35 protein-coding genes and 6 pseudogenes are annotated in these 42,770 nt (G+C 43.9%); 12 read left to right on the forward strand and 29 right to left on the reverse strand.

Features of this window, described 5'->3' with window-relative positions; genetic code table 11:
* Positions 1–236: 236 nt before the first annotated feature.
* From F6K64_RS32050 to F6K64_RS32080, 7 genes are all read right to left on the reverse strand, one after another.
* Positions 237–2,534 carry a glycosyltransferase gene (locus F6K64_RS32050; protein ID WP_008183342.1) on the reverse strand — a complete coding sequence of 766 codons (2,298 nt, stop codon included), beginning with the start codon at positions 2,532–2,534 and terminating at the stop codon, positions 237–239.
* 542 nt (positions 2,535–3,076) lie between these two features.
* Positions 3,077–4,243, reverse strand: coding sequence for an NAD(P)/FAD-dependent oxidoreductase (locus F6K64_RS32055; RefSeq protein WP_008183344.1), 1,167 nt, complete (start codon positions 4,241–4,243; stop codon positions 3,077–3,079).
* A gap of 35 nt (positions 4,244–4,278) precedes the next feature.
* A complete protein-coding gene (locus F6K64_RS32060; protein ID WP_008183348.1) occupies positions 4,279–4,794 on the reverse strand; it encodes a diacylglycerol kinase in 516 nt (171 codons plus the stop codon).
* Positions 4,795–4,892: 98 nt separating this feature from the next.
* Positions 4,893–5,420, reverse strand: coding sequence for an rRNA maturation RNase YbeY (gene ybeY, locus F6K64_RS32065; protein ID WP_008183350.1), 528 nt, complete (start codon positions 5,418–5,420; stop codon positions 4,893–4,895).
* Positions 5,421–5,607: 187 nt separating this feature from the next.
* On the reverse strand, positions 5,608–5,823 hold the full coding sequence (locus F6K64_RS32070) for a DUF3285 domain-containing protein (protein ID WP_008183353.1): 216 nt from the start codon (positions 5,821–5,823) through the stop codon (positions 5,608–5,610).
* Between the two features lie 448 nt (positions 5,824–6,271).
* A protein-coding gene (prfB, locus tag F6K64_RS32075; protein ID WP_131826916.1) for a peptide chain release factor 2 occupies positions 6,272–7,382 on the reverse strand; the annotation gives its coding sequence in 2 pieces (ribosomal slippage) (positions 6,272–7,309 and positions 7,311–7,382; 1,110 coding nt in all).
* 1,053 nt (positions 7,383–8,435) lie between these two features.
* Entirely contained in the window at positions 8,436–9,164 is a 729-nt protein-coding gene (locus F6K64_RS32080) for a Bax inhibitor-1/YccA family protein (protein WP_008183362.1), read from the reverse strand.
* Positions 9,165–9,639: 475 nt separating this feature from the next.
* Between F6K64_RS32080 and F6K64_RS32085 the strand changes: the two genes are divergently transcribed.
* Positions 9,640–10,422: an RNA polymerase sigma factor SigF gene (locus F6K64_RS32085; RefSeq protein ID WP_008183364.1), complete on the forward strand. Its 783-nt coding sequence runs from the start codon at positions 9,640–9,642 to the stop codon at positions 10,420–10,422.
* A gap of 239 nt (positions 10,423–10,661) precedes the next feature.
* Here F6K64_RS32085 and F6K64_RS32090 read toward each other — a convergent pair whose 3' ends face one another.
* On the reverse strand, positions 10,662–12,137 hold the full coding sequence (locus F6K64_RS32090) for a CIA30 family protein (protein ID WP_008183365.1): 1,476 nt from the start codon (positions 12,135–12,137) through the stop codon (positions 10,662–10,664).
* 412 nt (positions 12,138–12,549) lie between these two features.
* Between F6K64_RS32090 and F6K64_RS32095 the strand changes: the two genes are divergently transcribed.
* Positions 12,550–13,737, forward strand: coding sequence for a Fic family protein (locus F6K64_RS32095; RefSeq protein WP_008183368.1), 1,188 nt, complete (start codon positions 12,550–12,552; stop codon positions 13,735–13,737).
* A gap of 218 nt (positions 13,738–13,955) precedes the next feature.
* Here F6K64_RS32095 and F6K64_RS32100 read toward each other — a convergent pair whose 3' ends face one another.
* Positions 13,956–15,611 (reverse strand): hypothetical protein, encoded by a 1,656-nt coding sequence (locus F6K64_RS32100; RefSeq protein WP_287267503.1) that lies wholly within the window; start codon positions 15,609–15,611, stop codon positions 13,956–13,958.
* 467 nt (positions 15,612–16,078) lie between these two features.
* Between F6K64_RS32100 and F6K64_RS32105 the strand changes: the two genes are divergently transcribed.
* Entirely contained in the window at positions 16,079–16,591 is a 513-nt protein-coding gene (locus F6K64_RS32105; protein WP_287267505.1) for a glutaredoxin family protein, read from the forward strand.
* Between the two features lie 233 nt (positions 16,592–16,824).
* Here the strand turns inward: F6K64_RS32105 and F6K64_RS32110 are convergent, their stop codons facing one another.
* Together F6K64_RS32110 and F6K64_RS32115 are read right to left on the reverse strand one after the other, a co-directional pair.
* The gene (locus tag F6K64_RS32110; RefSeq protein ID WP_287267506.1) at positions 16,825–17,673 is read right to left on the reverse strand and encodes a class I SAM-dependent methyltransferase; all 849 of its coding nucleotides are present in this window, start codon (positions 17,671–17,673) and stop codon (positions 16,825–16,827) included.
* A 52-nt stretch (positions 17,674–17,725) separates the two neighbouring features.
* A complete protein-coding gene (locus F6K64_RS32115; RefSeq protein ID WP_008183380.1) occupies positions 17,726–17,923 on the reverse strand; it encodes a hypothetical protein in 198 nt (65 codons plus the stop codon).
* Between the two features lie 115 nt (positions 17,924–18,038).
* On the opposite strand from F6K64_RS32115, the gene F6K64_RS32120 reads away from it, so the two are divergent.
* Entirely contained in the window at positions 18,039–18,203 is a 165-nt protein-coding gene (locus F6K64_RS32120; protein WP_287267507.1) for a hypothetical protein, read from the forward strand.
* Between the two features lie 34 nt (positions 18,204–18,237).
* Positions 18,238–18,411: a hypothetical protein gene (locus tag F6K64_RS32125; protein WP_287267509.1), complete on the forward strand. Its 174-nt coding sequence runs from the start codon at positions 18,238–18,240 to the stop codon at positions 18,409–18,411.
* A 47-nt stretch (positions 18,412–18,458) separates the two neighbouring features.
* On the opposite strand, the pseudogene F6K64_RS32130 reads toward F6K64_RS32125, so the two are convergent.
* Positions 18,459–18,980: pseudogene (locus F6K64_RS32130) on the reverse strand (Uma2 family endonuclease); the annotation flags it as partial.
* Positions 18,981–19,044: 64 nt separating this feature from the next.
* Positions 19,045–19,461 carry a helix-turn-helix domain-containing protein gene (locus F6K64_RS32135; protein WP_287267511.1) on the reverse strand — a complete coding sequence of 139 codons (417 nt, stop codon included), beginning with the start codon at positions 19,459–19,461 and terminating at the stop codon, positions 19,045–19,047.
* A gap of 525 nt (positions 19,462–19,986) precedes the next feature.
* On the opposite strand from F6K64_RS32135, the gene F6K64_RS32140 reads away from it, so the two are divergent.
* The 3 genes from F6K64_RS32140 (at position 19,987) to recQ (ending at position 26,670) form a co-directional block, all read left to right on the forward strand.
* Positions 19,987–20,289 carry a hypothetical protein gene (locus tag F6K64_RS32140; RefSeq protein ID WP_287267512.1) on the forward strand — a complete coding sequence of 101 codons (303 nt, stop codon included), beginning with the start codon at positions 19,987–19,989 and terminating at the stop codon, positions 20,287–20,289.
* Positions 20,290–21,140: 851 nt separating this feature from the next.
* Positions 21,141–24,461: a HEAT repeat domain-containing protein gene (locus F6K64_RS32145; RefSeq protein ID WP_287267514.1), complete on the forward strand. Its 3,321-nt coding sequence runs from the start codon at positions 21,141–21,143 to the stop codon at positions 24,459–24,461.
* 79 nt (positions 24,462–24,540) lie between these two features.
* Positions 24,541–26,670 (forward strand): DNA helicase RecQ, encoded by a 2,130-nt coding sequence (recQ, locus tag F6K64_RS32150; RefSeq protein ID WP_287267515.1) that lies wholly within the window; start codon positions 24,541–24,543, stop codon positions 26,668–26,670.
* An 85-nt stretch (positions 26,671–26,755) separates the two neighbouring features.
* Here recQ and F6K64_RS32155 read toward each other — a convergent pair whose 3' ends face one another.
* The gene (locus F6K64_RS32155; protein ID WP_287267516.1) at positions 26,756–26,953 is read right to left on the reverse strand and encodes a helix-turn-helix transcriptional regulator; all 198 of its coding nucleotides are present in this window, start codon (positions 26,951–26,953) and stop codon (positions 26,756–26,758) included.
* Positions 26,954–27,059: 106 nt separating this feature from the next.
* The gene (locus tag F6K64_RS32160) at positions 27,060–27,257 is read right to left on the reverse strand and encodes a hypothetical protein (protein WP_008183404.1); all 198 of its coding nucleotides are present in this window, start codon (positions 27,255–27,257) and stop codon (positions 27,060–27,062) included.
* A gap of 114 nt (positions 27,258–27,371) precedes the next feature.
* Here F6K64_RS32160 and F6K64_RS32165 point away from each other — a divergent pair.
* Positions 27,372–27,875, forward strand: a pseudogene (locus tag F6K64_RS32165) (DUF29 domain-containing protein).
* Positions 27,876–27,977: 102 nt separating this feature from the next.
* On the opposite strand, the gene F6K64_RS32170 reads toward F6K64_RS32165, so the two are convergent.
* The 3 genes from F6K64_RS32170 to F6K64_RS32180 form a co-directional block, all read right to left on the reverse strand.
* Positions 27,978–28,661 (reverse strand): hypothetical protein, encoded by a 684-nt coding sequence (locus F6K64_RS32170; RefSeq protein WP_131826917.1) that lies wholly within the window; start codon positions 28,659–28,661, stop codon positions 27,978–27,980.
* 675 nt (positions 28,662–29,336) lie between these two features.
* Positions 29,337–30,185: a M48 family metallopeptidase gene (locus F6K64_RS32175; RefSeq protein WP_287267517.1), complete on the reverse strand. Its 849-nt coding sequence runs from the start codon at positions 30,183–30,185 to the stop codon at positions 29,337–29,339.
* Between the two features lie 306 nt (positions 30,186–30,491).
* Positions 30,492–31,184 carry a TIGR00266 family protein gene (locus F6K64_RS32180; protein ID WP_008183418.1) on the reverse strand — a complete coding sequence of 231 codons (693 nt, stop codon included), beginning with the start codon at positions 31,182–31,184 and terminating at the stop codon, positions 30,492–30,494.
* A 165-nt stretch (positions 31,185–31,349) separates the two neighbouring features.
* Between F6K64_RS32180 and F6K64_RS32185 the strand changes: the two genes are divergently transcribed.
* Positions 31,350–31,547 (forward strand): hypothetical protein, encoded by a 198-nt coding sequence (locus F6K64_RS32185; protein WP_287267519.1) that lies wholly within the window; start codon positions 31,350–31,352, stop codon positions 31,545–31,547.
* Here F6K64_RS32185 and F6K64_RS32190 read toward each other — a convergent pair.
* The 7 genes from F6K64_RS32190 to F6K64_RS32220 all read right to left on the reverse strand — a co-directional run bounded on the left by F6K64_RS32190 (position 31,529) and on the right by F6K64_RS32220 (position 38,707).
* The gene (locus F6K64_RS32190; protein WP_008183420.1) at positions 31,529–32,206 is read right to left on the reverse strand and encodes a TIGR00266 family protein; all 678 of its coding nucleotides are present in this window, start codon (positions 32,204–32,206) and stop codon (positions 31,529–31,531) included. The genes F6K64_RS32185 and F6K64_RS32190 overlap by 19 nt on opposite strands.
* Positions 32,207–32,281: 75 nt before the next feature.
* Positions 32,282–32,941, reverse strand: coding sequence for a TIGR00266 family protein (locus F6K64_RS32195; protein WP_287267521.1), 660 nt, complete (start codon positions 32,939–32,941; stop codon positions 32,282–32,284).
* A gap of 134 nt (positions 32,942–33,075) precedes the next feature.
* Entirely contained in the window at positions 33,076–33,228 is a 153-nt protein-coding gene (locus F6K64_RS32200; protein ID WP_008183427.1) for a hypothetical protein, read from the reverse strand.
* Between the two features lie 123 nt (positions 33,229–33,351).
* Positions 33,352–34,587 carry a hypothetical protein gene (locus F6K64_RS32205; protein WP_287267523.1) on the reverse strand — a complete coding sequence of 412 codons (1,236 nt, stop codon included), beginning with the start codon at positions 34,585–34,587 and terminating at the stop codon, positions 33,352–33,354.
* A gap of 66 nt (positions 34,588–34,653) precedes the next feature.
* Entirely contained in the window at positions 34,654–36,954 is a 2,301-nt protein-coding gene (locus F6K64_RS32210; RefSeq protein WP_287251822.1) for a CHASE2 domain-containing protein, read from the reverse strand.
* A gap of 137 nt (positions 36,955–37,091) precedes the next feature.
* Entirely contained in the window at positions 37,092–38,006 is a 915-nt protein-coding gene (locus tag F6K64_RS32215) for a DUF1822 family protein (protein ID WP_287267524.1), read from the reverse strand.
* Entirely contained in the window at positions 38,003–38,707 is a 705-nt protein-coding gene (locus F6K64_RS32220; RefSeq protein ID WP_287267526.1) for a sigma-70 family RNA polymerase sigma factor, read from the reverse strand. The genes F6K64_RS32215 and F6K64_RS32220 overlap by 4 nt, the downstream gene beginning before the upstream one ends.
* A 468-nt stretch (positions 38,708–39,175) precedes the next feature.
* Between F6K64_RS32220 and F6K64_RS32225 the strand changes: the two genes are divergently transcribed.
* Complete coding sequence (locus F6K64_RS32225; RefSeq protein WP_008183441.1) at positions 39,176–39,772, forward strand: helix-turn-helix transcriptional regulator; 597 nt, start codon at positions 39,176–39,178, stop codon at positions 39,770–39,772.
* Between the two features lie 284 nt (positions 39,773–40,056).
* On the opposite strand, the pseudogene F6K64_RS39230 reads toward F6K64_RS32225, so the two are convergent.
* The 3 genes and pseudogenes from F6K64_RS39230 to F6K64_RS32240 all read right to left on the reverse strand — a co-directional run.
* Positions 40,057–40,329: pseudogene (locus tag F6K64_RS39230) on the reverse strand (hypothetical protein).
* 203 nt (positions 40,330–40,532) lie between these two features.
* Complete coding sequence (locus F6K64_RS32235; RefSeq protein WP_071103122.1) at positions 40,533–40,745, reverse strand: helix-turn-helix domain-containing protein; 213 nt, start codon at positions 40,743–40,745, stop codon at positions 40,533–40,535.
* Positions 40,746–40,862: 117 nt separating this feature from the next.
* Positions 40,863–41,009: pseudogene (locus tag F6K64_RS32240) on the reverse strand (transposase); the annotation flags it as partial.
* Between the two features lie 77 nt (positions 41,010–41,086).
* On the opposite strand from F6K64_RS32240, the pseudogene F6K64_RS32245 reads away from it, so the two are divergent.
* Positions 41,087–41,303: pseudogene (locus F6K64_RS32245) on the forward strand (IS701 family transposase); the annotation flags it as partial.
* Positions 41,304–41,349: 46 nt separating this feature from the next.
* Here the strand turns inward: F6K64_RS32245 and F6K64_RS32250 are convergent.
* Positions 41,350–42,525: pseudogene (locus F6K64_RS32250) on the reverse strand (RNA-guided endonuclease InsQ/TnpB family protein); the annotation flags it as partial.
* Positions 42,526–42,770 lie beyond the last annotated feature (245 nt).

Below are 42,770 nucleotides of genomic sequence, written 5' to 3' on the forward strand. Positions count from 1 at the left end.
TGACCTTGGCGAATTAAATTCGCCAAGGTCAAGCGCACCTGTGGAAACAATTCCAAATTAGAAGGCTATTCATTTTGAATTCAAAAATGGTCATCCCTTTAGATCGCCTTTGGCTCAATCCACTTTTTTGCTAGCATAGCCGCTCTTGAGTCGTTGTTTAATTAGCGAACGCGCCCCGCGTGACCATTCGCGTAGCGTGGCCTAAAGGCCAAGGTCAATCGCATTTTGCTGGCAATTTAGTTCTGGATTAGTTCATTGGGTATCGCCACTTTGATCACAACGGTTTCACCTTCGGCTTCCCAATGAGCGCTCGCCTCCACCTGGGAGTTTAGTTCTGGATTCATTGGTATTGCCACCTTGATCGCCACTTCTTCACCGACTTTTTGAGGAACACTAGGAGGTTTTACCCTAGGCTGAGCTACTAGTGAAATAGGTTTGAGCAGGGGTTGGAAGCTATTGTCCTCTTGGAAATCAGCAACAGTTTCCATCGCCTTTGGCGCTGGTGCTACCACAGCAATTCCACCATTGAGTTTGGTAAGGGTAGAGCTTGGTACCTCAGCGGAGCTAATGGTGCTGAGGTTTGGATTACGGTTAAACACAAATCTGGGCTGGAGCAAACTTTTTAATAAAAGCCACAGCAAGCTCAATTCTCCAGGGGTATCACAAGGTTTCCACTGACCCACACCACAAAACAGCATTTCAATTAAACACCTTGTCTGGGGTAAACTCATCTGCTGATTAAATCCTATTTGGAGAGTGGGAGTTTCACTCGTGAGGTCTGTGTGAGTAATCTTTCCTTGTAGTCGCAAGTTCTCCCCCATTATTTTCAGACTTACTTTGATATTATCTTTAAGGGAGATAGATAGCTTCTCGGTCAGCTTGATTTGAGCACCTACTTGGGAAATCAACTTAGTCATGCCCCAATAGGTTTGACCTCCTATATTTATTCGCACCACTTTACGTAAGTCAAACCATTCGTTAGTATCCGGATTAGGAGAATCCAAAAGGATTAGTAAGGCGATACTCAGCACCAGGAGATTGTAGCCACTCCAAATCCAAGCTAAGCTGATGCCTTGGGTAAGTTGGGCTGTTTCTAGGGATGGCAAACTGCTGACTGGTATCAATAATTCGCTCAGATTAAACCCAAAGCTAATTGCTGTAGCAACGAATACAATAATCAGCGGCGATGCTAACTGCCAGTTGTAATTAAAACTCTCCCTAGATATTCCTTTCGGGGTTACTTTAAATCCTCTCGAAAAAGGATTCAGCATTGTCTGCAACACCGTTAATCCAATCGGGAAACATGACACTACTGAATAAATATCTGACATGAAAGCGGAGCGAGAGCCGCAGTTTACCCAGGAGAATACAGAAAACTGTAGCAAATAGAAAGGAACTAAAAAACACAATACTTCCGTAGCTGTTGCTTTAAAGCAAATAATCCCGAAAAATGTATACGCTATGGGAACAATGAGAAAATAAATTCGTGACCAGCTAGTAAACCAATAAAGCAACCCATCTAAATGAACCAGTCTTTGCAGATGAGTAAGTCCAGGAATTCTTAATGGATTTGCGTCTAGAAAAAGTCCCTGTAAGGTACCTTGTGCCCATCTTAGCCGCTGAGATACATGACTTGCGATATTCTCTGCTGCCAAGCCAGCACTTAATTTTTCATCAAGGTAAATTAACTTATAGCCAAGAGCCGATAAACAAACCCCAGTATAGTAATCTTCAGCGATGGAATCGGTAAAAAAGCCACCAATACTTAAGAGTGCGCTGCGCCTGACCACAAAAGACGTGCCACAACACACAATACTATTTGTGCTATCCCGAATTGGTTGAATGTGTCGATAAAATAATTCTTCTTCTGCCGTCAGAATGTTTTCTAAACCTAAATTATAGGCAACCGGATCGGGATTATAGTAGCTTTGGGGAGTCTGAACTAGAGCGACTTCCTTATCCTTAAAGAAACCCACAGTCCGCTTGAGGAAGTTCCTAGTAGGAATAAAATCAGCATCAAATACAGCAATTAAATCCCCAGAGGTTTGAGGAAAGGCATTGTTTAAATTACCTGCTTTGGCATTAAGATTATTTGGTCGCGTAATATACTCGCAGCCTAGCTCAGCTGCAAGTCTTTTGATCTCAGGACGTCTAGTATCATCCAGAAGATAGATCGTTTTTATTGTATACTCTAAAGCTTGACAACCAATAATTGTTCGTCGTAGGATAGAGGGATGTTCATTATACGTAGGAATAAGTATGTCAACAGACGGGGTAAAACGACCACTAATAACCGATAATTCACCCCAATCAGCTTCCCGACTTCTATCTTTTATCTGGGACAAGAAAAACAGCTGAATGGTGCTACCAGCTAGCCTCAGTATTTCCGCTAGTAATAACCCCAAGCTAAAGACTCCATTGACCAGGGTATCCAGATTGAGGGTAAACAGCGATCGCCACAGCACATACTGAAGAGTCAGCAGTAGCAAAATCCCTACCACCACAAGCTGCCACTTAGAGCGAGTTTTTGTCATAATCCCTTAACTGTAATTCCAGTATTGTCATTAGTTCTTGGATCATTAGTTCTTGGCAGAAGACCCCTATTACAGCCGATTGGGTTGAGGGGAGGGGATTGCCATCACCTGTAGGTTCATAACTAGTTTAGGCTCATAACTCGCTTGTTAGCACGAGCTAATTCCTTAGCTTCCCTCACAAGCTAAGGGGTAGACCGTCGCTTCCACCGTTCTTTATCTTAATTAACATTTAACTTGCTGATTGTTCACTGTTGACCGTTAACCCTTGACAGTGAAGATTACTCTGGTGTCAACACAAAATCCGTTGCTTAAATTATTCTGCAGGTTAAAGGTGTATCTGCCTGTGACCATTAACCCAACTTAGTACAGTCTAATCCGACCTTGGACCCTACCTATGTTCCATAACTTTGACAGAGTCGCCCCTACCAAAGGGCTTTAAGGATGATGGAGCCACTGTATTGGCACTTTGACTGAGACTATGGGTCGATCACCAACAGACTCTTAACAAGCTTTAACCTAGCTTAATTTAACATAATACTTTGTTAACTGGCAGGGGACATCTCGGCTATTATTTCATCCTCTTGTCCAACCACCCAGTTAGCAAAGCGCTTGGCTAGGGGTGGCACAAATACCAGGGGGTTAGTAAAACTAGAAAATATATAAACTCCTTCCACACCACCGAAGGAACCAACCACTGGTAAACTAGTGTTGCTGAATGCTACTAAACAATGATGCCAGGTTCCTGGTAATTTCTCAAGAGCTGGTAGAATTTTACCCACTTGAGTACGAATTTCCGCTTCCCCTTTCTCTGGCGCTATAGTGGCGTAGGGGTCTGTCAGTACACGGCTGAGCTGACCCATCCGTAAACTGCCATCTAAAAACTGCACTGCACCTGCATCAAGAATCGGTGGTACTACCTCATGAGCAGGCTCATCCCACAAGTGTTGAACTGACTTAGTACTGGCTTGCTTTTCGAGTTGAAACCGTTTCGTATTTGCTGGAATAACCATGGTCTGCAGCTGGATGTCAACTCTGGGAGTTTCAATCATCTCCTCATGAGTGAAATACAAGTAGACAGGAATTCCGGAAGCTTTCAGTAAGGTGCGACTGAGTCCACCAGCACAGACAACCGTGTTAGCGGTGTGGTAGGTGGCTGCTACTGTTTTGACTGCCTTGATAGCATCTGAACTCCTTACCAGTTCCACCACACGACCAATTTGGATTTCCCCCCCACAACGGCGGAAAGCTTTCAGGTAACCTTGGGTAGTCTTTCCTGGATGGATATGCCCGTGACGGACAGTAAAAGCTCCTGCGATCGCATTTCGATTGAGTAATGGTTCAAGGGCACAAGCGTCAGCCACACTCACCCAAGTTGGGGGAGTAGCACAACGGGCATAATCGGCTGCCAATTCTTCAAAGTCATCCTTGAGGTCAATGGTCAGCAATAAGTCTAATTCCCGGAACTGGGTATCTGTTGCTAATTCCTCAGATAAAGTTTGATAAATTTCTCTAGCTTCCTGACATAGCACTCGAGTTAACCTTGATGTTCCTGACCAATAGGCAAGACCACCATAGCTATAGCGAGTTGCTCCCTCTAGGGTAGGATGTTGCTCCAAAATCAGAACAGTCAAACCTTGGCGACACAATTCGTACCCGAGTGCTGCTCCAGTAATGCCACCACCAACGACAATCCAGTCATATACTTTCATCGTATAGTCGCATATCGTATAGTCTAATTGGGTATTTAGCCCAAAACTGACTCAATTCTACTGATTAGGGGTGGCAGTAGCAGGGAACCGGCTACAAAAATAGCAGTTATCGCTGAGATCAGCACTGCACCAGCGGCACAATCTTTAGCAATTTTAGCCAGTTCATGGTATGTCTGTTTAACAGTTAGATCTACGACCGATTCAATAGCTGTATTTAACATCTCCATGGCCATGACTAGCCCAGTGGTTAGTCCAATCACAGCCAGTTCTACCAGGGGTATTTTTAAAAAAATGCCCAAGGTAATCGCTAGAATTCCAATGGCTGTATGGATGCGGAAGTTACGTTGGGTGAGAAAGGCATAGCGAACCCCAGCCCAAGCATATTTGAAGCTAATCATTAATGTCGGAGCAATTCGCCAAGCCAAATCTCGGTTAGGTTTGACTTTGGAGTCAGAGTATTGGGGTACTGGTATAGATAGTTCTTGAGTCATCGGCAAGGTATTAGACACGAAAAACTGAGTTTGATAAGATTCCGCCTTTGGTAACACCATTTCTTGGTTCAGGGATAAGTCTTGGGTATACCTTGATCTTTCCCATATGGGGTAGGAGGATTAACCTTTAGGGATATACTGGAAAGCACAGCAGACTTCTAGGAATCATTAGAAAGACCTACGCTCTGAAGTAGAGTCTCCTGTTGATCCAGCATTCTCAGTAGACTTTCTTCATCCGGATGATCCCATCCTAGAAGGTGAAGTAAACCATGGGTTGCCAGCCAGGCTAGTTCCGTAGATACAGAATGCCCGTGCTGTTTAGCCTGTTGAACAGCAGTATCTACCGAAATCACGATATCACCCAAGTATAGAGGCACTGATAATTGCTTTTGGGGTGATAACTTAGGAGAGTTTACCTCTAAAGCTGCAAAAGCAAGTACATCTGTAGGCTGATTTTTTTTTCGGTACTGGGAATTAAGTGCCTGAATTTCACTATTGTCAGTAAGGCGAAGACTCAATTCGTAGCTGTTCGCCTCCGGTAAATCCGGTTCGAGGGCAACTAGCCATTGGTCAAACCAGCTTTCCCAAGTGTGGAGGGAAATTGGGCTGCTGGATTGGTTAGTAATGGTTTCAGCGGAATGGGAGCGATTAAAGAAACAATCCTGTACACTCAATTCAAACTTCACACTCAGCGTCTCCAAAAGGCTTGGCTACCAGTAGGGTAACCTACTCCGATGACCTAGCCGATTGGCTAGGTCATCGGCTTCGTTAATCCTGGGTCTAGGACTATGCTTACTGTTCCCTTGATTTTGCTCTCTCGAAGCATAGAGCCATCAACAAGAGTAAGTTTAAATCACTTAACAAACTCTTTAGTTAACGGGTTAGGTAGGCAAGACCCACCAGTAAGGCCAATAAACCAGAAACGGTGAGGAAAAAGTGTCTCAGAGATTTACCTCCCTTACGCACCATATTGCGCATGGCTAACTTGGTGTAACTAGGCTTAGGTTCACTTGAACCGCTATCGGCTGGGGCTGTAGTTGTATCCAGACCTTGTTCTGGCTGTTGGGTTTGTGAAGGTGGGTTGCTCATCGAACACAAGTACTCTACGTCAGAATTTCTTTGCTGATTTTAATCTAACAGCATACTTAACAATTTTTACCACGAATTACCCAGAAACTCTAGCTGTAGCCTGCTTTATCAATGCACCCTAAACCTAAGGCGAGTTTGTTGCCAAATTTTGCCTAATTCCTGCTTACTTGAAACTTGACCACTGACTATTTATCAGTAATAATCAACCAACTTTGACAATCACTAATAACCAATCATTAGTGATTAGTTAGTGTAAGCATTCAGCAGTCAGCTATCAGCTAATGCGCTACAGATGGTGCTACTTGAGGTGCTAGCAGGCGTTTTAACTGAACGGGGTCGGATGAGTAAAACGAGCAGGGATTTTCAAGCAGCCGTAGCAGCACCCCCCAGCTTGTTTATTACCGACCGTTGATTAGCTGACGGCTGACGGCTGATAGCTGACTGCTTACTAGTTAGTTAACTGATTTTCTTGACGCAGATACGCTTCAATGAATAAGTCAAGATTACCATCAAGGACATCATTAACTGCTGTGGTTTCCACACTAGTGCGCAGGTCTTTCACCATCTGGTAAGGATGAAACACATAATTTCGAATTTGGTTTCCCCAAGCCGCTTCCACCATGTCCCCCCGAATTTCGGCAATTTCTTGAGCTCGTTGCTCCTCAGCAATCACGAGCAACTTAGCTTTCAGCAGTACTAAGGCTTTTTCTTTGTTTTGCAATTGAGAACGCTCCTGAGTACAGCGCACAGCCAGGCCGGTAGGAATATGGACAATCCGCACTGCAGTTTCTACCTTATTGACGTTTTGCCCTCCCTTACCACCTGCACGGGAGGTGGTAATTTCTAAATCCTTCTCGGGGATTTCCAGCTCAACGGTATTATCCACCGCAGGCATCACTTCTACTCCAGCAAAACTAGTCTGTCGCTTACCGTTAGCATTAAACGGGGAAATCCTCACCAGTCGATGAGTACCTTTCTCGGCTTTCAGGTAACCATAGGCGCGGAGTCCGTCAATTTCCAGAGTGGCAGACTTAATCCCAGCTTCATCTCCTGGGGAAAGTTCGGCTAGGTGGACTTTATAACCATGGTTCTCTGCCCAACGGGTGTACATCCGCAGTAATAGGTCAGCCCAATCTTGGGCATCAGTTCCACCAGCCCCCGCATTGATGGTGAGGACAGCACCTTTAGCGTCGTAGGTACCAGATAACAGCTGTTCCAACTCCCAGCGATCCAGTTCTTTATTCAGCTGAGTCAAGTTGGTTTGAGCTTCTGCAAGCAGTGCGTCATCGGTTTCTAGTTCTAGCAACTCCAAGATCGCTTTAGTGTCTTCCAAACTGGATTGCCACTGTTTATAGCGTTGGAGGTTAGATTTTAGGTCGTTGAGATGTTGAAGGGTTTGCTGAGCCGAGTTTTGGTCATCCCAAAAATCTGGTTGAGCTGCCAGCTGCTCTAAATCTTGAATTTTGGCCTTCAGAGCAGCAATGTCAAAGATAGTCCTGGGTTTTACCCAGGCGCTCCGACAAGATTTCGACTGCCCGTTTCTGCTCTACGGTTTCCATAATGCTTCCATCCTTTACAACACCATTATAACTACACCATGTAAATACACCAGGTAATCTTCTTGATTTTAACTATACATTTCAACTATAGTATACTAGTATACCGAGAATTTTTATGATGCGATCGCCATCTCAAATACCCTGGTCAAATTCCAATTTGAAAACGTAATTGTAAATATTATACCGATATTTTAATCGATGTAATATCCATTTTTAATCACAAGTTTAAAACGTAATTATATAATGTATAATTACGTTTTAAACCTTTTTAAGGGCTATAATATAACGTTTTTTATAAGAGGATATCTGAAAAGTTGTTTGATACTGAATTTTGCCCCCCTAGCCCCCCTAGCGAGCAATCCCTCGCTTGGGGGGAACAAGAATCCATTTGCTGGTAAAAGTCCCCCAAGCGAGCAATCCCTCGCTTGGGGGACCAACGGGGGCTTTGATGTAGCAAATGATACTTCTCAGACAACCTCTAATTTTATTGAAATCGTTTATGAACAATTACAATATTATTTTATAGGGAACTCGATTTGATTTACTCCACTAATCACGCTTCATAATACACAACAACTTGCTTCTTTCCTAGAACAGATAGATTATCAATATTTACCATAAACTTTACCATAAATAGCCCTCACTTTGGGTATTGGGATTTCCTTAGGGATTCAGAGTTCAGCAACATTTAGGTATAGCAGAAGTCAGAAGTCAGAAGTCAGAAGTCAGAAGTCAAACTCTTGCGCTTCTTGATGCAGTCGCTCATGGGGGAAACCCCCAAGACCGCGCTGCATCGCTTACAAAGGGTGTGAGACTTTTGTCATGTCCTAACTGCCCTGGCGACTGCTATACTATCACAAAACCGCTTCAGAACAGGACTTGTCCCTATAGCTAGCTATAGGGGCACAAATCAAAGTACTGCCCATGATGCTGTATTTGAGGCTCTGTTGGGGTTTATGGCTCCTATATGACGTCTAGCACCACAGCTTGGAACTAGAAAAATCGGGGTACAGCATTGCCGTCCCCGATTGGGTTCTATCGTATTGCACTGTCTTAGTCGCGACCATTAAGGGCAATCAGCAGCCGCAAAATGAACACGAACAAGTTAATATAGGTCAAGTACATTGACAGGGCAGCAGGTAGATACTGGTCATCACGATAGGCGCGAGGCAGCACGAAGAAATCCACTACAGCCGCACCCGCAAAAATAACCACACCGATGCCAGAGATAGCAATTTCTAGAAAGCTGGGTGTGTATACACCAAAGAAGGATAAAACTAGCTGAGCCACCAAGACCACCAGCAAGGCAATCATACCCATCTGGACGGTTTTGGCTAAAGCAAAGCCATCTTCGTCTGAGAGATTAGAACCAATTTGACGGCCAGCCATAAAGGCTACACCACAGCCAAAGGCAGCAATGGCAATGCCTTGCATGCCCACACCCCCTGTTCCGAGGGCAACGAATATTAAGCCACTGAGGGTGTAGCCGGACAAGAGACTGTAACTAGCTAGAAGAGGCAAAGCTACACTGTTGTTTCCGTTCTCAGCCACACCACGGGCAACGAAGAAAAGAATAAATTCGGCAATTAAGGCAGGCAAGAAGGTGGTCATAAATAGCCCTGGGTTGCTTGAAATCACCCCCAGACCACCATAGACACCTAGGGCAGTTAAGACTAATCCACCACCCAGGAAGGGCAGAGCATTAGCAATAACATTCGGACCAACTAGGGCTCGACCTTGAGATTCACGAATTGCTTGACGAAAGTTACTAGTGCTACTCATGAGATTTTAGTCAAGAATTTTCCTGATCAAGTATCAGCATTGATTTATAACTACTTCTATTTTGAACCATATCCGCAATCTTGTGGCAGGAGGGAAAACCGACTGCTAGTACTCCGTCCAAATTGACTTGAGGGGTAAACTCTACTTTTTCGGAATACCTAATACTTAACACCTAATACCTAACACCTAATACCAAAACTAAATTGACAGAATACTAGTTATCCTCTTTGCTAGTTGCCACTTCCGGCTAATTAGGTTAGATATTATACCACATTTAAGACGGTATAGCGATTTCTCACTATCTTCGGGTTCCAATCTGCGTGATTGTACAGAGAAAACAAAAACGGTAATTTGTTTTTTCCGTGAAAGGACGATGGTTCTAAAGGGGAATCTCTAATGACAATGAGTTGAAGATTAATTGCTTAGGCTAAGCCTCGTGTCGTAAATAGGTTTCCACTTCTGGGATATTTTGAGAATGGCTATTGGGTCTGTTGGTTTTCAAGGAATGGAACTTCTGATTGCGTACTACCGAAATCCATCAATTCAACTTCGCAATCAGATAGTAAGATTAAATGCTGGGTTAGTGAGGAAGATTGCTCATATAGTCAGCCAGAAGTGTGCTGAACCTTATGAAGACCTCGAGCAAATGGGTTACATCGGCTTGATTCGTGCTATTGAGCGGTTCGACCCCCATCAAGGTTGTGCATTCAGTTCCTTGGCAGTACCTTACATTCGCGGTGAGATGCTACACTTCTTGCGCGATAGGGGTTCTCTGGTCAAGATTCCTCGCCGATGGCAGGAACTCCAGCAGGCAGGGAAAAGAGTCAGCAAAAAGTTAGCAACTAACTTGGGACGCTTCCCCAGAGATGAAGAAATTGCTAAGGCTTTGGATGTATCACTGCAAGAGTGGCAGGAAAGTAAATTGGCAGTTCAAAATCGTTTGCCTTTAAGTTTGGATGCCACGGTTTCTCAGAAGGTCGATCAACCCATGACTTTAGGAGAGACTCTACCGGATTACTATGAAGAGAATTTACACTATTGGGAAGAAGACCGACAACAGCTCCAGGGTGCCTTGAGTCAGCTAGAAGATAAAACTCAGGCAGCTATAGAGTTTGTTTTCTTACGAGAACTCCCCCGCAAAGAGGCAGCCAAACGAATTGGAGTCAGTCCGATGACAGTGACGCGACATGTCAAAAGAGGAATCCAAGAGTTGGTTACCCTGATGAAATCTCAAGCATCGGAGCGTCTGGCAAGTTAGGAAGAATGAAGAATGAAGAATGAAGAATGAAGAATGAAGAATGAAGAATGAAGAATGAAGAATGAAGAATGAAGAATTAGGAATGAAGAATGAGGAATTAAGAAGGAATAATTAAGAATGAGGAATTAAGAAGGAATAATTAAGAATGAAGAAATTCTAAATTCTTAATTCTTAATTCTTAATTATAATTGCCTTTTTTTGCAAGAAGTGTGTTTACAACCTAGATACAAACCCTATACTTAATTGCTGTCCGTATTGATATCGCAAAAGAGAGTTTGCCAGTCTCGCAAACCATCACTTGCCTCTTTGACTTCAAAGGTGACATTACAAGCCTTGGGTTGCTCTAGTACCTGAATACAAAGTTCAGCAATATCTTCCCGACTTACTTTACCTCGGATATTGTCTCCTTGAGCAAACACTAAGGCTTGACCTCCCGGTTCTTCTGTCAAAGCACAAGGTCTGATGATGGTATAGGAAACGCCACTGTCGCGAACTGCGTCTTCTCCCCGGAGTTTCCAGGTTAGAATTCCCCCCAGTTGATCATTCATTCGTACCGCTGGTGGTTCTTCCTCTAGGTTAATTCCTGGACGACCTGGACGAGTCACCCCGGCTGAGCTAATCATAATGAATTGGGGCTTGGTGATCCCCCCATAGGCTTTAATAGTTTCGAGCTGTAGGACAAAGGAACCTGGAGCAAAGTTTGGGTTCAGTGCGCCATCATATTCAAATTTACTCAGCATTAGCTGTATGGCAAAGATGCGACTGGGGTTGAAGGGAGCAGCATCTTTCAAGGTTTTGGCTCGAAATACCGGAATCAAATCAGCAAAGGGAATAGAAACGTTTATCCACTGATCTTTCTGGGTGTCAAAGGAATAGCAGTAGGCAATGCCATCCCATTTCGATTCATTACGCAATATAAATTTATAGCGTTGACCATCCCCTTTAACTCGCAGTTCTAGTCCTTGGTACTCAGCTAAGTTGAGGGGAGTTGGGAGATTGCGGGTGCGTACTGACACAAAGCCGCCAGAATTTGCTGTTGAGACATTGCCGGTAAACAGGGCAGCCTTGTCGATCAGGCGGATTGAACTCTCGCTGACACCACCCATGACTACATCATCCACAGCACCCCAGGTTTCTTGTAAGTCATCGGAAGGGTTTTGGAAGTCAAATAGGAGTTGTTTCCCTGGTTCGAGATACTCTGCTGCGGCTTGTACTAAGTTCTTGATACCCTGATACTCCAATAGTTCCGGGCTATCGACCACTTCTGGCCTATAGAACTTGATGCCCTGATCGTATTTTTCCCGGTTCGGGGTGTCTCCTTCTACCGGTTGCATCCGCGCTCCTGTACAACACACTATAGCAGTAATGTTCTTGTACAGTGCTGGGGTCAAGGTGTCTGGAATAGTGATATCTGCCTCGAATAGTTCCAGGTTATTGCCAAGGATTTCCCTAGCTTTCTGGGCATTTCTAACTAGGGCACGTACGGGATAATTACGCTCAACCAGACAGCGCACCACTCGCTTGCCTACACCGCCAGTTGCCCCAGCTACCAGTATTACTCCCATATCTTTTCCTCTACCCTGGCTCGATTGTTGATTATTGGCACGACCTGTGAATAATCGCTGTAGGCAGCTCAGGAAAGGAATAACCTCAAAGTAGCTTAGGGTTTTTATGAATCTGCCAGCATCCCATGGGGAGCGATTGTTTTGGGTCATAATCGCCTCAAGTGCATTTTTTCTTCAGTTTATCGAAACCTGAGTTACCCTGAAGGTTACCTTTATAGCAGAAGTCAGAAGTCAGAAGTCAGAAGTCAGAAGTCAAACTCTTGCGCTTCTTGATGCAATAGCGAGTGGGGGAAACCCCCAAGACCGCTTAGGTGCGCTTTCCGTTGGCGAATTAAATTCGCCACGGGTCGCACCTCTGCATCGCTTACAAAGGGTGTGAGACTTTTGTCATGTCCTAACTGCCCTGGCGACTGCTATAGGATAGTAATGGATCCTTTCAGTTGATTTTTTCGAGTTGGTAATTATATCATATAAATTTTCATTTATAGGCTTATTAACGAAAGAGATGGCTTTTCGTTAATATAGAGCTGGAAAATATTCAGTATTAACGACAGCGATAATAATGGTTAGTGCTACTAGAGCAGGTCAGTATGTGGATCAGCTTAGTGGATATAAAGCTTTCATACCGAATCCGTTGCCGCCTGTGCCTGACATCATTATCGATGACGAGATGTGGCAGCTTCTATCTCAGGCGGATCGTGCACTCGGTAGGCTAGATGGATCAACAGATGCTCTGCCTAACCCTGACCTATTTGTGTTTATGTATGTTCGCAAAGAAGCGGTTTTGTCGAGTCAGATTGAAGGAACGCAGGCATCTTTGATAGATGTTCTGGAATTTGAATCCCAAACACTCGAACCAGATAATCCTCAAGAAGTGGCTGAGGTGGTTAACTATATCGCTGCTATTAACCACGGTCTTGAGCGCTTGAAGGATTTACCTGTGTGTTTGCGCCTGATTCGGGAAATACACCAGAAGTTAATGCAAGGAGTGCGAGGTTCTGAGCGAGATCCAGGTGAGTTTCGTAGTAGCCAGAATTGGATTGGTCCGGAAGGATGTTCCCTCAAAGACGCTACTTACGTTCCACCTCCACCCCATGAAATGAAACAAGCTCTAGATAATCTAGAAAAGTTTTTGCATGATTCAAAACCAATTCCCGCTTTGCTAAAAATTGGATTGGCTCATGCTCAGTTCGAGACAGTTCACCCTTTTCTTGACGGCAATGGCAGAACAGGGCGTCTACTAATTACATTTCTTCTATGTGAGCAGAATATACTGAAGCGCCCGCTTTTATATATTTCTTACTATTTCAAGAAATATCGCTCTGAATACTATGACCGACTTCAAGCTGTCAGAGATAGTGGCAATTGGGAAGGTTGGCTAAAGTTCTTTCTGCGTGGTGTTTACGAAGTCGCTCAGGAAGCGTCCGCTACTGCCCGCAACATAGTAACCATGAAGGAAGAACATCATCAACTACTGGTCAATAAGATGGGGAAGCGAACCGGAAACGCTATAATCGTGCTGGATAACCTTTATTTTAGGCCAATTATCACTGTTGAACAGGTTCAAAAAATTATTCAACTCAAATACCCTAATGCCAACAAATTAGTTAATGATCTGTGTGATGTTGGTATTTTACAAGAAATTACTGGGCAAAAACGTAATCGCGTTTTTGCCTACGCTCCATACTTGGAATTGCTGAATCAAGGAACTAATATGAGTGGGGTGGACATCCTGAGCGCCCGAAAATGATCTCAAATCTGCAATTGGATAAATTGGTAAATTATTCCCCTTTAAATTAATCACTAGTTGAAATTAGTTTGTAAAATCGGGAATAGGAAACTACCTATTCCCATATCATCGATATGTTAACTAGTTAACCGGATAATTTAGAATTTATTCATTCTGCATTCTGCATTCTGCATTCTTCATTCTTCATTCTTCATTCTTCATTCTAAATTCTTCATTCTTCAATTCCCCTTTCTTAGTAAGCGCTGGAAAATTTGCAAGTTCTGATCGAGCCAATCCAGCCATTTCAGACTACTCGATAAAGATTTCGGTGGATCGGAAATCAAGGTATCTAGAGCAATCAGGCGTTGGAAATTGATCTTGACTGGATCATGACGCTCTGTGCGACCGTCTTTGCCATAAAACTTGACACCAGCTTGTTGCTGCATAAGAGTGATCAATTCTTGAGCAACGATACCGTAGCCAATGGTAGTGGGATGAATGCCATCTAGGGTGAAGAAACCACCGCTGGTGCGACCGGTGGCATCGGATCTAAAAAAGCGAGTATCTGGTACTGGTGAAAGAGCTTCGAGTTCCGGTGCCAGCTGATAGGGAGTCCACCAATCTGGTCTGCAGTCGGAGTCTTCAATATAACGTCGATAAGCTAAGCCATCCAGTAATCCTCCTAATTCAAATAAATACCAATCTCGACCTTCTTTTCGAGCTTGACGTACAGCATCAGCAATATAGTCGTTGTACTGGTCAATGACGCTATCAATGGCTCGGGCTTGTTGTGCGGTAATGTGCGGGTCACGGTTAGGATCGAAATCTTCGTCACTAATCCAAGGACGGGTGTAGTAGGGGAAGTAGCGCGAGCCAGTAGCGATCTTATCTCCTACTCCACGACCAATGGGGGCAATGGTGACATGGGGAACTGTAGCCCAAATCACATGGCGAGCTTGGATTTGCTTGACTTGGTCAACTACTTGATCCAATTCAGCTTTGAAATCTTCCGGACACCAGACCGTAGGTCGCTGATTGGGCTGTGGTGAATTTGAATCGCGATCGCAACTCCATCTGACCTGCAGTTGACCAACGGTGCCCATGGCATTATTCGCCCCAATCATGATCATCAGGGTTTCAATACCATCTCCCTGACCGTTTTCTAGACTTCCTTCTTGCCCTAGTGCCACGGCAGCTTGCACTGGGGTAAGTGCTTTACCTTGTGAATCCCGTGCGGAGTCCAAAACCCTCAATGCCGCATGTTCGTTAGCATTCTCAACGATTTGCCGCAATAGATCATCCGTTGGTGCCTCGATTGCCTTTCTGAGAGTATCTGCGTCGTGAGAGATAATGTCTTTAAGATTCCACCCATAAATAGCGAGATTGTGGTTAATCCCTTTGTGCATAGCAACAGTAGAGCCAACGCCCCCTTGCCAACCAGGACCCCGTTCCCAATAATCTTCTATGTCGTCCATAAATTCGCGGATTGAAAACAGAGCCGGTCCTAATTCCCACCACTGTATCTGGTCACCAAACTGTCGCTCTAAGTGCCGAACTAAATACTCCAGATTCAGGGGCAATCCACCGAATTTGCCATATTGGGTTGGACGACGCAGGTGTTCTTCCCAACCCATTTCTTGAGCAATCATTATGGGATAGGAGCGCTCAGTGTTAAAAATTGCTCCATTCTGGAAGCCATGGCTTAGGGAATCACCAATGGTGACCAGTCGATGTCGGGGAGTGCCTGGCTGTTGGTTGACTTCAATACTTAATTCCGGACGGATACCCAGAGTAGGGTCTGTTTCCGGTGGACGCCCTTGAGGTTGGATAACATCCTTGACCTGATCTGGGGCGTCAAAATCGAGCATGTCTTTGGTAAGCAAACGTTTGACCATAGTTGCCTGTTTATGAAAAAGAGTGATGATTAGTTATTAGATAATTCACTGATGCTGAGGTTAATTCCAGAAAAGTAAGCATTAAAATTAAGCGCTATAGGGTTTTTAAATCAGATGTAAACATTAATGGTGTTTTTTTATTGGACAATAAAACTCCGCAGCTCTTTACCCCTCTTGGCTTTTGCCTTTTGTATGCAAGCCTTTTTCTGCAATTCCTGTGTTCACAACCCAAATACAACGCTATGTGGGCATGGTTAGCTTGCCAGCTAATGGGCTGGGTGGTAAGTGTGGTAAATGTGGTAAATATGGTAAGTGTGGGAATTTTCCGGCGCATTTTTCCCTAATTGCATGCATTAAGATGCACCACGTCCCGTTAATAAAGATTTGGTAGTTTCCGACAAGATCAGGTTAAAACGGTAAAGAAGTGATTAATTCCCTGGATAATTCCAATATATCCTCTACAAACTATGAACGCCAAATCTAGCATTAAACTCCCATGGATATTTATTCGTAGTTTAAATAAGACTGTCTGGGTGATTTCTAGTCTTGTCCTACTGACAGTAGCTGCGGAATCCTCTTTAGGAGAACCCTCACCCTCTACCCCTACAAAAGTAACCCTAGAATCCCCTGCTCCTGAACTCCCAGTTACCCCTTCAGCCACCTCTTTATCTGGTCATTTGAACAAAATTGGTGCTAAAATGTATGGGGCTTACTGGTGTCCCTATTGCACAAAGCAGAAGCAAATGTTTGGTGAGGCATTTAAGCAGATCAATTATATTGAATGTGACCCAAGGGCTGAAACCTCCCAAACTGACTTATGCATTGAAGCGAAGATCAAAGGCTTTCCAACTTGGGAAATTAATGGTCGGTTTTATCCAGGTATGCTGTCTTTAGAGCAATTGGCTAAATTTTCAGGCTACTCAGCAGAAGAGACTACACAATCAATGCCAGTGGTGGAGGAAGAAGACAAAGAAAAGTAAATAATAGCAATAGTGCAACGTTTAACCTTTAAAAACCTAAGGTAAGCAGTCAGCAGTCAGTAGTCAGCAGTCAGCAGTCAGCTTATTTTATTCACAAGCTGTTCGGACATCAAGTAGCCGCCCCATTGGCTGATAACACCTCAAGTAGCCGCCCCATTAGCTGATAGCACCTCAAGTAGCCGCCCCATTAGCTGAGAGCTGAGAGCTGATAGCTGATAGCTGGCATCTAGGGATTATTTAGTAATCTGAAATGTTACCGATTTCCTGGCGCAAACAAAAAACGTTGTAATATCTATCCAAATGCCTTGTGGTGTGGCTAATTGCTCAACGGCTACAAAAAATTCAGTTTTCAATTGTGCTAATTTCTCTGGAGAAAGCTGGAAAACTTCCGCGCCAAAGGCACTCTTTGAGTTTCCCCGCCAAGAGTTTGCTGCTACTGTTTGAGTATCACTGCTGTAGTAACCAAGTTGGTCGGTTTTGACGTTGATGTCTTGAAAACCTGCTTCGGTGAGTAGCTGGTGACATTTCTCGGGACTACCAAGGGGTCCATTGGGATTAGGAATTACAATGCCATAGTCTCCTGCTTTTTCTCTAAACAGACCCCCTGTAGGAAAGGCCTTTGCTGCAAAACAGGAAAATCCGACTAATCCTCCTGGTTTTACGAAGCGATACCACTGCCGTAACGCAGCAGGGATATCTGTTAAGTATACAATGGCTGAAGAACATAGAATCCTATCGAAACTATTATCTGGGAAGTTGATAGTTTCTGCATCTGCTTCTATAAATTTGATGTTGTTGATACCTTCGGCTTTAACTTTTTGTTGGGCTAAATTGAGCATGCCTGAGGAAATATCTACACCGACAACAGCTCCAGAAGCACCGACAATTTTGGCAGCTAGAATTGCTACTAAACCTGTACCGGTAGCCATATCTAGAATTCGTTGTCCAGTTTGCAGGTGGGATACTTCTACTAGACCCTTGGCTAGCCGAGGGTGAAAGCTTCCTTGATCATAGTTTGGTCTGGTGTTAAAGTCAGCTTTGACGTTTTTCTTGAACTCATTTATATTTATCTGGTGTTTCATGGTTGGTGGAGATGGAAAATCTGATCACTAGAAAATATGATAACTAGCTTGACTAGGATGAAGGAGGCTTAATTACTTCAAAGTCTGACTCATCTAGAGATAATATAAATGCTTGATCATTCTGCTCAAAGGGATTTTCCTCTAATCTGACTATCCAACGACCGGATTCTTCCTGTGCTTCAATACGACCCGAAAGACCTGCAACATAGTCAGGATAAATCACTCGAACTAAGGTTCCTACTTTGAGCATCTGAATTACTATCTATACTCCCAATGTCCACCTGATTTTACCTTTAATTAACCAAATCTTAAATTCATATTGTTACAATTTTCGATTAACTGCTTAAGCAGAACCGTTAATCCTAATGGGTAACAGGGAACAGGGAACAGGGAACAGGGAACAGGGAACAGGGGTTAAGCACTACAGTGTCAAATGCGTAGACACAACGGTTAATGCCAATGGGATGCTCATCAAACAGCCCCTACGGGATGCTCGGTACGAGCCGCTACGGGATCACGCTTGGCCATAGGCCACGCTGCGCGAACGCTTCCGCACTTTTGCGATTGACCTACGGTCACGCTACGCGAACGCACCATCGCATCTCTTTCCTACTATTCCCTATTCCCTGTTTACCTCAAGCCTATGTTGGCATCTCAACTAAAAATGCCATAGGGTTTTTGATAGTTATGAGATACATTCAATTTTATTACCCCTACTCCCTACTCCCTACTCCCTAAAACTTAGGACTCTTTACCTAACCCACTTGAAAACTGCTATACGGCGATTAAGCGATCGCTTGAAAAATTTGTTCAGCATTTAACTTTAATTCTGGAAACGTTGGCGATAAAATACGGTCAGCTCCTCGGAACTGATTAACGTGATATTCGCCATCTATCAATTGGTAGACCGATAAAGTAGGTTGTTTAGGATTGCCGATAAATCGCCGACCGCCTAAATCTAAATAATCAACAATCCAATATTCAGCAATTCCAAAAGATTCGTAATCTTCCAGTTTCAAAGCGTAATCGTCGCTCCAGTTTGTTGAAACCACTTGTACAACTAAACGAACAGAAGACCCCCGTGTGATAATGGATTCCTTTTCCCACCGTGGTTCGCTATCGGTAACCCTTTGCTTGTCTAAAACGATTACATCTGGTTCGTACCCAGACTCTGTTTGTGGTTTGATCACGCATTCTTTGGGAATAAAGTAAGGCAATTGACAGCGCCGAATTTCTAAAAACAGTTCACCTCCTATAAACCCGGCTACCTTTGAATGCATTCCCATTGCTTTAAGCCTCTCGACCATGCATGACTGATCGCTATTCCCCATTCCCAGGGCATAGCGCTATAACTAATAGTTTAGACCTGCCTCAGCTCACCTTAAAATCAGAAATCGTCTCAATCCATACCCGTGCTCCACAATTTAGGGGATTATCTGGGCGATACATCACCCGACAAGGGCCATTGACTTCGACCGTATGACCGTAAATGTTTTTAGTGCCGCGTTTTACGGTAATCACGGGATTGCGTTCGCCAGTGTTGTGATTTTGGCGAATGACTTTCTGATTCACGTGGATCACAGCTTTAGTGTACTGTGTACGCTTTGACCAATTCCGCTTCGGTCCACGAGTACCGGGAGTGACCACTGGCATACCGTCAAATAAGGGAATCACCCAAGTTCTACCCACTTTATAAGCTCCTTTGACTCTGCCTTTGCTCAACAGGAAACGGACGCGAGTGGCAGAGACACCTAGTAATTCAGCGGCTTGTGCGGTAGAAATCATCATGGCGGTAAAACCATTGCTTTAACGATATTGTTATTATAACAGGATTTTTAAAAAAATACTAGGGGTGGAGAGTGTTTATAGGGGTTTAAGCGTGGTAAGTGTGGGTAGTGTGATTCAAAAAACTATTGCATTACCGCTAGGGGTGATGTGGGTGGTTTTAAAAAACTCAGGACTTACGCAAAGCCCCCTAAATCCCCCAATTCTGGGGGACTTTGACATCATTCCCCCCCAAAATTGGGGGGTTAGGGGGGCAAAACCAAGTAAACTTCGTAAGTCCTAAAACTATTGCATTGCTACTCCCGACTCCCGACTCCCTATTCCCGACTCCCTCAACAAAAAAAAATTCGGTCAAGTCCTGGTTAATTCCAATGCTTGACCGAATGATTTTTTGTAATAGTCAAGAGCCCTATGATCCTTGACTATATGTTCACCAAATCAACAACATACCAACTTAGGTTTAATACTTTAGACTTCGTACTTTCTCCTGAGTTTTGACCTGTCGCCAGCGATGCAGAGGTGCGACCCGTGGCGAATTTAATTCGCCAACGGAAAGCGCACCTAAGCGGTCTTGGGGGTTTCCCCCATGAGCGACTGCATCAAGAGAGGGATTGGCATCCCATCCAATTTGCTATCTTAATCTACCAACAGATATCGAATCAATATACTGATCACCTCACCAGGATTTCCGGTAGGTTGAGGAGTGCTCCACTCATGAACTTGTGCGTAGCCACGGCTATAAAGATTATAGATTGTGACCCGCACGGTTTTGGGAGAACCGATCAATATATGTTTGATTTGCTCCCGTCCTGGCTGCCCTTGGCCAGATAATTCCGGGAAACTAGGATTGTTGGGATTATACTCAAAATTTGGGAGAAAGTTTTCGATGTCCATAATTAAAGTTGTTGTTGTATTGTTTAACAACTTTATCTTATAAACTATTATTGGCATTGTCAAGTAATTAAAAAATTTTTTTTTTGAACTTTTTTTTGACGGGAGGGGGTATAACGGTAATTTTTTTGATGATTTTTTTGTTAATTGAAAAAAAGCGATCGCGTAGCGTGACCTTCGCTCAATCTCTTAGATTCAAAAGTATATTGGAGCTGCTATGCCATCACTTATCGGTTAGTTTAGAGCATCAATTTTATAAAATTAATACTGTAATACTGGGATAGCATTTAAGTTTAGAGTTTAATTCTGGGATAGCATTTAATTTGATAGAATAATTATGTGTTCGCGTAGCTTATCTTTCAGAGCATCGAATTTTCTATCGCATTTACTAGCTCGATCCCCCCCAGCCCCCCTTAATAAGGGGGGAGCACGGAAATCGATCTGGAAAGTCCCCCTTATTAAGGGGGCAGGGCTGTTTCATTTTAAATTTTTTGGTTCGCTGAAGCTCCCGAGTGGCAGCGATTTCGCCCCTGTTTTTATATTATTAAACCCAATAGTATAAAAAAACAGTAATTTGCTTACCATAAGGGGCTTTGAGCCTCTCGCCCAGGAATTTTAGTCCGACTTTGAAACAGCCCTGCTTATTAAGGGGGGAGTCCGGAAATCGATCTGGAAAGTCCCCCTTATTAAGGGGGATTTAGGGGGATCCAAACCCACGCAAAAAACCCTACTCCCTACTCCCTACTCCCTAAATTGCTATAATTAAACTATTTAACGATAACTAGAGATAAATGATAGAACCCTTGTCAGTATTAGCCGGTTGGGCAATCCCGAAAATAGGGGAATCGTTGTTAGAGATTGTTTCGGGACAAGGATGGGATAGCTTAAGTCAAGCTCTGACTAAAAGCGATGTAGAGAAGGCAATCAAAGCGGGCGAAGCGGCAGTTAAAGAATGGGAAAAACAACGGGATCCGAGCCAGCGCTTATTTTTTCACGCTAGACCGGATGGCTGGAATGGAGTTAATCGGTTTTTGGGGGATTATTTTACTAATTCTGCTGTTGTGGCGGAATTACAGAAACCGCTACTTAATCACGGTAAGCCTGATCGGGAGATTTTAATCAGGGTATTTCAACAGCAAGGTGAAGCCAATGACATTAAACTGAATCAAGATAGTATTAAGCCTTGGATAGAGAAATTTATTAATGCTTATTTCCAGCAGACCGATACTTATCTAAAATTTCAGGTAGCTAAACAGGATTATTGTGAGCAGCTAGCTAACTGGTTTGATGATGTTAAATTTGCTGGCATTGCTGTGCCTGGGCAAGAAGTAGAAAAATCGGAGAAGTTAGCCCAAATCTTTGTAATGCCAGATGTGGTGGAAGACGTATCAACTGTTGGCGCTTGGGAACGGGATTTGTTAGCAGCTAGTAGTGGGGAAACGTCAGAAATAGCACTATTAGCAAAGACGACTGGCCGGAAATTATTGGCGGAGCAGTTATTGAGCCAAAGTCAATCAAGACGAGTAGTGATATTGGGTGCGCCAGGCTCTGGTAAAACCACCTTGATGAGTTATTTTGCAGTAATGTTGGCTCAGCAAAATCCTGAGATTTTAGGATTAGATGGTGATACGGATTGGCTACCGATTTTAATTAGGATGCGAGATTTTGCCATAAATCTCGATAAAAGCTTGATCGACTATGCTCGGGTATTTGCTGAAAACACCATGGCAGTGAAACCGTTACCAGTGGGATTTTTTGAGCATTGGTTGTCTGATGGTAGGGCGTTGATATTGCTAGATGGTTTGGATGAAGTGGCAGAAGAGGCTAAACGGAATGATGTAGTCAGGCGGATCGAGAATTTTTTGGGACAGTTTGACAGAAATCGCGCTATTATTACATCTAGACCGGCTGGTTATCGACGCGACTTTTTCCACACTGAGGAATTTCCCCACTATCAAATTGAACCCTTTGATGACCAGAAGATTTCGGCATTTATTGATAACTGGTATAACAGCAGGTTTCAAGATCAAGCCGAAGCTGAAAGGCGCAAGCATAGTTTACGAAAGGCGCTGGATGATAATGACAGGATTAAGCTATTGGCACGGAATCCGTTATTGTTAACAATTATTGCATTGATTCATCGGTATCAAGCTATATTACCTAAGGAACGGTTTGAGCTTTATAATTGTGCTGTCAAGACGTTGTTAACCTCTTGGGATGCTAACAAAGAAATCAGCAGTCATGGAATATTTAAGTATCTAGATTTATATGATTTACGCCGATTGATGGAATTGTTGGCTTATTGGATTCATACTCAGGGAAATGTTGGCAATAATGAAGGTGGCACCTTGATTAACCAAGATGAGTTGATTGATCAGTTGAGTCAGCAGATTAAAACCTTGAAGCAGGTGCAGTTATACCAAGCTGAAGAAGAAGCCGAAGCATTTGTAACCTTGATTCGCGATCGCACTGGTTTGTTGAATGAGCAAGGGCAAAATTGTTACGCTTTTGTCCATAAGACCTTTCAGGAATATTTGTGTGCTGAAGAGATTGACTATCAGGCGGATAATGAGGGAGATTTTGAGATTGTTTTGAGTCAGATTCGGGAGCATTTGCATGACTCCCACTGGCGCGAAGTGTTATTATTGCTGATAGCACAGCAAAAACCGAAAAAGGCAGCGAGGGCGATTCGGGCAGTTTTGAATAATACTAGTAACTATGAGCAGTGGTTGCATCGTGATTTGTTGTTTGCTGGTAGTTGTTTGGCAGAAGACCCGAAAAATTTGCGTGGTGCTGATCGTGGGTTGGTGCAAGAGATTTTGGAGCGGTTGGTTGAGTTGGAGGTGACTAGTAAAAATCGGGTTGCCAAGAAGATTCGCGAGGAGGTTTTTCAGGTAATTTGTAGTTTATATGAAACGGATTTTCAAGCACAGGTATTGGCATTGTTGAAAGAGCAATCCGATCGAATTAATGAGTGCCGATTGCTCCACTATCGAGCCGAGTTAGGGGAAAAGGATCAGGTAATTACAATATTGCTAGCACAGCTAAAGGATCAGAATTCTGATGTGCGTGTGAGTGCAGCCGATGCCTTGGATAAATTGGGCAATAGCTCAGAAACTGTAATAAACGCCCTCCTAGCAAAGCTTCAGGATGAGAATTCTGATGTGCGTTGGAGGGCAGCCAGAGCCTTGGGTAAATTGGGCAACAGCTCAGAAACTGTAGTCATCACCCTCCTAGCAAAGCTTCAGGATGAGAATTCTAATGTGCGTGGGTGGGCAGCCGATGCCTTGAGCAGATTGGGCAACAGCTCAGAAACTGTAGTCAGCACCCTCCTAGCACGGCTTCAGGATCCCGATCCTGATGTACGTGTGAGTGCAGCCGATGCCTTGGGCAACTTGGGCAACAGCTCAGAAATCTTAGTCAGCACCCTTATAGAACGGCTTCAGGATGATGATTATTTTGTGCGTTGGAGGGCAGCTTATGGCTTGGGCAACTTGGGCAACAGCTCAGAAACCGTAGTCAGCGCCCTAATACCAAGGCTTCAAGATGATAATTATTTTGTGCGCGGTCAAGCAGCCAGAGGGTTGGGTAAATTGGGTAACAGCTCAGAAACCTTAGTCAGCGCCCTTCTAGCACGGCTTCAGGATGATCAGTCTAATGTGCGTGGGCAGGTAGCCAGAGCCTTGGGGAAATTGGGCAACAGCTCAGAAACCGTAGTCAATGCCCTTCTAGCAAGGCTTCAGGATGATCACTCTTATGTTCGTGGGAAGACAGCCATAGGCTTGGGCAACTTGGGCAACAACTCAGAAACCGTAGTCAACGCCCTACTAGCTCTGCTTCAGGATGATCGCTCTTATGTGCGTCAAGGGGCAGCCATAGGCTTGGGCAAATTGGGAAACAGCTCAGAAGCTGTAGTCAACGCCCTACTAGCTCTGCTTCAGGATAATGATTCTTTTGTGCGTAGCAGCGCAGCCCAAGCCTTGGGCAATTTGGGCAAAACATCCAATCATATTCTCCCTGCTGTGATTGAATGGATTGAACAACACCAAGATTCCGACTATGTGGGCAGTGGTATTGATGTGCTGTGGGATTTGGTTGTAGGTACGGAATAGGGAGTAGCGCTCTATGTTATAGTTTTTAGGCATAATAATCTTATCCCAACAATCAACTGATCGCAATCCCCTCACGACCATGGAACAGTCGCCATCCCTGGAGCATGCCCTTAAACATTTTTTTGGTCACGACTGTTTTCGGCCAGGACAGCAACAGATTATTGAAGAGGCGCTGCAAAATCAGGATTTACTGATTATCATGCCCACTGGCGGTGGTAAATCCTTGTGCTACCAACTGCCAGCTCTACTGAAACCGGGATTAACCGTTGTGGTATCTCCTCTGATTTCCTTGATGCAAGACCAAGTGACGTCTTTGGAAGATAATGGGATTGGGGCTACGTTTATCAATAGTACCTTGAGCTTCCAACAAATGCGATCGCGGGAAGCTGCTATCCTTGAGGGTAAGATAAAATTACTCTACGTATCACCAGAACGGTTACTGGCAGAACAGTTTATCCCATTTTTGGATAGAGTGCGATCGCAAATCGGTATTCCCACCTTTGCCATTGATGAAGCTCACTGCGTCTCACAATGGGGGCATGATTTCCGCCCAGACTATCGCCAACTAAAACTATTACGTAACCGCTATCCTAATAGCTCAGTGCTGGCGCTGACCGCTACTGCTACTAATCGAGTCCAACAGGACATTATCCAACAACTGGAATTGCGACAGCCCAAGGTTCACATCGCTAGTTTCAACCGTCCTAACCTTTACTACGACGTTCAACCAAAACAACGGCAAAGCTATCAACAGTTATTAAAACAGATCCGTTCTCACCAAGGTTCTGGTATTGTCTACTGTACGAGCCGCCGTTCCGTAGAAGAAGTCGCTTTCCGGTTACAGAATGATGGTATTTCTGCCCTACCTTACCATGGTGGAATGACGGATAAGGCTAGGGCAACCAATCAAAATCGGTTTATCCGGGATGATGTGCGGATAATCGTAGCTACGGTAGCCTTTGGCATGGGAATCAATAAGCCAGATGTACGGTTTGTGATTCACTACGATTTACCTCGTAACATCGAAAGTTATTACCAGGAATCGGGACGAGCAGGGCGAGATGGGGAACCAGCCACATGTACCGTTTTATATAGCGCTAGTGATATCTCAAAACTTCATTATCTGATTGATCAAAAGCCCGATCCCAAGGAACAACGGATTGCCTATCAACAGTTAAATCAGATTGTTGACTACGCAGAAGGCACAGATTGTCGCCGCCGGATTTTGCTGGGCTACTTTGGTGAGCGGTTTCCAGGGAATTGTGAGAAATGTGATAACTGTTGCTATCCTAAGCCACTAGAAGATTGGACCATTGAAGCTCAAAAATTCCTCTCTTGTGTAGCCCGGTGTCGGGAACGGTTTGGCATGAACCACATTATTCAAGTGTTGCGGGGCTCAAAAAGTAAGAAAATTGAGCAATATGGCCATCACTTACTCTCTACTTATGGTATTGGTAAAGATAAAACTGCAGAGGCTTGGAAAATTCTAGTGCGATCGCTTTTGCACCAGGGATTAGTAAACCAAACCACCGATGGCTACTCTGTGCTGAAGCTCAATAAACTAAGTTGGGAAATCCTGCGCAAACAACGTTCTGTTTATGTTGCCATTCCCCAGTCATCTGTAGAAAAAGCCTTAGGGGAAATTAACCCCAGAGTAGCTGAAGCCGAGATTCTGCTAGAGAAACTGCGGAAATTAAGGAAACAGCTCGCTGATCGCCAATCGATTCCACCCTATGTGGTCTTTGCTGATTCCACACTGAAACTAATGGCACAGCTGAAACCCAAAACCTTAGAGAACTTTGGGAAACTTTCTGGTGTTACTCAGTATAAAGTTACCCAGTATGGCGAGCAATTTGTTTCAGAAATTCAGGCATTTTGTCAAGAGCAAAAACTACCAGAACCCCTGCCCTCCAGTACCCATATGAAAACCCTGCAATTCTATCAACAAGGGTTAAGTGTAGAGGAAATTGCTCAACAACGAGGATATACTACCAGGACTATAATAGATCATTTGAGCCAATTAATTGAAATGAATCAGCCAGTGGATTTAAAACGACTGGTACCATTGGAACGTCATGAGCCAATTATCAAAGCAATTGAAAAAGTGGGTGATCAGTATCTAAAAAAAGTACGGGAATATTTAGGAGAACGTTACTCCTACGAAGACATTCAACTAGTCCGTGCTTGGTGGCGACGGCAGGGTAATTGATATAGTTATTGCTATCCGCAGCACTATAGATGAGTATGAAATGATCGCACAAAGCCATCCTGTGCTTTGGGTATAACCTTACATGTTACTGGAGCAGATCCTCAACTTTGAGATCTAAAATATCACACAAGGCTTTAGTCTGTTCTGGATAGAGCTTAGGCTTGTGCCGATCCGCCTCCCAGTTAATCACTGTAGACTCTACCACATCACAGGCTCTAGCAACTTGTATGCGGGTTAAACCTAGACTTTCACGGCGTTCTCGTAGTTTTTTTCCTAGGGACATTACCTTCTCCGGTGGTCTTGTAGCAGTAGTTTACCTAAATTTATTTGACTATTTATAGTTTATATTCTACAATCGGGTTTTGTGCAACAGGGCAGGTAAATTAATATCAATGATTTGAATTAAGACCATAGATGTAGGTGGGGAGGGTGGGAAGTGAGGCGTAGGGTGCGTTAGGGAAGGGCTCGCCCTCATTTTCCACCTCGTAGCCAGGGTTGAGATAGCCCGCCCCGTAACGCACCACTAAAGGTATTGAGCTAAAGGCTGACCACTGACCACTGACAGCTGACAGCTGAATTCTTAGCATGAAATTATTGTGTAGCGGCTTAAGAATTGGGATCGCCAAACAAATCAAAATCCCCGTCTAGGTAAGAGCGGGGAGTCTCCAAATGCTAGCATCAATTAATTGGGGAAATGAGCGATGACAACAACCCACAACCTTTATCAGCAAGACTTTTACTTATGGACCGAGGCAACTGCGCAACAGTTACGGGAGGGTGAGTTTACCCAAGTTGATGTAGCGAATCTGATTGAAGAAGTCGAAAGCATGGGTAAACGGGAAAAGCGCGAGTTAAAAAGTCGCTTGATTGTGTTGCTGATGCATTTACTGAAGTGGATGTATCAACCAGGGAAAAGGAGCGATAGTTGGATCAATACTATCACTGAACAGCGTATCGCTTTGGAAGAATTGCTGGAGGATAGTCCTAGTTTAAAACGGTGCGACCCAAGGGCGATTTACTCGCCCTAGGAGGCGCGCACCGTAGCGTTTTTGCCAGAGGTCTTTGAGCAAAGTTATCAGAAGGCTCGGATTAAGGCAGCCCAGGAAACTGGGATTAAGTTGAGCACTTTTCCTTGTGAGTGTTCTTTTGCTCAGGAGCAGGTTTTGGAAGCTGGCTTTTTCCCAGAAGTGTTGAACAGGGGATAGAGAATAGGGAGCAGCGACTACATCGCTACTCCCTATTCTCTAAAACCCAGGAAAAAAGTACTTTAAGGAATAGAAAACTGGTATACTTAAACTCAGTAACTACTATCTGCGCCAAGAACTACCTGCATCTTTGCTGTCACCGACGGGTCCCTTGCCATCTTTCGGTGGATTGTAATCTGTGAATGGATTCCAACTCATGACAGTTGACAATTGTTTTGACTCAGGTTTGGGCGAGACAGGGTCAGAGGGCAAGGTTGATTGACCTGAAGACGACTTGGTAACACTAGATGCTTGTGGGTCAGTACACTCAGGATTTTCATCAATTACCTGGTGAAATTTGCAGAATGATCCGGCGTTTTCGCCGTCACCTACGGGGCCGTCTCCATCATTGGGTGGTGTGAAAGTATTTACCATCTGTAGTTGTGATAGTTGTAGTTGTCTTGATGCTGATATTGGTAACAGTTGTGGGTTACTAAACTCAGGATTTTCATGGATTAGCTGGTACAATTTCCAGAGAGATCCGGCGTCTCCGGTTTCACTGGGAGGTCCGTCTCCATCATTCGGTGGTGTGTAATTCATTACTATCGTTAGTTGTGATGATTGTGATAGTTTTTTGAATTCTTGGGATTCTTGGGATGATGATTGCTGGTCAATCGGCTGAGAATTACTATCGCTTAGTTCCTTGAATACCTTCAGTATCGTTGCTGCTAATTGTTGCCAGCGCTTTCTGATGTTGAGAGTGAAGGAAACTAGTGTTGTCCAAAGCTGCTTTAGCAAATTAATCATTTGAGAATACACCTTTTCTAGAAATTCATCAAACACCGGCCCAGGCGGCGTTTTTTCATTGCTACTTGTTACAGCGCCTCTCAAGCCAACTTTTCGCAGATGATCAGAAAAATTTTTTTTTGAAGCAAAATTTGCTTAGGTATTCTAGTTTCCTTGGTGTTTGAGATCAGATCCGGATCCATTTGAGTTGTGAACGATTACCCTTAGAAAAAGGCAAGGGGCAAGAAGCAAGAAGCAAGAGGGGAAAGATATCCGGCGTTTTATTGGATAAAAAAAAAGACCTTCTAGGTTTACATCTCATTTAGAAACCCAATAGGATTTGTCAATTGGGTGAGGTACAAGGTTCTCGGTTTTAGGGAGTAGGGACTTCCGAGCAGGTAACTTCGGATCAGGGAACAGATTTCGCACTTCGATTTGTAGTACGAAAAACACAGAGCGATCGCTGGATGATATAGCGCTACGCGCAAGGCAAAAGGCAAAAGGCAAAAGGCAAAAGTGGACTACAACAGCTTTTAAGCTTGTATAAATGTCCTAACCTTAATCGGTAGTGCTATATAGCGCTACGCGCTATAAAACCCCACCGTCTTTACGGTGTCCACAATTGGATGGGGTTTAAATCCCCATCCAATTGCCTTCAGCATAGCTGCCTTCAGCATAGCTGCCTTCTGCCCTCGTTTAATATGGGTATTCAACTGGACTTGATATCAGGTGAGATTGATTCAGATTTTCCGGGAGAGGCGATCGCTCCTTGAGAGGATAATTTTGTTCCTTAATCAGACGCTGTAGTCGGGTAACTCGCTTACCCGGAGATGGGTGACTTGATAAAAAATCCCAGGACGCTCCTCGTTTGTGACTCATTCTCGCAAAAAAATCTGTTGCGCCAGCGACATGACCATAAGTTTGCTGCAACAACCTTAAGCCAAACTCATCCGCCTGTTGTTCCTGGGACTGGGAAAATTTCGACTTAGAGAGTGTTGCCAATCCGGAAATAGCCAAAGATTCTAGGGCTCCTACATCACCAACAAAATAAGCGATCGCTGTCCGCACCAGCAATCTTCGTCCCAAACTCCGCAAATGATCTCGGTGAGCAAAATGACCCAACTCATGTCCTAATACCATCATCAACTCATTTTCTGACTCGACCTGTTTCAAAAAACCGGCGTACACCACAATCACATCCCCCGGTAGTGCTAAGGCATTTACTGTGTCCTCTGGTAGATAAAGCACCCGGTAATCTCGTTGTTTAGATTGCTCTGGCGGTAGTTGTTTTTCCAATCGCGCCAACAGTTGATTGAGGGTCTCTTGAGTTGGTGATGGTTGAGCCTGCTGCTCATAAACCGGAACGATTACAGCTCCCAGCTTTTGCTCGACACTAGGAGGAATTAGCCCAATTAGACTGTTGATCAGCAAGTTCAACAGCCAAATAACCCCCACAATAAAACTGATAAATAGCCCCAATAAAATCAATAGTTGGCGGTTACTTGGTGGTGGGTTGCGACTCTGAGGTATATCTGGAGAGGGCATAATTAGTGATGGGGGATTAGTGATTAGGGATTAGTGGTAAGCATATGCGCGAAGCGCACGCTACTTGAGGTGCCGTCAGCTGTCAGCTGTCAGCCGTCAGCTTAAAATAAAATTGAAAGTCTGGGGAAAAGCCATTGGCCCTAGGCCAATAGCTGATAGCTCATAGCTGATAGCTGAACGCGATCGCGTGCGCGTAGCGCTTAAGCTGATACGCGACACGCTGATAGCTGATAGCTAATGGCTGAATGCTTACGATTAGTGATTAGGGATTAGTGATTAGCTTGCTATTTAGCTATTACCAATTTCTTAGTCACTCTTAGTTGGACGGAAAGGATTTAAAAAATTAATTAACCCATAAAGCTCACGAGATTGAATCCATAAGCGTCCTTCACCACTGAAACGACAGACTAACCCTTCTCCACCCAAAACTCCAGTTTTAAGACCTCGAAATGATAAACCACCCAGCACCTCAACCTGGTAATTTAGAGTATCTTCAAATGCCACGATATAGCCAGTGTCTACTACATAGTCACCCGCCACTGGAATTTCTACAATTGCTCCATAAGAACTAAACCAAAAATCCCCTTGGCCTGTAGCTCGAATCAGGAACAAAGACTCGCCACTGAAGAAGCCTTTAAAGCCTTGAAATTGCGTGTCAATTTCTATTTCTGGACTACAGGCAACAAATCCTGAAGACTGTACCATTAAACCCTGGTTTCTCAGGTAGTAATGCTGAATATCTCCAGGCACTCCTGGCGAGACATAAATTTGCCCAGGCTCTTTTTCAGCAGTAAACTCACTAACAAAAAATGATTCACCACTTACCATCCGACCCAGTCCTGTCATCAAGCCACCTCGTACTTTGGACTTCATCGAGATACTTGAGTCCATTGCTGCCATTGCTCCTGATTCAATTAAGACTGTTTGGTCTGCCTTTAAGTTTATAATCAAAGAGGCATAAGCGGGAGAATGCTCAATTTCGTAGTCAATTTTTTTCATGATTTTTATGGCCTATCTATTATTATGTATTGCTATAACTAATAGCAATGGATAGTAAACAATACTGTGTAAATAATTATGAATTCACGGGAAGTATAGCAGAAGTCAGAAGTCAGAAGTCAGAAGTCAGAAGTTAAACTCAAGCCAAACTGTAGTTTGAGACTTTTGTCATGTCCTAATTACCCTGGCGACTGCTATAACTCTACTCCCGACTCCCGACTCCCGACTCCCTACTCCCGACTCCCGACTCCCGACTCCCGACTCCCTACTCCCGACTCCCGACTCCCGACTCCCGACTCCCTACTCCCTACTTCAAGCAACAATCTTTATTTCCGTCCAGGTAATTATCGTGGTGGTAGTTGAGTACCAACTTGCCGACCAAAAGCACCAGTATTGTGGGTTTGACAATAGACTTTACCCTGCCCTTTAAATCGGCAAACCAGCCCTTCTCCACCTAGAAAAGCACCAATCCAGCTAGAGCCAGGTTTAGTAATCTCAAAGTTCAGGCTTTTTTCAAAGGCAACAATATGACCGGTGTCAACGATATACTCACCTTCCACTGGGACTTCATAAATTGCCCCAAATGAGTTCAGCAATACAGAACCATAACCACTAATAGTCAACCAAAAAATTGATTCGCCAGAAAACAGGGACTTAAAACCTTGAAAGCCTAAATCAATATCAACACCTGATTCACTGGCAAGATAAGAAGTCGCCTGCACTACCAACTCTTGACCATTCATTTGATAAACTAAAATATCACCTATGAATTTGGGCGCTAGAAAGATTTCGCCACCACCAACAGGAGAGCGAAAAACACTTAAAAACAGTGATTCACCACCTACCAAGCGTTTTAATCCACCAAAAATACCACCTCCTTTACCTTGTCGTAAAGTAGTGCTGGCATTGATGTAGCCACTCATGGCAATCATACAGCCTGCTTCTGCCACGAATTCTTGATTTTCATCCAGAACAACGCGAGCGATCGCACTATCTGGTTGATGTAATAGTTCTATTTCCATTTTTATAACGAAATTTAGGAAGGATAGTGTTAAAGATGTAGTGGTTTGGCTACGGTATAGTAAAGGATTAGGAAGCTAAACCTTAGGACGTAAATACTTGACTAAACCATCAACACTACGAGACTGTAGATAAATCTCACCCTGACCCCTGAGCCGATTCACAAAGCCTTCTCCAGAAGTTACAGACCCCAACAAGCCACCAGCTAACCCAATATTCATCATAATTCCTGGTTCATAGGCCACTAAATGACCAGTATCAACAATAAATTCCCCATTAATGTCCTTGCGAGTAAGACCACCATAAGCACCAAAGAAAACTGTGCCCTTACCACTGACTTTCAGTTTAAATAGTCCTTCACCAGAAAACCAACTCTTAAAACCTGCCCACCGAACACCCAGCTTAACCCCAGTAGTATGGCAAATATAAGCACCGGGTTGAAAACACAGACTGCGTTCTCCTAATTCCACACCAGCAATATCGCCAATTATGGACTGAGTAAGAACTAGGTTCAATGGTTGCTGAGTCTGATTGCTAAAGGTATTGACTAATAAAGACTCTCCACCAAAGAATTTCTTGAGCAAGCCAGAGAAGAAGCCACCAGAAAATTGAGTTTTCATGGTAAGCTGAGCATCCATACTGGTCATTGCCCCTGCCTCAGCAGTGATACTCTCACCAGGATCGAGAGTGACAAAAATTGCTGCAAAGGCCGGCTTGTAGCGAATTTCAGATTTCACTGTCAGATCTCCCGTTGCTGAGTGATAGGAATATTACTATTCTGGCAGAAAATTTTCTGCTGTCCAGATTTCTTTAATAAATTTAAGCAAACTCTTTATTTGCATTAATTCATAATAAGTTTGATTTTCATAGCTCACATTATCTTCCCAATCAAGGAAAAGAGTTGGGAGTTGGGAGTTGGGAGTTGGGAGTTGGGAGTTGGGAGTTGGGAGTTGGGAGTAGACAATTCTCCCTGCTCCCTGTTCCCTGTTTCAATATTTAATATTATATCAGGATAATTACTCATAAAACACCATTACCCTTGAAACCTTACTCCTTTACTTCTCCCTTCTTCCTTCTTACCTCTGCCTTCCTTTCGCGCCTTGTGTAAGTATTCAACCGGACATGATCTAATCCCTGAGAAATAACCTTAATCCACTACGGAATCTTGGCAAGCGCCACAATGTTTACAGTAAGGTAAATATTTGTAAGTAATATTGTGGCAACTTTGGCATTCAACATATTGATAATAACCGCAGTGGGGACAGTAGTGATCATCGGGTTTAATTTTCTTGGCACAATTGATGCAGAGTAATTTTTTGACTCTGCTAGCTGCCTGAAGTTTAGGATTAAATACAATTTTTTGAAAAAACTTGATAATTCCAAAACCAATCAATGGAATAAACAAGATATAAACATAACTGACTAGGAAAAGTAACCTGCCGAAAATTTCACTAATTATATCAAAGATAAATTGAAAGATAGCGCCAACTTGAAGGAACTCAAAGATTCTAAAGATTAGGGGTATAAAAAATATTACCAGCAAATGCCAGCTAATCAGCGCGATCAGTCCATATCCTCTTCGTTGAGTAAATTTATGAATGGATAGGGCGATAAAAATCAGCGGCAGCAGAAAGAGCGATTGAAAAGCAAATTGGATACTTGGATACCAGAAAGATGCCTGTTGATAGTTTTTGCGGATTGTCTTAAATTTATTCTCATCCTTAATAAAATCTATAAAACTAACACTTTCCGGTCTGGAAAGTAGTTCATTTTTAAGATTATTAATTTCCTGTTGAAGTCTAGAAATATTACGATTATTTTGCTCTAACTTTTGTTTGGCTTGTTCAGCACTGACTTGATTAATTGATTGCTGACGAGATTGACCGGCAATTTTTTCTAAGAGTGTGGAATCATATTGTTCACGAATGGTGTTATTAGCCCGTTTAATGGTACTTATTTTTGATTTTTTTTGGTTAATAGCTTTTTCAGTTTTCTGGTTTTCGGGATTGTTAATCTTATCTTTGTATTCTGCATACTTCAAACAGGTTGTAAAAACTTTACCCAGATGTCCTTCTTCAGCTTGTTGATAGGATTGTTTAAAACTAGTTGATCCCAATGAACGGCTAATAATGTTATAGTCTTTATCTTGATCAGTTTGTCTACGGTAATTGTTCCACTGGTAATAACATGGATAAGTCTGAGCAGGACTCATCGGCCATGTGCTAATATCATTCAGTCCTGTAAACACATTGATTAAGATAAAAATATCAATCACCACAATCACAATCAAACTCACTTTGTTCAGTGGTTCGTTGCTGAGTGTCCTGGACTTACTTAAAAATTTACTTAAAAATTTACTTAAAATACGGTATATTCTGGCCATAATATTCAGTTTGTATAAATTTTTTTATCAAACAATTTATAACTGGTATAAATAATTATAGGATTTTTATCTGTATAAAAATCCTATAATTATACCATCCAGAGCTAAGGGAGTGATCCCTCCAAGTGGTTTCCGGTAAACCACCACAATTACACTAGTGGCTACCAATGCTAAGGCTGATGGCACCAGAGGTACCCATACTCCTAAAGTAAATAGACCAAAGCATAGGAGATATAAAACCCCTGTCGCTGTGACCGTAGCGAGTCCCCAATACAGTATTCGACCATAGCGCCAGGCAATGGTAGCACCAATGATTGACCAAGCCCAAACCCAGAACAGGTCTCCCCAGACCGACCACACCGATAATAATGGACGCTCACCGAGGCCAGCACTGATCATCTGACTGACCATCTGAGCCTGAAGAATTACCCCTGGCATTTCTTGGTATGGCCACTCCAGGGCACTGTAGGGGGTAAGATGGTAATCCTTGGCAATCCTTGCAGTTATTCCGATCAGAACAATTTTGTCTTTGACCCACTCTGGTTTGACCTTACCCTCTAGCACCTCTGTGACAGTGACTCGTCGGGCTACAGTTTTCCGGTAATTGAGTAACACCTGGAACCCCCGATAATCACGATTGTGGTAACCCCCAGCATTAGCTGACAACTCTGTTAAGACAGTCTTACCCAAGCGTATTTTATTCATAGCAATGGTTTTTGCTTTGATTCGGTCTTGGGCTAAGTAATGCAATGCGACCCTAGCACTGAAGGAGTGGTCGGTGGCACAGGGGTCATCGTGGTAGGGATGCATAAATACAAGATGCCTACGGATAATGCCATCAGGGTCAGCCATGATATTGCTAAAACCAAGGCGGGATTCTGGCACCCCAGAGGGAGGTTTGATGCCTGAGTTTTTGGGGTTGTTAGCTTCCCTAGCGCTACACAGGGCAATGAATTTCTGATTTTGCTGTAACTGACGGCTCAATGCCTGGTGACCAGGTTCTCTAGGACGTTCGCGAAAGATATCTAAGCCAATCATTCGCGGTTGATCAGACTCTAGCTTGTCTAGGACTTGGGCTAGGGTTTGATCTGGGAGGGGATAGCCATAGCGCATGATCTCAGCATCTGTGGCTTCAACCACCAGCAAACGGGTGTCTACCCCTGGATTAGGTCGTAGCCGCATCAGCTGGTCAAATGCCTTTAGTTCCCAAAGCTGCAGCATTCCCAGCTGCCGGATCACCATGACTAAAATAGTAACCACCACACTGACGATCAGGGCCGATTGGAGCAGGTGGCGCTGGTGATTGCCACGCAACTGTTGCCAGGTTGGGGGTATGGCAGCGGGATTTTGACAAATCACTGGCAACCAACTGGCACAGGGACATTGATCTTCCAAACCTTGCAGTTTTTTCCGGGCTTCTTGCACTGCTAGATACAAGGACTTACCACTAGCAAAGGCTTTGAGAAAATATTGCAAAAACTGCTGTGCTACCAGATCCGGTACGGGCTCCCGCATAATAATCATGTGGGGAATGTGCAGCTGTTCTAGCTCATTGGCTAATCCTAAGCCATCACAAGAATTAAAAATTGCTAGGGACAACCCCCTTTCTATGGCTTTTTTGAGGGCTTCTCTGAGTTCGTCAATGGTTAAGCTATCGGTCTGATTGATATGAATCCGACCCCTTCCTGCCTCGGTTTCACTATGACCTGCGAAAAACAGAATATCCCAAGGTTGCTCCCACAGGGCTTCGTTGAGCTTCTGCCGTGGTTCTTCTACCAGAAAGGTAATGTCTGCAAAGGGTAAATTCTCTAATAATTGTCGGTCTTGTTGGATATTAATCCCTTCGCTATTGCCCAAAATCGCTAGAATTCTAACCTTGTGTCGATCACGGCTTTGGTTCGATTTGCCTGGTTGTTCATACTCTGGAGTACTTAGGGCAATTTCTGCTTGGTGGTAACGCTCTAAAAAGTCCCACTGATGCCAAGGAAGCTGCCTGAGCTGGGGATTTTTGGTACGAATCAGCACCCGGACTTCTTCGGTAGTGCCCACTTTTTCCAACCACTTTTCCCGCAGTGGACTAAATAACTCTGACTTCAGCCACCGATTTAAGCGATCGCATAATCCCTGACTCTGGTTGTTGATGGAACCACCGATTGCCACTCGTTTGATTTTGATTGCCCGCAAAGAGCTCCCCAGACTGCGATAGGTTGACCGCCACTCGTGATAGTGGTTGACTAGATTGGGTGCTGGAGGCAATCTGCCAGTAAGTTCTGTTTCCGGACCTTCGCCTTCTGAGCCAATTTCCAGAGTGACCCGAAAACCTTCCTCAAAATCCCCATCCAGCTTAAGAGTTACTAGCTTTGCCATTGGCTTAGTTTTTTAACGGTTGACGGTTGACGGTTTACTGTCAACCGTCAAAAATCAGTATTTTGTCTAATGTTATTCCTAGTTATAGCGCGTACTGAATAGGGAACAGGGAATCGGGAACAGCGGATTTGGGAATTTCAGATCACAAACTCTTCGATCACACTGGCATTATCCAGAGCAACCTTGACACTGAAACGGTCTCCGGCTTCGCAACTAAAATCCAATTGAATGGCTTGATCCTGGTTTCTGGCTTGGGCATTGATCAGCATTTCTTGCTCCTCATCTAGCAAGAGCAACTGCAGATTGGGGGGTAGATAGGTTTGACCATTGATGGGATTGAGTTGTAGGAGAACATTCAGCTTCGTTTCGGATTCTGGGGTGAGTTCCACAACCAGAGCCACCCCTTGATTAGGTTTGCCCCATTCAATCTGTTTACATCGCTTAATGGTCTGAGACTTGGTTCTAAAGGCGAAAGCTGGCTGAGAACCTTGGTTACCTAAAAGGGTTTCCAAACTCTGCCAACCTGCTTCAAAGATATGCTCCAACCATTGACTGAGTTGTGTCATAGGTTGAAATTGATCGAGGTAGGCTGGTAAATCTTTAAGCGATCGCAATTGGTGGATGACTAATTCACCGGTTTCCGAAGTTGCGGAAAATCCCAGCAGCGTGGCTTCAGTATGGTCTTGATCAATCTCAACGACTACATAGCCAATCCGGTTAAATCTTACCTCCTGGGGAATGGGACAAGTCAAATCACCGGGTTTGACAGGCCGACATTCCAAGCGCCCCAAACCGGTTACCCTCAGGTCAGCCACATTTTCAGCCAAGCCCACTACTGAATTCCAGCTATCCCCTGCGGTTAGGTCAGTGGGAATACCCAGAATCCGTAAGTAGTTATTCACCGCACACACTGCCAGGGTGTTGAGATAGACTTGTTCAGCCTTTTGCGTGGTGGGTTGGTACTGAGCAAACTGCTGGGCTATCTCTAGGGCCGACTGGGTAATCGGCATGGGGATTGACCAATCTGCTAGCATGTTGGCGTTGTGTCTCATGATTTTTTCCTAGGTTGGGGTTTTGTGGTGCTTTTCGAGCTACCAGTCTTTGACTTTTCTTCTATATATCCCTGGCATACACCGAATTTTCGCAACAGGGGTAAGCATTTACGGTTATAGAATTTGGGCAAATCTTTAGCTTCTGGTGGGGTTAGCTTAAATTCTGCTGCAATCGTTTTCCAAGGCTGATCAGGAGGGAGTCGCCGCTGGATTAGGACTTGGGCATTAATCTCAGGGCGTTTCCTAAAGCAAGTCTGACGTAATACTCCGTCTGGGTCTGTCTTAACCCAATCCAAGGTTTTTTGCCATATTTTCATAACTGGCTGTAGATCAGGAGCAGCTGGTACCCTATCTACAGGGTCAATAGTTTTACCTTCCTCTGTGCTTAGGCCAGTAATTTGCCGCTTCTGTTGCCTATAGCCAGCATCTCGAAATCGTCTCAGTCGCTTTTTTAGTTCATCGTCGAGCCAAGTAATCACACCTTTGATAGTCGGGTCATACTCTTCAGGATGGCCACAGCAATATTCCCACATCTCTTGGAGAGCGTCATTATAATAAGAGCTATATTCTTTCCAAAGCTTGCCGGATTTCATCACTAGTAGATGTACCTCGCTCAGTTTTTGCCGACGTTCCAGACTTAATGGTGGATGATTACATGCTTCAACTATCAGCTGACGGAGTATTCGATCTAGATTTTTCATCGGTTATGTCCCTGTTGTAAATGCGATCGCGTAGCGTGACCTACGGTCAATCGTGTTTAGTACGCATTAGTCTATCGATAGCGGTTCTCAAGTTAGTTGTTAGTAGTTTGTTGTTTATGTTGGTAGATGCTTACACTAACTACTAACCTCTACTCCCCATGAGAAGCGCTACAAAGGGCAGCCCGAAGACTGGACTCAGTATTGACCATCCCTAGACATCTTAGGCATCAATGTTGGGGAATGGCAAAAGTCACCCAGTATTTATTTACACGAGTGATCGGGGGGTTTTTCGCAAAAAAGCCCAAAAAAAATTTTTGTCGGATTTTTTTGCGAAAACCCTGGTTGAGAGGTGCTGTAACAAATGGCTAAGCCAAGTGTGATTCAACAGGTGCGACTCGTGGCGAATTTAATTCTTAATGGGTCAAGCACACCTAAACAGTTTAAATCCAGTTAGTGCGTCAACAGACCATGTATACTCTCACCAACACTCTAGAAAAATCCGCTCCTCAGGTGCAACAGTTAGACAATGGTCTACTGCAAGGAGTACTAGAAGGTTTTATTGACGGTGTTTTAATTCTGAATACACAAGGAGATTTGGTTCATAGCAATGAAACCGCTCGTGTTCTTTGTGAGCAACTTACTCCGAACAGCAAACATTTTACGGTGGTGCCTAAAGAAATCTGGCGTGTCTGCCAAGCCTTGAAAGAAAGTGATGAATTCTATGCCCATCAATCTGTAATTATAGATTCAGAGATTACTACGAGTCACTCCACAACCTTTCGGATTCGGGCTAGATGGCTCAACCTGAGGATATCTGAGCAGCGTTATATTATAGTTACCCTCGAAGACCAACGTCAATCCATTCATAGTATAGCCCTAGCTGAAGTTCAGAAATATGGCTTAACTGCCCGTGAGGCAGAAGTCTGGTTACTGCGTCGAGTCAATTACTCCTACAAAGAGATTGCTGCAGAACTGTTTGTTACCCTCAATACGGTGAAGAAGCACATGAAAAACATTCTTGCCAAGCAGCAAATGGCGATGATGATGGAAGAAATGGCTGCTTAGGGGCATAATTAGCGATTTGGAAGACAGAAATTCTTGGTGATGTGGGCATTTAGGGACCACAACCACTACAAAGACAACGTTTTAAACACTACTCCGTAGGACAACTGACAAAATGCCCTGTTTAGGGCATTTTTTTGTATTAGCGATCGCGCTCAATGGTTTCCAAATGAGATGTAAACCATTGAGGTATTTTTTTATTGTAAAATAACACTCCGAATCTCTTGACAATCTTGCCTTTTGCCTCTTGTATGCAAGCAAATTTCTGCAATACCTGTGTTTACAAATCATATAAAAACACGCTGATTGCGGTTGTCATAGTAATCGGTTAAACAAGATTGTTTCCCGATTACCAATTCCCGATTCCCGATTCCCGATTCCCGATTCCCGATTCCCGATTCCCGATTCCCGATTCCCGATTCCCGATTACCGATTCCCGATTCCCGATTCCCGATTACCGATTACCGATTACCGATTCCCGATTCCCGATTCCCGATTCCCGATTCCCGATTACCGATTCCCGATTCCCGATTCCCGATTCCCGATTCCCGATTCCCGATTCCCTACAGATTTTGCCCCCAAAAATTTTTTCTGATTGTTTTGCGAAAAGTTTGGTTCACAGGCGCTGTAACAAGTAGCCAATAAAATGGCGATAATCCTCTCCTGTTTTAGTTTTTGATTAACTGTTGGGACACTGTCCCAGGTTAATAGGAAAGCGTTACGCCCCATATGGGGCGTTTTTTTTTAGGTAGATCCCAACAGTTCAATCAGTTACCCACTTTGCCAATTCATCTAGGGTAACTTTCAGCAGGTCACACAATACCTTGAGCTGATTTGGGTACAGTTTGGGGATATGCCTGCCCGCTTCCCAATTTTGCACCGTGGTAACGGTTACGCCCAATTCATGAGCGATTTCCCGCTGGGTGATATTTAGGGATTCTCGTCTTTTTTTTAGGTTGTCCCCTAAATTAGTCATTACTGTCCTATTTAAAAGTTAACATAATTAAGTTTACTGAGTTATATGTTACCGCTAATCTCACCAAAAAAAATGGGTCTGTTCGCGTAGCGTCGGCTTTGCCGAAGCCCCGTCCTTCTAGGACGGCTTTCTTTGATTGTTGATGTACTCTTTCAGCACCTCAATAGAAGCTCCAGCAACGGAAGCAGCAAAATAGCTAGGAATCCATAGTGCTGGTTTTCCATTTGGCTTCGGATATCCATTTTGTCCGTATCTGCGACTAGTGGGACTTAAACAATAAAAAAGGTGTTTTGAGGGTATAATACTTGCTAAGCCGAGTTTTCACGTCGAGGTCAATCCTGATCAAACAGACAACTCCCGCAGCGATGCCACCTTGCTTTGAGAGATGGTGTAAGCACTTTGATGAGGTGTTCAAAACAAAGGCTCAAAAAAGGGAGTAAGGGCACACTCATCGGGGGATTATTGGGGGAAAGTGAGAGAAAAAACCTTGATCAGATCGCCGAGAATGCTGTTGGTGTGACTTACCATGGATTACATCACTTCTTGACGGAGGCTCCTTGTTGACACTCCCCATGGCTATAAGCCAGGGGATTCTCGGAAAGCGCGATCCAACTTGCTCAACCAGGTCGGAACCAAGCAGAGTAGAGGTCGAGTCTCCCCGAGCGTTGAGGAAAGTTCCGGTGTGCCCCACCGTACTTAAGGCTCTCGTTAAGATGTTGATTGCGGCATTGTGGTCTCGGTCTAACTCACATCCACATTTACAAACATGAGTTCGAGTTGATAACGACTTCTTGACTACTTCACCACATGCCGAGCAGTTTTGGCTGGTATAAGCAGGGTTTACTGCAACAGTGACCCTGCCAAACTTTTCACCAAAATGTTCCAGCCATTCCCGAAACTTGTACCAACCTGCATCATTAATAGATTTAGCCAGACAATGGTTTTTAACCAGGTTTTTAACTCTCAAATCGACCTAGGCGACCAAGTCGTTAGACCGGATTACGCAACGTGCAACTCTCTTTGCATGTTCTTCACGCTGCCTACTTATTTTAAGATGCTGTCTGCCTAGTCTATTAATCGCTTTCTTTCGGTTAGCGGAGCCTTTCTTTTTTCGGGAAACTCGGCGTTGATAGAACTTTAATCGTTTCTCGCCTTTTCGGTAAAATCTAGGATTGGGTTCTGCATATCCATCTGAGTCCGTATAAAACTCTTTTAAGCCAACATCTAGGCCGACATTACAGCCAGTGGCTTGTAACGGTTCTGAATTATTTGCTTTTACGCAAAACTGAATGTAGTAGCCATCAGCTCTTTGGACTATGCGAACCCGCTTTATGAGCTTCTGGTCGAATCGCCATAAGTCCCAGGTACCCTTGAGCTTTACTTGCCCAATACCCTTTTTGTCCGTGAATTTTATCGACTTCCTGTCTGGGGATAACTTCCATCCAGATTGCTTATACTCGACTGACCTAGAATGTTTCTTGAACTTAGGGTATCCTTTCTTTCCAGGGACTTTCTTTTTGCAGTTATCAAAGAAGCGTTTAATAGCGCGTTCTACGTTCTCAACAGATGCTTGACAAGCATGGCTGTTAAGATGTTTAACAAATTCCAATTCATCCCTTAGTTGAGTGTTGTAGCGATAGAGTTCTTTCTTTCCAATCCCGGGATTATCCATCCAGAATCGGAGCACCTTGTTTCTGACAAAGCGAGCTGTCCTAATAGCTTCATTTATTGCTACTTTCTGACTCTCTTTTAAGACAGCCTTGAACTCCATTACCAGCACTCTATTATCACCTCCTTTGGTGTAGTTTCTTTACTTACTATTATAGTCGTTCGCGCAGCGTCGGCTTTGCCGAATCCAAAGATGCTAAAGTTCCCGAATAGTTAGGGAATAAATTCCCGTTCGGGCTAACCCCATGGTTTGAAGTTACCGTAAGGAGAGTGGAGCCTTGTCTTGATGCAGTCGCTCATGGGGGAAACCCCCAAGACCGCGCTGCATCGCTAATCAATAAGTTTTAACCTTTTTAT

The organism is Moorena sp. SIO3A2, from assembly GCF_010672265.1.
Taxonomy (GTDB): domain Bacteria; phylum Cyanobacteriota; class Cyanobacteriia; order Cyanobacteriales; family Coleofasciculaceae; genus Moorena; species Moorena producens.

Excerpts from the sequence above, each read along its gene's own strand:
- F6K64_RS32120 (WP_287267507.1), top strand. The coding sequence starts at position 18,039 with ATGGGTAACAGGGAACAGGGAACAGGGAACAGGGAACAGGGAACAGGG.
- F6K64_RS32070 (WP_008183353.1), bottom strand. The coding sequence starts at position 5,823 with ATGAGCAACCCACCTTCACAAACCCAACAGCCAGAACAAGGTCTGGAT.
- F6K64_RS32160 (WP_008183404.1), bottom strand. The coding sequence starts at position 27,257 with ATGCTAAGAATTCAGCTGTCAGCTGTCAGTGGTCAGTGGTCAGCCTTT.
- F6K64_RS32175 (WP_287267517.1), bottom strand. The coding sequence starts at position 30,185 with ATGCCCTCTCCAGATATACCTCAGAGTCGCAACCCACCACCAAGTAAC.
- F6K64_RS32080 (WP_008183362.1), bottom strand. The coding sequence starts at position 9,164 with ATGAGTAGCACTAGTAACTTTCGTCAAGCAATTCGTGAATCTCAAGGT.
- F6K64_RS32135 (WP_287267511.1), bottom strand. The coding sequence starts at position 19,461 with ATGATGATTTCTACCGCACAAGCCGCTGAATTACTAGGTGTCTCTGCC.
- F6K64_RS32190 (WP_008183420.1), bottom strand. The coding sequence starts at position 32,206 with ATGGAAATAGAACTATTACATCAACCAGATAGTGCGATCGCTCGCGTT.
- F6K64_RS32155 (WP_287267516.1), bottom strand. The coding sequence starts at position 26,953 with ATGTCCCTAGGAAAAAAACTACGAGAACGCCGTGAAAGTCTAGGTTTA.
- F6K64_RS32180 (WP_008183418.1), bottom strand. The coding sequence starts at position 31,184 with ATGAAAAAAATTGACTACGAAATTGAGCATTCTCCCGCTTATGCCTCT.
- F6K64_RS32110 (WP_287267506.1), bottom strand. The coding sequence starts at position 17,673 with ATGAAACACCAGATAAATATAAATGAGTTCAAGAAAAACGTCAAAGCT.
- recQ (WP_287267515.1), top strand. The coding sequence starts at position 24,541 with ATGGAACAGTCGCCATCCCTGGAGCATGCCCTTAAACATTTTTTTGGT.
- F6K64_RS32100 (WP_287267503.1), bottom strand. The coding sequence starts at position 15,611 with ATGGTCAAACGTTTGCTTACCAAAGACATGCTCGATTTTGACGCCCCA.
- F6K64_RS32235 (WP_071103122.1), bottom strand. The coding sequence starts at position 40,745 with ATGACTAATTTAGGGGACAACCTAAAAAAAAGACGAGAATCCCTAAAT.
- F6K64_RS32115 (WP_008183380.1), bottom strand. The coding sequence starts at position 17,923 with ATGCTCAAAGTAGGAACCTTAGTTCGAGTGATTTATCCTGACTATGTT.
- F6K64_RS32225 (WP_008183441.1), top strand. The coding sequence starts at position 39,176 with ATGTATACTCTCACCAACACTCTAGAAAAATCCGCTCCTCAGGTGCAA.
- F6K64_RS32050 (WP_008183342.1), bottom strand. The coding sequence starts at position 2,534 with ATGACAAAAACTCGCTCTAAGTGGCAGCTTGTGGTGGTAGGGATTTTG.
- F6K64_RS32145 (WP_287267514.1), top strand. The coding sequence starts at position 21,141 with ATGATAGAACCCTTGTCAGTATTAGCCGGTTGGGCAATCCCGAAAATA.
- F6K64_RS32090 (WP_008183365.1), bottom strand. The coding sequence starts at position 12,137 with ATGACCCAAAACAATCGCTCCCCATGGGATGCTGGCAGATTCATAAAA.
- F6K64_RS32085 (WP_008183364.1), top strand. The coding sequence starts at position 9,640 with ATGGCTATTGGGTCTGTTGGTTTTCAAGGAATGGAACTTCTGATTGCG.
- F6K64_RS32205 (WP_287267523.1), bottom strand. The coding sequence starts at position 34,587 with ATGGCCAGAATATACCGTATTTTAAGTAAATTTTTAAGTAAATTTTTA.
- F6K64_RS32105 (WP_287267505.1), top strand. The coding sequence starts at position 16,079 with ATGAACGCCAAATCTAGCATTAAACTCCCATGGATATTTATTCGTAGT.
- F6K64_RS32215 (WP_287267524.1), bottom strand. The coding sequence starts at position 38,006 with ATGAGACACAACGCCAACATGCTAGCAGATTGGTCAATCCCCATGCCG.
- F6K64_RS32060 (WP_008183348.1), bottom strand. The coding sequence starts at position 4,794 with ATGGTGTTACCAAAGGCGGAATCTTATCAAACTCAGTTTTTCGTGTCT.
- F6K64_RS32210 (WP_287251822.1), bottom strand. The coding sequence starts at position 36,954 with ATGGCAAAGCTAGTAACTCTTAAGCTGGATGGGGATTTTGAGGAAGGT.
- F6K64_RS32170 (WP_131826917.1), bottom strand. The coding sequence starts at position 28,661 with ATGATTAATTTGCTAAAGCAGCTTTGGACAACACTAGTTTCCTTCACT.
- F6K64_RS32055 (WP_008183344.1), bottom strand. The coding sequence starts at position 4,243 with ATGAAAGTATATGACTGGATTGTCGTTGGTGGTGGCATTACTGGAGCA.
- F6K64_RS32095 (WP_008183368.1), top strand. The coding sequence starts at position 12,550 with ATGGTTAGTGCTACTAGAGCAGGTCAGTATGTGGATCAGCTTAGTGGA.
- F6K64_RS32220 (WP_287267526.1), bottom strand. The coding sequence starts at position 38,707 with ATGAAAAATCTAGATCGAATACTCCGTCAGCTGATAGTTGAAGCATGT.
- F6K64_RS32200 (WP_008183427.1), bottom strand. The coding sequence starts at position 33,228 with ATGAGTAATTATCCTGATATAATATTAAATATTGAAACAGGGAACAGG.